This window comes from Pseudomonas sp. C2B4, assembly GCF_013359695.1.
Classification (GTDB): Bacteria; Pseudomonadota; Gammaproteobacteria; order Pseudomonadales; family Pseudomonadaceae; genus Aquipseudomonas.
Genome location: NZ_JABFMU010000006.1, coordinates 57,672 through 115,342, shown reverse-complemented (window position 1 = coordinate 115,342; position 57,671 = coordinate 57,672). Strand labels below are relative to the sequence as shown.

At 59.1% G+C, this 57,671-nt stretch carries 50 protein-coding genes (2 of these 50 cut by a window edge); 19 read left to right on the top strand and 31 right to left on the bottom strand.

Going from position 1 to position 57,671, the window contains the following annotated elements; genetic code table 11:
• Both HNQ83_RS07130 and HNQ83_RS07125 read right to left on the bottom strand, forming a co-directional pair.
• A protein-coding gene (locus HNQ83_RS07130) for a polysaccharide biosynthesis tyrosine autokinase (RefSeq protein ID WP_175388302.1) crosses the window boundary here: on the bottom strand, window positions 1-830 show its beginning. The gene continues 1,399 nt to the left of window position 1, outside the view; only the first 830 of its 2,229 coding nucleotides appear in the window; it begins with the start codon at window positions 828-830; its stop codon lies off the left edge, out of view.
• A 44-nt stretch (window positions 831-874) separates the two neighbouring features.
• Window positions 875-1,315, bottom strand: coding sequence for a low molecular weight protein-tyrosine-phosphatase (locus tag HNQ83_RS07125; protein WP_175388301.1), 441 nt, complete (start codon window positions 1,313-1,315; stop codon window positions 875-877).
• 294 nt (window positions 1,316-1,609) lie between these two features.
• On the opposite strand from HNQ83_RS07125, the gene HNQ83_RS07120 reads away from it, so the two are divergent.
• Window positions 1,610-2,572, top strand: coding sequence for a cellulase family glycosylhydrolase (locus HNQ83_RS07120; RefSeq protein ID WP_175388300.1), 963 nt, complete (start codon window positions 1,610-1,612; stop codon window positions 2,570-2,572).
• Between the two features lie 24 nt (window positions 2,573-2,596).
• Here HNQ83_RS07120 and HNQ83_RS07115 read toward each other — a convergent pair whose 3' ends face one another.
• On the bottom strand, window positions 2,597-2,953 hold the full coding sequence (locus HNQ83_RS07115; protein ID WP_372241878.1) for a hypothetical protein: 357 nt from the start codon (window positions 2,951-2,953) through the stop codon (window positions 2,597-2,599).
• 395 nt (window positions 2,954-3,348) lie between these two features.
• Here HNQ83_RS07115 and tal point away from each other — a divergent pair, with 395 nt between their 5' ends.
• On the top strand, window positions 3,349-4,275 hold the full coding sequence (tal, locus tag HNQ83_RS07110) for a transaldolase (protein ID WP_175388298.1): 927 nt from the start codon (window positions 3,349-3,351) through the stop codon (window positions 4,273-4,275).
• A 236-nt stretch (window positions 4,276-4,511) separates the two neighbouring features.
• Here the strand turns inward: tal and rssC are convergent, their stop codons facing one another.
• From rssC to HNQ83_RS07095, 3 genes are all read right to left on the bottom strand, one after another.
• Window positions 4,512-4,994, bottom strand: a complete 483-nt coding sequence (gene rssC / locus HNQ83_RS07105; RefSeq protein WP_137807644.1) for an anti-sigma factor antagonist RssC — start codon at window positions 4,992-4,994, stop codon at window positions 4,512-4,514.
• Window positions 4,994-6,175 carry a two-component system response regulator RssB gene (rssB, locus tag HNQ83_RS07100; protein WP_175388367.1) on the bottom strand — a complete coding sequence of 394 codons (1,182 nt, stop codon included), beginning with the start codon at window positions 6,173-6,175 and terminating at the stop codon, window positions 4,994-4,996. The genes rssC and rssB overlap by 1 nt, the downstream gene beginning before the upstream one ends.
• A 332-nt stretch (window positions 6,176-6,507) precedes the next feature.
• Entirely contained in the window at window positions 6,508-7,197 is a 690-nt protein-coding gene (locus HNQ83_RS07095) for a VacJ family lipoprotein (RefSeq protein WP_175388297.1), read from the bottom strand.
• Window positions 7,198-7,398: 201 nt separating this feature from the next.
• Between HNQ83_RS07095 and HNQ83_RS07090 the strand changes: the two genes are divergently transcribed.
• Window positions 7,399-8,019 carry an HAD family phosphatase gene (locus tag HNQ83_RS07090; RefSeq protein WP_175388296.1) on the top strand — a complete coding sequence of 207 codons (621 nt, stop codon included), beginning with the start codon at window positions 7,399-7,401 and terminating at the stop codon, window positions 8,017-8,019.
• Window positions 8,020-8,127: 108 nt separating this feature from the next.
• Window positions 8,128-8,391, top strand: a complete 264-nt coding sequence (locus HNQ83_RS07085; RefSeq protein ID WP_175388295.1) for a DUF4404 family protein — start codon at window positions 8,128-8,130, stop codon at window positions 8,389-8,391.
• Between the two features lie 134 nt (window positions 8,392-8,525).
• On the opposite strand, the gene queF is transcribed toward HNQ83_RS07085, so the two are convergent.
• On the bottom strand, window positions 8,526-9,356 hold the full coding sequence (gene queF, locus HNQ83_RS07080) for an NADPH-dependent 7-cyano-7-deazaguanine reductase QueF (protein ID WP_175388294.1): 831 nt from the start codon (window positions 9,354-9,356) through the stop codon (window positions 8,526-8,528).
• Window positions 9,357-9,417: 61 nt separating this feature from the next.
• Window positions 9,418-9,966: a plastocyanin/azurin family copper-binding protein gene (locus HNQ83_RS07075; RefSeq protein ID WP_175388293.1), complete on the bottom strand. Its 549-nt coding sequence runs from the start codon at window positions 9,964-9,966 to the stop codon at window positions 9,418-9,420.
• Between the two features lie 159 nt (window positions 9,967-10,125).
• On the opposite strand from HNQ83_RS07075, the gene HNQ83_RS07070 reads away from it, so the two are divergent.
• Both HNQ83_RS07070 and HNQ83_RS07065 read left to right on the top strand, forming a co-directional pair.
• Window positions 10,126-10,806: a heavy metal response regulator transcription factor gene (locus tag HNQ83_RS07070; RefSeq protein WP_175388292.1), complete on the top strand. Its 681-nt coding sequence runs from the start codon at window positions 10,126-10,128 to the stop codon at window positions 10,804-10,806.
• A complete protein-coding gene (locus HNQ83_RS07065) occupies window positions 10,806-12,155 on the top strand; it encodes a heavy metal sensor histidine kinase (RefSeq protein WP_175388291.1) in 1,350 nt (449 codons plus the stop codon). Before HNQ83_RS07070 ends, HNQ83_RS07065 begins: the two co-directional genes overlap by 1 nt.
• Window positions 12,156-12,249: 94 nt before the next feature.
• On the opposite strand, the gene HNQ83_RS07060 is transcribed toward HNQ83_RS07065, so the two are convergent.
• The 3 genes from HNQ83_RS07060 to HNQ83_RS07050 form a co-directional block, all read right to left on the bottom strand.
• A complete protein-coding gene (locus HNQ83_RS07060) occupies window positions 12,250-13,494 on the bottom strand; it encodes a lipoprotein-releasing ABC transporter permease subunit (protein WP_175388290.1) in 1,245 nt (414 codons plus the stop codon).
• 63 nt (window positions 13,495-13,557) lie between these two features.
• Window positions 13,558-14,241, bottom strand: a complete 684-nt coding sequence (gene lolD, locus HNQ83_RS07055; RefSeq protein WP_175388289.1) for a lipoprotein-releasing ABC transporter ATP-binding protein LolD — start codon at window positions 14,239-14,241, stop codon at window positions 13,558-13,560.
• Window positions 14,242-14,248: 7 nt separating this feature from the next.
• Entirely contained in the window at window positions 14,249-15,499 is a 1,251-nt protein-coding gene (locus tag HNQ83_RS07050; RefSeq protein WP_175388288.1) for a lipoprotein-releasing ABC transporter permease subunit, read from the bottom strand.
• Between the two features lie 94 nt (window positions 15,500-15,593).
• On the opposite strand from HNQ83_RS07050, the gene HNQ83_RS07045 reads away from it, so the two are divergent.
• Both HNQ83_RS07045 and HNQ83_RS07040 read left to right on the top strand, forming a co-directional pair.
• Window positions 15,594-16,175: a PilZ domain-containing protein gene (locus HNQ83_RS07045; protein WP_175388287.1), complete on the top strand. Its 582-nt coding sequence runs from the start codon at window positions 15,594-15,596 to the stop codon at window positions 16,173-16,175.
• A gap of 14 nt (window positions 16,176-16,189) precedes the next feature.
• Entirely contained in the window at window positions 16,190-16,912 is a 723-nt protein-coding gene (locus HNQ83_RS07040; RefSeq protein ID WP_175388286.1) for a glycerophosphodiester phosphodiesterase family protein, read from the top strand.
• A 42-nt stretch (window positions 16,913-16,954) separates the two neighbouring features.
• Here the strand turns inward: HNQ83_RS07040 and sthA are convergent, their stop codons facing one another.
• The 3 genes from sthA to HNQ83_RS07025 all read right to left on the bottom strand — a co-directional run bounded on the left by sthA (window position 16,955) and on the right by HNQ83_RS07025 (window position 21,315).
• Window positions 16,955-18,349, bottom strand: a complete 1,395-nt coding sequence (sthA, locus tag HNQ83_RS07035; protein ID WP_175388285.1) for a Si-specific NAD(P)(+) transhydrogenase — start codon at window positions 18,347-18,349, stop codon at window positions 16,955-16,957.
• 207 nt (window positions 18,350-18,556) lie between these two features.
• Window positions 18,557-19,543, bottom strand: a complete 987-nt coding sequence (locus HNQ83_RS07030; protein ID WP_175388284.1) for an FAD:protein FMN transferase — start codon at window positions 19,541-19,543, stop codon at window positions 18,557-18,559.
• 308 nt (window positions 19,544-19,851) lie between these two features.
• Complete coding sequence (locus HNQ83_RS07025) at window positions 19,852-21,315, bottom strand: glyceraldehyde-3-phosphate dehydrogenase (protein WP_175388283.1); 1,464 nt, start codon at window positions 21,313-21,315, stop codon at window positions 19,852-19,854.
• 362 nt (window positions 21,316-21,677) lie between these two features.
• Here HNQ83_RS07025 and mfd point away from each other — a divergent pair, with 362 nt between their 5' ends.
• From mfd to HNQ83_RS07010, 3 genes are read left to right on the top strand one after another with little or no spacing between them, the layout of a single operon-like run.
• Window positions 21,678-25,127, top strand: coding sequence for a transcription-repair coupling factor (mfd, locus tag HNQ83_RS07020; protein WP_175388282.1), 3,450 nt, complete (start codon window positions 21,678-21,680; stop codon window positions 25,125-25,127).
• 10 nt (window positions 25,128-25,137) lie between these two features.
• Window positions 25,138-25,707 (top strand): CsiV family protein, encoded by a 570-nt coding sequence (locus HNQ83_RS07015; protein WP_175388281.1) that lies wholly within the window; start codon window positions 25,138-25,140, stop codon window positions 25,705-25,707.
• A 10-nt stretch (window positions 25,708-25,717) separates the two neighbouring features.
• Window positions 25,718-28,411: a DEAD/DEAH box helicase gene (locus HNQ83_RS07010; protein WP_175388280.1), complete on the top strand. Its 2,694-nt coding sequence runs from the start codon at window positions 25,718-25,720 to the stop codon at window positions 28,409-28,411.
• 115 nt (window positions 28,412-28,526) lie between these two features.
• On the opposite strand, the gene HNQ83_RS07005 is transcribed toward HNQ83_RS07010, so the two are convergent.
• The 3 genes from HNQ83_RS07005 to HNQ83_RS06995 form a co-directional block, all read right to left on the bottom strand.
• Complete coding sequence (locus tag HNQ83_RS07005) at window positions 28,527-29,264, bottom strand: S-methyl-5'-thioinosine phosphorylase (protein WP_175388279.1); 738 nt, start codon at window positions 29,262-29,264, stop codon at window positions 28,527-28,529.
• Between the two features lie 12 nt (window positions 29,265-29,276).
• Window positions 29,277-30,287, bottom strand: a complete 1,011-nt coding sequence (nagZ, locus tag HNQ83_RS07000; protein WP_175388278.1) for a beta-N-acetylhexosaminidase — start codon at window positions 30,285-30,287, stop codon at window positions 29,277-29,279.
• Window positions 30,288-30,445: 158 nt separating this feature from the next.
• Entirely contained in the window at window positions 30,446-31,153 is a 708-nt protein-coding gene (locus HNQ83_RS06995) for a TetR/AcrR family transcriptional regulator (RefSeq protein WP_175388277.1), read from the bottom strand.
• 229 nt (window positions 31,154-31,382) lie between these two features.
• Between HNQ83_RS06995 and lexA the strand changes: the two genes are divergently transcribed.
• Together lexA and sulA are read left to right on the top strand one after the other, a co-directional pair.
• Complete coding sequence (lexA, locus tag HNQ83_RS06990; RefSeq protein ID WP_047531364.1) at window positions 31,383-31,991, top strand: transcriptional repressor LexA; 609 nt, start codon at window positions 31,383-31,385, stop codon at window positions 31,989-31,991.
• A 10-nt stretch (window positions 31,992-32,001) separates the two neighbouring features.
• On the top strand, window positions 32,002-32,478 hold the full coding sequence (gene sulA / locus HNQ83_RS06985) for an SOS-induced cell division inhibitor SulA (protein ID WP_175388276.1): 477 nt from the start codon (window positions 32,002-32,004) through the stop codon (window positions 32,476-32,478).
• Between the two features lie 94 nt (window positions 32,479-32,572).
• Here sulA and HNQ83_RS06980 read toward each other — a convergent pair whose 3' ends face one another.
• The 9 genes from HNQ83_RS06980 to HNQ83_RS06940 form a co-directional block, all read right to left on the bottom strand.
• On the bottom strand, window positions 32,573-32,806 hold the full coding sequence (locus HNQ83_RS06980) for a hypothetical protein (RefSeq protein ID WP_007995277.1): 234 nt from the start codon (window positions 32,804-32,806) through the stop codon (window positions 32,573-32,575).
• A 145-nt stretch (window positions 32,807-32,951) separates the two neighbouring features.
• Window positions 32,952-33,509, bottom strand: a complete 558-nt coding sequence (locus HNQ83_RS06975) for a LemA family protein (protein ID WP_175388275.1) — start codon at window positions 33,507-33,509, stop codon at window positions 32,952-32,954.
• Window positions 33,510-33,512: 3 nt separating this feature from the next.
• Window positions 33,513-34,547, bottom strand: a complete 1,035-nt coding sequence (locus HNQ83_RS06970; protein ID WP_175388274.1) for a hypothetical protein — start codon at window positions 34,545-34,547, stop codon at window positions 33,513-33,515.
• A 49-nt stretch (window positions 34,548-34,596) separates the two neighbouring features.
• Entirely contained in the window at window positions 34,597-35,121 is a 525-nt protein-coding gene (locus tag HNQ83_RS06965) for a DUF6586 family protein (RefSeq protein ID WP_175388273.1), read from the bottom strand.
• A 139-nt stretch (window positions 35,122-35,260) separates the two neighbouring features.
• Window positions 35,261-37,888 carry a type I DNA topoisomerase gene (topA, locus tag HNQ83_RS06960; RefSeq protein ID WP_175388272.1) on the bottom strand — a complete coding sequence of 876 codons (2,628 nt, stop codon included), beginning with the start codon at window positions 37,886-37,888 and terminating at the stop codon, window positions 35,261-35,263.
• Window positions 37,889-38,002: 114 nt separating this feature from the next.
• Window positions 38,003-38,239, bottom strand: coding sequence for a DUF1653 domain-containing protein (locus HNQ83_RS06955; protein ID WP_007986363.1), 237 nt, complete (start codon window positions 38,237-38,239; stop codon window positions 38,003-38,005).
• A 99-nt stretch (window positions 38,240-38,338) separates the two neighbouring features.
• Entirely contained in the window at window positions 38,339-39,514 is a 1,176-nt protein-coding gene (gene fadA / locus HNQ83_RS06950) for an acetyl-CoA C-acyltransferase FadA (protein WP_175388271.1), read from the bottom strand.
• Window positions 39,515-39,543: 29 nt separating this feature from the next.
• The gene (gene fadB, locus HNQ83_RS06945; RefSeq protein ID WP_175388270.1) at window positions 39,544-41,691 is read right to left on the bottom strand and encodes a fatty acid oxidation complex subunit alpha FadB; all 2,148 of its coding nucleotides are present in this window, start codon (window positions 41,689-41,691) and stop codon (window positions 39,544-39,546) included.
• A 629-nt stretch (window positions 41,692-42,320) separates the two neighbouring features.
• Window positions 42,321-42,758 (bottom strand): hypothetical protein, encoded by a 438-nt coding sequence (locus tag HNQ83_RS06940; RefSeq protein ID WP_175388269.1) that lies wholly within the window; start codon window positions 42,756-42,758, stop codon window positions 42,321-42,323.
• Between the two features lie 104 nt (window positions 42,759-42,862).
• On the opposite strand from HNQ83_RS06940, the gene HNQ83_RS06935 reads away from it, so the two are divergent.
• Window positions 42,863-43,303 (top strand): universal stress protein, encoded by a 441-nt coding sequence (locus HNQ83_RS06935; protein WP_175388268.1) that lies wholly within the window; start codon window positions 42,863-42,865, stop codon window positions 43,301-43,303.
• Window positions 43,304-43,490: 187 nt separating this feature from the next.
• Here HNQ83_RS06935 and HNQ83_RS06930 read toward each other — a convergent pair whose 3' ends face one another.
• On the bottom strand, window positions 43,491-45,410 hold the full coding sequence (locus HNQ83_RS06930) for an ATP-binding cassette domain-containing protein (RefSeq protein WP_175388267.1): 1,920 nt from the start codon (window positions 45,408-45,410) through the stop codon (window positions 43,491-43,493).
• Between the two features lie 213 nt (window positions 45,411-45,623).
• On the opposite strand from HNQ83_RS06930, the gene HNQ83_RS06925 reads away from it, so the two are divergent.
• Window positions 45,624-47,552, top strand: a complete 1,929-nt coding sequence (locus HNQ83_RS06925; protein ID WP_175388266.1) for a transglycosylase SLT domain-containing protein — start codon at window positions 45,624-45,626, stop codon at window positions 47,550-47,552.
• A 63-nt stretch (window positions 47,553-47,615) separates the two neighbouring features.
• Here HNQ83_RS06925 and HNQ83_RS06920 read toward each other — a convergent pair whose 3' ends face one another.
• Entirely contained in the window at window positions 47,616-49,409 is a 1,794-nt protein-coding gene (locus tag HNQ83_RS06920) for an ABC transporter transmembrane domain-containing protein (RefSeq protein ID WP_175388366.1), read from the bottom strand.
• A gap of 251 nt (window positions 49,410-49,660) precedes the next feature.
• On the opposite strand from HNQ83_RS06920, the gene HNQ83_RS06915 reads away from it, so the two are divergent.
• The gene (locus tag HNQ83_RS06915; RefSeq protein ID WP_137808440.1) at window positions 49,661-49,840 is read left to right on the top strand and encodes a PA1571 family protein; all 180 of its coding nucleotides are present in this window, start codon (window positions 49,661-49,663) and stop codon (window positions 49,838-49,840) included.
• A 160-nt stretch (window positions 49,841-50,000) separates the two neighbouring features.
• Here HNQ83_RS06915 and pdxB read toward each other — a convergent pair whose 3' ends face one another.
• A complete protein-coding gene (gene pdxB / locus HNQ83_RS06910; protein ID WP_175388265.1) occupies window positions 50,001-51,143 on the bottom strand; it encodes a 4-phosphoerythronate dehydrogenase PdxB in 1,143 nt (380 codons plus the stop codon).
• Between the two features lie 254 nt (window positions 51,144-51,397).
• Between pdxB and HNQ83_RS06905 the strand changes: the two genes are divergently transcribed.
• Window positions 51,398-52,798, top strand: a complete 1,401-nt coding sequence (locus HNQ83_RS06905) for an MATE family efflux transporter (protein WP_175388264.1) — start codon at window positions 51,398-51,400, stop codon at window positions 52,796-52,798.
• A 128-nt stretch (window positions 52,799-52,926) separates the two neighbouring features.
• Here HNQ83_RS06905 and tusA read toward each other — a convergent pair whose 3' ends face one another.
• Together tusA and rlmM are read right to left on the bottom strand one after the other, a co-directional pair.
• The gene (gene tusA / locus HNQ83_RS06900; protein WP_095197341.1) at window positions 52,927-53,178 is read right to left on the bottom strand and encodes a sulfurtransferase TusA; all 252 of its coding nucleotides are present in this window, start codon (window positions 53,176-53,178) and stop codon (window positions 52,927-52,929) included.
• Window positions 53,179-53,354: 176 nt separating this feature from the next.
• Window positions 53,355-54,428 carry a 23S rRNA (cytidine(2498)-2'-O)-methyltransferase RlmM gene (gene rlmM, locus HNQ83_RS06895; RefSeq protein ID WP_175388263.1) on the bottom strand — a complete coding sequence of 358 codons (1,074 nt, stop codon included), beginning with the start codon at window positions 54,426-54,428 and terminating at the stop codon, window positions 53,355-53,357.
• A gap of 221 nt (window positions 54,429-54,649) precedes the next feature.
• Between rlmM and acnA the strand changes: the two genes are divergently transcribed.
• Together acnA and HNQ83_RS06885 are read left to right on the top strand one after the other, a co-directional pair.
• Window positions 54,650-57,391, top strand: a complete 2,742-nt coding sequence (gene acnA, locus HNQ83_RS06890) for an aconitate hydratase AcnA (protein ID WP_175388262.1) — start codon at window positions 54,650-54,652, stop codon at window positions 57,389-57,391.
• Between the two features lie 259 nt (window positions 57,392-57,650).
• Window positions 57,651-57,671 carry the start of a CPBP family intramembrane glutamic endopeptidase gene (locus HNQ83_RS06885; RefSeq protein WP_175388261.1) on the top strand. 771 nt of this gene lie beyond the right edge of the window, so the window shows 21 of its 792 coding nt (coding positions 1-21); the start codon lies at window positions 57,651-57,653; its stop codon lies beyond the right edge, outside the window.

Genomic DNA, 57,671 nt, shown 5'->3' with positions numbered 1-57,671 from the left:
TGTACGTTCTGCTCCACATAAAGTGTCGAGACCTTGTTCAGGATCTTCACCGCCAACGCGTAGTCGGTGCTGGCCAGTGCCAGGCTGATGATGCCCGACTCTTTGCCCTGCTCGGAGACTTCCAGGTCGTCCTGGTAATCCTGAATGGTGACGATGCGAGGGTTGCGCACGACTTCGAATCGGGTGCCGGGATTGGCGGCCATGGTTGCGACGTGCACCGCTACACCATTTTGTGCGATTTCTTCGCCCGTCGCCCCGTCCAGCAGCAAGGCGCCGTCGTCGTCGAACAGTTTGAATCGTTGCTGCTCGGCGGCAACCAGCGTCAGCTTTTTACCCAGCAGTTCATCCGGCAGATCGAGCTTTGCGAACTCAAGACGTTCGCCCCCCCATGCATAGCCGTTCAGCCCCAGGCGCGCAGGCGCGACACCGCCAGCATCATCTCCCTTGTAACGCCTGGCCAAAAAGCCGCCGATCACAGGGAAGGTGTTGGGTGTTACCACGATATCGAGATGCAGATCATCGACCGTTTTGCCGATGATCGTCCGGGACTTGATGATGCCGATCTCGGTCGCCGCCGGTGATTGCCCGCCGAGCATGCTGCTGATGTCGGAGAAGCCCAGCATGTCGTTCTTTTTGGGCTCCACCTGCACTAACGCATTAGCCAGATACACCGGCGGTGCCAGGACCGCATAGGCGGCACCGGCGACCATGAACGCTCCGGTGATGGCACCAATCAACCATTTATGATCAATCAACGTGCCTACCAGGCCGAGAATATCAATCTCGTCTCTATCTTTATCCCGGGTGCTGAGTACTGACGGTAACTGCATAATGTCTATTCTTTTACCATTATCACTAATCTGAAATTCATCCATCAACGTCCGAGGCGCTGCGCCCATGAGCCAACGGCATCTTTAATCAATGCATGGGCATGGACGAAAGCAGCTTTTCCTTGACGATACGGATCCTTGATTTCTCGCTCACTCTGCCACTTGCCCAAAAGAAACACTTTGCCTCTTGCGTGGGATGCAATACCGAGCACTTCCTTTATATGTTCCTTTTCCATGACGAGGATGAGATCGGATTCATTAACAATGGCTGGGGTAATCTGGCGCGCTTTAAATCCTTCGGCAGCGACCCCCTGGTCTTCAAGCACCTGGCGTGCATTGGATTCCATAGGCTCGCCCACCCGCGCGTTCAGGCCCGCGGAGGTCACTACGATATCGGAGGGTTCCAACGCGTTGCGCAGCAATAATTCGGCCGTAGGACTTCGGCAAATATTGCCGACGCAGACAATAAGTATGTTTCTGAACAAGGCTACGCTCCCCGTACTGTGTCGATTTGGCCAATGTATCGCCCCGACAGGGTCGGTCCCGCATTCAGAGATGGATCAATCCTATTGATGCAAGCATATTAAATACCACGACACGCAAAAAACGCCCTACTGGAATAGCCGGACTAAAAATAACGATCTTTTGGAATAACTACTTTCCCCGACAAAAAATAACATTCCGTTACTTCAGGTTTAATTTCGAACGCTGTGGTGATATGGCTGTATTTCCTTCATCTACAGAAAGGATTAATTCGCTTGCCACCGGGAGACTCTGTCATGACCCTCATGCGTTTTAGACGCCTGGCCACTTCAACACTTTTAGCACTCGGCACGTCCATCCACGCTTATGCGGTTGAATCGTTCCCCGCCCTCGAAAAAGACAAGCGAGTAGGCGTCCAGGTAAAAATACAAAACTTCTCGGCCACCGACGCCCGACAGATCAAGGACGCGGGGTTCGGGTTCGTGCGCTTCGGGGTATGGACCAACAGCCTGGCAAGCCCGGCGTATCGAACCCTGATCAGCGAGGCCTTTGCCGCCACAAAATCCGCCGATCTTCCGGTGCTGATGACCATCCGCTCGACGAAGGCGCTGGCCAACTCCACCAGTAGCAGTGATCTGGCCACTGCCGGCGAGACATTCGCCAACGCGATCATCGACCTGGAAAACACCTATCGCACACAACTGGTCGCCATTGAGATCTGGAATGAACCGGACTTGCCGACCTACTGGCCCACGGGGAACTTCGAGACCACATTCGTTCCGTTCATGAGCGCCGTCTGCAACGCCCTACAACAGCATGAACACTCAACCCCGGTCATCGGGTTCGGGTTTGCCCGTGCCCCCACCAAGGGTTCCGCATCCACGGCGGCATTGAGCAAAATCGTCACGGATTATCCCCAGTGCATCCGCGCCGTTTCATATCACCCCTATGGCATGTCGAGCACCGAAATCAGTCGGGCTCAAACATTCATATCCGAAAACTTTCATTTACCCGGCGTCATTTCCGAGTGGGGGGTTGCGTCACTGTTCATGAACGGAGGCACTACGGGCCAAGCATCGAAATTGGCCAGTTTCATTAAAGAGACCCATCAACTGGATATCGCACTGACGTCAATCTATGAATGGAAGAACAACGACTCAGGCAGTAACGACCGGGAGAAAAATTTCGGTTTGAACACCTCTGACGGTCAATCAAAGCCTGCGGCGAATGCCGTACAAGTCATCTTGAAATCGAAATAGCCCATCACGCTGTATCGAAGCGAACTAATTCCTGTCAACGAATTCTGAATAGCTTGCTTCATCCATCGCCAGCTCTGCTTCCACCAGTGCTTCCAACAAAACGGCCTGTGCTTCGATGCGCAGGCCGTGCTGAAACTTTCGCGACTGGTTCATTTGCTCGATCAACACATGGGTAACTTCAAAAGGCGAGCTGCATTTCACTCGTTTCAACCAGCCCGGAATGCTCTTTGCCGCTTTGACCTGCGCCATGCCAAGCACGCCCGTCATATTGTCCGGATAGTGCTGCCTTGAAACGGCCAACAACTCTTCAAAAACTTCGGTGAGTTTCTTTAAGGTATAACCGAGAATAAGATCATCGAAGGCCTTCACAATGCCAGACACCCGTTTTCCTTGTGAGGTCATATTCCCGCCCAGCACAGCTGCATATCCGCTTTACACTACACGTCATCCGGACTTGATGATCGGACATGTTCTAACGTTATAAATCACCTCGATTGAATGCACTTGTGCAGACTTCCATCGAACACCTGTATGACGCTTGATTGACGATTTATAACAGTGAACAGCATTCGGCCTGTATGTCTGCCGAGGGGCCAGCGGTCAGCTGGGTTGAACCCGCGCGCCGTTTTGGCATCGTATTTACCGATTACCGCGCCCCACCTTTCAAACAACCGTTTTCAGGTTGTTGCCGCCGGGGCCGTCGATACACGTACACGCCCTTGAGTGGCTGTCAGCCCTCGGGTAATGTCAACAGACCCATAGGACAGAGCACGCCCATGACTTCCAAGCTGGAACAACTCAAACAAATGACCACCGTGGTTGCCGACACTGGCGACTTCGAAGCGATCGCTCGCGTTAAACCGGTGGACGCTACCACCAACCCTTCCCTGCTGCTCAAGGCAGCGGCCATCCCCGGTTATGCCGATCTGCTGAATGCTTGTGTCAGCGACTGCAAGGGCGATGTCGGCCTGGCCAGTGACCGTTTTGGCGTCGCCGTGGGGCAGGAAATCCTGAAAGTGATCCCTGGCCGCATTTCCACCGAAGTGGACGCGCGCCTGTCGTTCGACACTGACGCCGTATTGAAGCGTGCGCACCGTCTGATCGAGCTGTACGAAAACGCAGGCATTGGCCGTGACCGTGTGCTGATCAAGATCGCCTCCACCTGGGAAGGCATCCGCGCAGCCGAGATCCTGGAAAAGGAAGGCATCCAGACCAACCTGACACTGCTGTTCTCCTTCGCTCAGGCTGCCGCTTGTGCTGACGCTGGCGTATTCCTGATTTCGCCGTTCGTGGGTCGCATCTACGACTGGTACAAGAAAGCCACCGGCAACGAATACACCGGTGCGGATGACCCGGGCGTGCAGTCGGTGACGCGTATCTACAACTACTACAAGGCCAACGATTACAAAACCGTGGTCATGGGCGCCAGCTTCCGCAACCTGAGCCAGATCGAACAATTGGCCGGCTGCGACCGTTTGACCATCAGCCCGGACCTGATCGACAAGCTGGCGGCAGATACCGGCAAACTGGAACGCAAACTGGCACCGGGGCATGCCGGTGAAGCGCGCTTGAACCTCAACGAAAAGCAGTTCCGCTGGTTGTCCAACGAAGACGCGATGGCGACCGAGAAACTGGCTGAAGGCATTCGTCAGTTTGCCCGAGACCAGGAGAAGCTTGAGGCGTTGCTGCAGGCCAAGCTGTGATCTGAGCCGTTGAAATGCAAAAAGGGCGAACCCTGGTGGGTTCGCCCTTTTTTCTGCGCGATTGATTGCGGTTTGGCTTTGCGCTTACAGGTGTGGTGTCTGGAAAGACGCCTTCGCGGGCAAGCCCGCTCCCACAGGGGATTAGTGGGGCTGCCAGGGTAAAAGGTCAAACAAAGAACCTGTGGGAGCGAGCCTGCTCGCGAAGGGGCCAGTCCGGCCCACATCACGTCAGCGGATCAATGCCGCTCCAGCGCATTCACCAGGTCATGAAACGCTTCACGATTGGAGTCGTTCAGGCCCATGAGGATCTTGTGCGCTTCCAGCACCTTGATCCGCACCACCTCTTCGGACTGGTCCTGATCAGGCAAATCGTCCAGGCATTCCGGGCACGGCACCGGCTTGTCAACGATGTTGAAAACCTGTTCGAAGCCCATGGACTGCAACAGACGAGTGATGTCTTCGTGGGTGGTGACGACGGTCGGCAGCAGGCCGACCTTTTGCCGCGACAGGATCGACAGCTTGGCCAGCAAGCCAAGGGTGGTGCTGTCGATGCTGCGGGTTTCGGTCAAATCGATCACGATCGCGTTGAAATTCATCGCGGTGAAGATTTTCTCAATAGTCGCATCCAACGCCGAACACAGGGTCAGGCGAACTTCACCGATGAACTTGAGGACGAAGGTGCCGTCCTGTTCGGCGAACTGGATTCTACCGGTACTCATTAAAGATTCCTGCTCAACACCAACAGGGCGATATCATCCGGCATCTCCCCTAGCGTGGCCAATCCAAAAACCTGCCGCAGACCATCCAGGCTGCCGCCCGCTGCCTTGACCCGTTGGGGCAACGCAGCTTCTTTTTCTTTGAGTGTGGGTTCTGGCAAAAGGTCCAGAATGCCATCAGACATCAGCGACAGGCTGAACGTCGGCGGCAGTTCCAGCACGTGGTCTTCGTAGGTGGCTTCGTTGAAGAGGCCCACCGGCAGGCCACGCCCTTCCAGATAACGAACACTGTCGGGTGTGTACAACACAGGCAACGGCAAATGACCGCCGATGCTATAGGTCAACAAACCTGTCTCCTCGTCGATGACTCCACCGACCATTGTGACGTGTTTACCCAGCTTACAACTGATCAGGCCCCGGTTGATATGACCAAGAACCTCTGAAGGCTTGAATTCCGGCAAGGTGCCGCTGCGCTTGGACTCGAACAGCAAGCGCGTGGTCATGAACTTCAACAGCACGGTGACGAAGGCTGAGGAGGCGCCATGACCGGAAACATCCGCCAGGTAGAACGCAACCCGACGCTCGTCGACCCGGAAATAGTCCACGAAATCACCCGACAGGTACAACGACGGGATGATCTGGTGAGCGAATTTGAACTCATCGATGGTCCAGGGACTGACCGGCAGCATATTCATCTGCACCTGGCGACCGGCGTTCTGGTCTTCCTGGAGCAGGTTCAGGCTGGCGGCCAGTTCGCGGTTGGCCTTTTCCAGCTTCTCGCGGTAGCGCTGGTTTTCCAGCAGCAGGCGCGCACGATCCAGGGCCCGGCGCACGGAGTGCTCCAGCACAGCCAGATCTTCAAGAGGCTTGATCAGATAGTCCGCAGCCCCCAGGCGCAGCGCCTCGACCGCATCGTTCATCACGCCGGCACCCGACACCACGATCACCGGCGTTTGCGGCGACAGCTCGGTGACCTGGCGAATGAGTTCGAGTCCGCCCATCTGCGGCATGCGCAGATCGCAGATGACCAAGTCGGGCTTGTCTTGCTCGAATACCTGAAGACCCTGCTGGCCATTGCTGGCCTGCAAGACGCTGAAACCACTGTCTTCCAAATAGGCGGCGAGGCTCGCGCGCACTACTTCGTCATCATCGATTATCAGCAGCGTGGCACTGGTTTTTGGCATGTGGGCAAACGGCGCCAGAATTAGGTTGGCGTAGGGGCTCGGGGTTTTGGCCCGGCTCACACTACTGGATTCGCTTTCTAGCCTCTCTGGCGCACCGTTTTCGAGCACTTGCCCTACACACAGGTTCACCAGAGGTGCCCTTCTAAGGCGCAGACGGTACTCCCATCCGCGAGGCGTTTCAAGCTCACGCCGATGGTCGCTTGACGTCTGCGCGCTGCAAATCACCGGGAGTTATAAGAACCGTCAAAACCGTAACTCAATGGAAGGACTGAAGCGGACGCAAAAATGAAGAAGGCGGCTCAATGGCCGCCTTCTTCAATGACTGGTCGAGATCAGAAATCGTCTTCAACCTGACCGTCTTTCACTTTGAACTCACGGTTTTGCAGGTATGCATTGCGAATGAAGGTGTACTTGTCGCCCGTGATCAATTTTTCGGAGGACAGCAGGTTCGCGCGGGTATCGACGATGTTCAGACCGAACACCGAATTACGCACCGGCACGTCGTTGATGTAGGGGTACGGGCCGGTGTAACCGTCGACATACTTCGATGGCGCGTCACGCAAGGTACTTGGGCCGAGCAGCGGCAGCATCACGTAAGGACCGCTGCCGACGCCCCAGTAACCCAGGGTCTGGCCAAAGTCTTCGTCATTGCGCTGCAAGCCCATTTTGGTGCCGACGTCGAAGAAACCCAGCAGGCCGAAGGTGGTGTTGAAGATCAAGCGTGCTGTATCGACGCCTGCCGCCGCGGGTTTGGCCTGCAGGATATCGTTGGCGAGGTTGGTCACATCGCCAACGTTGCGGAACATGTTATGGATGCCGTCTTCAAGGAACTGCGGCGTCACGAACTGATAGCCCTGAGCCAAAGGCTTCAATGCATAGGTATCGACCACGTCGTTGAACTTGTAGATCGGACGGTTGATGCTTTCCCAAGGATCGTCTTCCGAGGCTGCCTGGGCAACGAACGGAACCAGCAGCACGCTGGCGGACACACAAAGCTGAGCTAGATGATGGCTCCAGCGCATAGAAAAACTCCTTGGATTTGTACCGTTGCCGGGCATTTAGCTCGACGCAAAGACCGCTAGTATAAGACGCAAACGCCACTTTAGGCAGCATTACACCCGCGTACCTGCCGTTGATTCCTGTCGATTGTGAGCGATTCACATCCATGTCATGCAATTGTCACCGACGAAACCTAGCCTTGAGGCTATTTCAGGGACGTTGACATGCCGCGCGCCGAAACCTCGCCTCACATTGCCCCCAGCCCTACCGCCGTACTGTTCGGGCTCAGTGGTTGCCTGGTGGATTTCGGCGCGCTCACGCGCCTGCTCGATGGCCATGCGGCCGAGCACGCCGAAGCGACGCCTGGCGCCCTGGACAGCCTGCATAGCTTGCAGCGCCAACACATTCCCTGCGCCTGGCTCGATGAGCTGCCCCCTACCCTCAGCCATTCCCTGGCAGTCGCCCTGCCGGAATGGGTCAAACCCTTGCAACACCCTGCAACAATCCAGCCTTGGCCAGCACCGCATGCCTGCTGGCACGCGTTGATGGCGTTGAATGTCGAACGACTGGATGGCTGCGTGCTGGTCAGCGGCGAACCGCGCTTGCTGCAATCGGGGCTCAATGCGGGCCTGTGGACGATCGGGTTGGCGTCCTGCGGATCACTCTGCGGGCTGTCGCCCACGCAATGGCAGGCATTGTCGCCACAGGAGCGGGACATCAAGCGCGGCAAGGCTACGATGCAGCTCTTCGGCCTGGGCGTGCATTCTGTGATCGATCACCTGGGTGAACTCGACACCTGCCTGGCGGATATCAGCCTGCGTCGACTCAAGGGTGAAAAGCCCTGATCCGGATCATGCAGGTTCGCCGGGAGTGGATTAATCTTAGGTAAGTTGTAGATCTTTGGCGTGCTGCCGCGGTCTATGCCAGTGCCTATCGATAAAAGGAAGAACGCCATGTCTGCCCGCGAACTGCAAGACCAGCTCAATGCCCTGCGCGAGCAATTGGAACAGAATCCTCCGCTGTCCGAAGCCGAGCGCGAAGATCTGCACAATCTGATGCAAAAGATCGAATTTGAGCTAGATCTCGAAAACAAGACCAAGGACGTCAACCTGGCCGATAACGTCAATCTGGCCGTCGAGCGCTTCGAACTCGAACACCCGACCCTCGCTGGCACCTTGCGCCAGATTGGCCAGGCCCTGCACAGCATGGGTATCTGAATCCACCGGATATAAAAAAGCCCTGCCGACGATGGCAGGGCTTTTTCATGCTCGCGAATGCGGTATGTCATTCAGCATAAATGTTGACTGATCGGGCCCCTTCGCGAGCAGGCTCGCTCCCACAGGGGTTACTTTTACTGACGGACCAAGCGGTGGTTCGGCAACTGCACTTCTTCGGTACTGCGATACGGATTGATATCCAACCCGCCCCGCCGCACATAGCGCGCATACACCGTCAATTTCTCCGGCTTCAGCAACCGCTGCAGATCGAGGAAAATCCGCTCCACGCACTGCTCATGGAAGTCCGAGTGCTGGCGGAAGCTGACGATGTACTCCAGCAGACTGGCATGATCCAGCGCCGCACCGCGGTACTCCACCGCCACACTGCCCCAGTCCGGTTGGCTGGTCACGGGGCAATTGGATTTGAGCAAATGGCTGTGTACGCTCTCTTCGACAATGCGCGAATCGTCGCAGCGCAACAGTTCCGGACGCGGATGTTCGTAGTTGCTGACGCTGATATCCAACTCATCGATGCACACACCCGGCAACGCCACGACACCTTCGGCCTCGACATCTTTCAGGCTGCGGATCCGCACGCCAACCGTTTTCCCGGCAGCGGCGGAGAGGTCTTTGACCAGCGTCGCTTCCAGGCTTGCAGTGTCGACAAACGGCGTCTGGTTCAGGGAATTGAGGTAAAGCTTGAACGACTTCGATTCGATGATGTTCGGCGAATCGGCCGGGATGCTGAATTCGCCGATCGCCACCACTGGCTTGCCCGATGGCAACAGCCACGACAGTTCGAAGCAATTCCAGAAGTCCACGCCCTTGTACGGCAGCGTTTCAGCCGTCAGGCCCAGCTCGGCCCACTTCGCGGTACGCGGGATCGGGAACAGCAGGGATGGCGTGTAAGTGGCGATGTATTCGCTGGATTTGCCCAGCGGCGAGTGTTCGGCTGCGGGATGCATGGCGGAAACCTGACTGAAGAATCAGCGGATTCTACCAGCCTTTGCTCCCGCCTTTGAGTGCTTACTGACTGACTGTCAGTTTGCCGACCATGCCGGCCTGGTAATGACCGGGAATATTGCAGGCAAATTCCAGATTGGTGGCCTTGCTGAAGGTCCACGTCAGCTCGGCGGATTTGCCCGGCTCCACCAGCACGCTGTTGGGGTCGTCGTGCTTCATGCCACTCTTCATGTCGTGTCCCATGGCGCCGTGATCCATGCCCGCCATCGCACCGTGATCCATTGCCTTCATGCCTGTAGGCGTGAGCATGCCGCTTTGCTGCATCTTCAGCATTTCCTGCTGGTGTCTGGCATGCATTGCCGCGTCACCGAGGTTGAATTCATGCAGCAACTGGCCTTTATTCACCAGCACGAAGCGCACGGTTTCGCCGGCCTTGATGTCGATGGCCTTGGGGGTGAACGACATGTCGCCCATCACCACTTCAACACTGCGGTTCGCCTTGGCCGCCGGTGCCGGTTGACCGAAGTCATAGCTGTGCGCTCCCGCCGCCCAGACCGGTGAACTCAATGCCCAAACACAGACAGCCAACGCCACGGATTTGCGCAATAACATCGTCATACTCCAACAAAATAAGGTTCAGCCTGTGGAAAACTCTAAACTGCCAGCGCTGCCCGTAACCTGACAGCCAGATTACAACTTTGTCAGGTTGGCCTGTACCGCCGTCGCCCACGGTATAAAGCGGTCGTTCCATCAAAAAAGCCCGAGTCGCCCATGAAACTGCTGATCGTCGAAGACCAACCGAAAACCGGCCACTACCTGCGCCAGGGCCTCGCCGAAGCCGGTTTCAATACCGAGTTGGTGGCCGATGGCATCACCGGCCAGCAATTGGCGCTCAGCGGCGAATTCGCGCTGCTGATTCTCGATGTGATGCTGCCCGGTCGCGATGGCTGGCAGATTCTGCAAGCGGTACGCAGCGCCGGCCTGGACACACCGGTCCTGTTCCTGACTGCACGGGATGCCGTGGAAGATCGGGTTCATGGCCTCGAACTCGGCGCCGACGATTACCTGGTCAAGCCCTTTGCCTTTTCCGAACTGCTGGCCCGGGTGCGCAGCCTGTTGCGCCGTGGCAGTGCCGCGCCTCAGGAAACCACCCTGCAACTGGCCGACCTGCGCCTGGACCTGATCCGCCGTCGAGTGGAGCGCAGCGGCCAGCGCATCGACCTGACGGCCAAGGAATTCGCCCTGCTGGAAATGCTCCTGCGCCGCCAGGGCGAGGTGCTGCCCAAATCGCTGATTGCATCCCAGGTGTGGGACATGAATTTCGACAGCGACACCAATGTCATCGAAGTGGCGATCCGCCGTTTGCGCCTGAAGATCGACGATGAATTCCCCAACAAACTGATCCACACCGTGCGCGGTATGGGTTACGTGCTAGAAGAGCGCCCTGCCTGATGCACCGCCTCTCATTGAGCAGTCGCCTGGCCCTGTTGTTTGCGGCGTGTACGGCGGTGGTGTCGTTGTTCGCCGGGGTGCTGTTCAGCCGCGCCAGTGAAATGCATTTCATTGAGCTCGATCAGCAACTGCTGGATGGCAAGTTGATTGGGTTGCGACGGGCGCTGCACGATGTTCAATCGAGCGACAGCAAAGTCAAACTGGCCGAAGAGTTGAGCCGGCAAGCCGATCTCTCGCTGCGCATCACCGGCAGCGATGGCAAGCGCTGGTATGACAGCGCGACAAGCCTGCCCGACCAGCTCCCGCAAGCGCCCGGACTGTCGACGATCAACAACGACGGCACAGACTACCGCGTCCTCAATGCACCGCTGTTTACCGACCAACCTGATTCACCGCAATTGACCCTGCTGCTGGACATCACCCATCACCAGCATTTCCTGCAACGCATGCAACACTTGATCTGGCTGACGGTGGGTTTGTCGGCCCTGGCCACCGCGCTGCTCGGAGCCTGGGCCGCCCGCAGCGGTCTGCGACCGTTGCGGCGCATGAGTGCAGTCGCCAGCGGTGTCTCGGCGCAATCGCTCAACGCACGTTTGCCCGAAGAAAACATGCCACCGGAACTGGCGGAAATGGCCCACCACTTCAACGCCATGCTCGGACGCCTCGACGACTCGTTTCAACGGCTGTCGGCGTTCTCCGCCGATATTGCCCATGAGTTGCGGACCCCGCTGTCGAACCTGCTGACCCACACCCAGGTCACCCTCACCCGCCCACGCCCCATCGAGGATTATCGCGAAGCGCTGCACAGCAATCTCGAGGAACTGCAATGGATGGCACAACTGGTCAACGACATGCTTTATCTGGCGAAAGCCGAGCATGGCCTGTTGATACCCAAGCGGGAGCCGCTGGAACTGGCGGAGGAAGTCGATGTGCTGCTGGAGTTTTTTGCACCGCTGGCCGAGGACGCGCAGGTGACACTCAGCCGCGAAGGCAATGCGCACATCGAAGGCGACCGCAGCATGTTGCGCCGGGCGCTGTCCAACCTGCTGGACAATGCATTGCGGTTTACCCCGGTCGATGGCGAGATTCGGGTATCGATCGCCGAACAATCCAGGGGCTTGAGCCTGACGGTTGAAAACAGCGGAGACGGGATTTCACAGGACTTGCTATCGCGTTTGTTTGACCGTTTTTACCGGGCAGATCCGGCGCGTCATGAAGGTAATAGTGAGCATGCGGGATTGGGATTGGCGATCACCCAGTCGATCATCCGGGCCCATGGCGGGCAGATTCGTTGCGAATCGGATCAGGGATGGACGCGGTTTGTGATTGAGTTACCGAAGGGGGATTGAGGCCAGCAGGTCTGGCCTCTTCGCGAGCAGGCTCGCTCCCACATTTGATCTGTGGCGTTCACAAATTCCCTGCTCGTGAAAGCGGACTTGAAGCTTACGAATAGCGCAACGCGGTAGCCGGCTCGACCTTCGCCGCTCGCCAGGCCGGGTAAACGGTGGCCAGAAAGCTCATGATGAACCCCGCCGAGCAGATCAACAGCACATCCCCACCCTGCAACTCAGACGGCAAGTTGCTGACGAAATACACATCGGAACTGAAGATGTGCTGGCCACTGACCCGCTCGATCCAGCCCACCATCTCACTCACGTTCAGCGCCGCGATCACGCCGAGCACGCCACCGATCAGGGTACCGACAATCCCGATCACCGTGCCCTGCACCATGAAGATCGCCATGATCTGCCGTGGCGTGGCGCCGATGGTGCGCAGGATCGCGATATCGGCGCCCTTGTCGTTCACCACCATGATCAGGGTCGCGATGATGTTGAACGCTGCAACGGCAACGATCATCAGCAACAACAGCCCGATCATGGTTTTTTCCATCTTCATCGCACTGAACAGGCTGCCCTGGGTATGGGTCCAGTCGTCAGCCTTGAAAGCGGTGCCCAGCCCCGTAGCGATGGTGCTCGACACTTGCGGCGCGGCATAGAGGTCCTTCACCGCCAGGCGCACGCTCTGCACCTGATTCGGTTCCCAGTGCTGCATCTGGGCGGCGTCGGCGACGTGGATCAACGCCATCGAGCCATCCAGCTCGGCGCCCACCTTGAACACACCCACGACGTTCAAGCGCTGCATGCGCGGGGTAATGCCACCCGGCGCATTACTGACTTCAGGCACGATCAAGGTGATCTTGTCGCCGACATTCAGCCGAAAGCGTCGCGCTGTGATCTCGCCGATCACCACGCCGAATTCGCCCGGCTTCAAGGCATCCAGCCGCCCCTGAACGATGTGTTTGGCCACGATCGACACCTGGCCTTCCAGCGCCGGGTCGACACCGCTGACCTGGATTGGCTGCATCGTGCCTTTGTAGGACAGCATGCCTTCCATCTCGGTGAACGGCACAGCGGCAGTCACTTCCGGATTTTTCATCGCGGCGGCGGCCACCGGTTGCCAATCATCAATCGGATTGACGCCGACGATGGTCGCGTGCGGCACCATGCCGAGGATGCGCGAGCTCATTTCGCGCTGGAAACCGTTCATTACCGACAGCACTACGATCATCGCCAGCACGCCCAGGGCGAGGCCGATCATCGAGGTCATCGAAATGAAGGAAACAAAGCGATTGCGGCGCTTGGCGCGGGTATAGCGCGCGCCGATAAAGATCGATAGCGGTCTGAACATTCGCTGGTGCACCGTATAAAAATAAAAGACCCGACGCCTTTTCAAGCGCCGGGTTTCGACTAATCAGATTGGGGTCAGGCAACCTTCCTGCAGATGCAGGACGCGATCCATCTGGCGGGCCAGGTTCATGTCGTGGGTCACCACCAGGAACGCCGTACGCATCGAAGTGCTGAGTTCCAGCATCAAATCCTGAATGCCTTCGGCGGTGTGTAAATCGAGGTTGCCGGTCGGCTCATCGAGCATGACCAGGCCCGGATTGTTCACCAGGGCACGGGCGATGGCCACGCGCTGGCGTTCACCACCGGACAGCTCCGCCGGTTTGTGCTCCAGGCGATGACCCAAGCCTACCCGCTCCAGCAATGCGGTGGCTCGCTTGCGGGCTTCAGGGATCGCGGTCTTGCCGATCAGCAGCGGCATGCAGACGTTTTCCAGCGCGGTGAACTCGGGCAGCAAATGGTGGAACTGATACACGAAGCCCAGCGCGCGGTTACGCAGCAGGCCGCGATTCTTTTCGCTCAGCGCCGAGAGTTCTTCGCCGTCGAGCCAGACGCTGCCCTTGGTCGGCGTATCGAGGCCGCCGAGCAAATTGAGCAAGGTACTTTTACCCGAACCCGACTTGCCGACAATCGCCACGCGCTCACCCGGGTGCAGCTCCAGCTGCAAACCGGCCAGGACCTCCACCGACTCCGGGCCTTCCTCGTAGGATTTGCCCAGGTTGCGGCAGCTCAAGATTGCTTTATCACTCATGCCCGACTCACTCATAACGTAGCGCCTCCGCCGGCTGGGTGCGCGCGGCACGCCAGGCTGGATACAGGGTGGCGAGGAAACTCAGGATCAACGCCGCAGAGCAGACCATCACGACGTCCTGGCTCTGCACTTGCGATGGCAGGTAATCGATGAAGTACACGTCGGCGTTGAGAAACTTGTGCCCGATCAGGCCTTCCAGCGCCGAAATCGCGGCGCTGACATTCAGCGCGGCGAAAATCCCGACCACCGCGCCGATGGCCGTGCCCACCACGCCGATGACCGTACCCTGCACCATGAATGTGCGCATGATCGTACCCGGCGTGGCACCCAGGGTACGCAGGATCGCGATGTCACCCTTCTTGTCGTTCACCACCATCACCAGCGTGGAAATGATGTTGAACGCGGCGACGGCGACGATCAGCAGCAACAGCAGGCCGATCATGGCTTTTTCCATGCGGATCGCCTGGTACAGGTTGCCATGGGTGCGGGTCCAGTCGCGGGCGTAGTAGCGATCTTCACCCAGTTCCCGGGCGATGCTCCACGCGGTACGCGGTGCCTGGAACAAGTCGTCGAATTTCAGGCGGATGCCCTGGACCTGGTCCGGCTTCCAGCGATGCAGCCGCGCCAGGTCCTGGAGATTGGTGATACCCAGGTAGCCGTCGATCTCGCCGGCGCCGACGTGGAAGATGCCGACCACGGTGAAGCGCTTCATGCGCGGGAACATCCCGGCCGGGGTCACGGTGACCTCCGGCGCCACGAATGTCAGCTTGTCGCCGACCGCCGCCCCGAGCTTGGCCGCCGCCTTGTCGCCGATGACGATGCCGAACTCGCCGGGTGTCAGGTCGTCGAGTTTACCCTGCTGCATGAAGTTATCGATGATCGACACCTGGCGTTCTTGCGCCGGGTCGATGGCGTTGAGCAGGACTTTGGAGACTTTGCCGTTGTTGGTCAGCAACCCTTGCATCTGGGTAAACGGCGCCACGGCCGTCACCTGCGGGTTCTGCTTGACCTTGGCGGCGAGGCCTTGCCAGTCGCTGATGGGCTCGCTGGCCTCGATGGTCGCGTGTGGCACCATGCCCAGCACACGGGTGCGCATCTCATGATCGAAGCCGTTCATGACCGACAGCACCACGATCATCACGACCACGCCGAGGGCGAGCCCGATCATCGAAGTCAGGGAAATGAATGACACAAAATGATTGCGACGCTTTGCACGGGTATAACGCGTGCCGATAAATACGAAGAGAGGTCTGAACATGTCGGGGCTTGTTCGGAGGGAAAAGGAACGTCCTTGTGGCGGGGGTCGATAACCAGCTTTACACTCAGACCACCGCCGCTACCATGGGTTCGCCATGTCGACATTAGATGAAGAAGATCGCCGCGAATACTACCGTATCGAGGACACGATCGCACTGGAAATTCGGCCCCTGTCCGCTCTCGAAGCCGCAGGCCAGGAAGTGTTGCAGGATGCTTCCCCACTCTTCAACGTGCTCAGCGAATTGCACCTGAGCGAATTCGAGTCGCAACACCTGCTGCGCCAGATCAGCGAGCGCGACCGAACCCTCTCGGCGTTCCTGAAATCCCAGAACAAGCGCATCGACTTGCTGAGCCAGGTGATCGCCCTCACCGTGCTCGGGCAGATCGGCGAGCCGCAGCCTGTGATCATCTCCGAGGGTGGCATCGAGTTTCAGCACCCTTCCCCCATTGCCGCCGGCGCACGCCTGTCGGTCAAGCTGGTGTTGATGCCGCAAGCGCTGGGCCTGCTGCTACGCGCCCGCGTCACCCATTGCGACCGCAAGGGCGATAGCTACGACGTCGGCACCGAGTTCGAACACCTGAGCGATGCCCAGCGACAGCTGCTGGCCCGCCATATCTTGCAGAAGCAGGCCCAGGAACGACGCCTGGCCCGCGAACAACTCGAATCCGGAAATTAATTTAAGGAAGAACCGTGACCCTCATCTACGGCCACCGCGGCGCCAAGGGCGAAGCACCGGAAAACACCCTGACCAGCTTTCAGGAATGTCTCAAGCACGGCGTACGCCGCTGCGAACTGGACCTGCACCTGTCCAGGGACGGCGAGTTGATGGTCATCCATGACCCGACGCTCAAGCGCACTACCGACCGACGCGGCAAGGTGGCTGAACATACCGCTGCCGAACTGGTGACCTACGACGCGCGCAAGGGCGGGCCCGGCTGGATCAAGCCTTGCCCGATCCCAACGCTGGAATCGTTGTTCGAGCAATGCGATTTCGATCATTGGCAACTGGAAGTCAAAAGTGCTTCACGCACTCGCGCCGCGACCACCGTACTGGCAATCAGGGAAATGGCACAACGGCATGGTTTGCTGGACAAGGTGACCATCACATCGAGTTCGCGCGAAGTGCTGAAAGCCGCCGTGGACCTGGTGCCGGATGTGTCCCGCGGACTGGTGGCCGAGTACGCCTGGCTCGACCCACTGAAGGTCGCGGCAAGCTATGGCTGCGGGATTCTGGCGCTGAACTGGACCCTGTGCACGCCGGAGCGCCTGGAGAAGGCGCAGCGTCAGGGGTTGCATGTGTCCGTGTGGACCGTCAACGAGCCTGCGCTGATGCGCAGACTCGCCGACTTCGGCGTTGACAGCCTGATTACAGACTTTCCCGGTTTGGCCACTGCCACGCTCGAGAATTGCTGAAATCGGTCTCCCCGGCCGGCTCAGGCCACCGGCCGGAGCCGCTCAAAAAAGCCGGTTGAGACCGTCGTACGCCGCTACCCGATAGGCTTCGGCCATGGTCGGGTAGTTGAAGGTCGTGTTGACGAAGTACTTCAGGGTGTTGAGTTCACCCGGCTGGTTCATGATCGCCTGACCGATGTGAACGATCTCCGACGCCTGATAACCGAAGCAGTGCACGCCCAGCACTTCGAGGGTTTCGCGGTGGAACAGGATCTTCAGCATGCCTTGCGGCTCGCCGGCGATCTGTGCACGCGCCATGCTCTTGAAGAACGCCTTGCCCACTTCGTAAGGCACCTTGGCCTGGGTCAGCTCCTGCTCGTTCTTGCCGATCGAGCTGATCTCCGGAATGGTGTAGATGCCAGTCGGCACGTCATTCACGAAGCGCCAGCTACCGTTGTCGACGATGCTGCCGGCGGCTGAACGACCCTGGTCGTGGGCGGCACTGGCCAGGCTCGGCCAGCCAATCACGTCACCGGCGCCGTAGATATTCTGAATACCGGTGCGGTAAGCCTCATCAACTTCAATCTGGCCACGGCTGTTGACCTTCACGCCGATGTTTTCCAGACCCAACTGATCCGTGTTACCGGTCCGGCCGTTGCACCATAGCAAGGCGTCGGCCTTGATCTTCTTGCCGGACTTGAGGTGCAGGATCACGCCATTGTCCAAGCCTTCGACACGGTCGTAGTCTTCGTTATGGCGAACGGTGATGTTGTTGTTGCTGAAGTGGTAGCTCAGGGCCTGGGAAATTTCCGAGTCGAGGAAGCTCAGCAACTGACCACGGTTGTCCACCAGCTCGACCAGAACACCCAGGCCGCTAAAGATCGATGCGTATTCACAGCCGATCACACCGGCACCGTAAACAATGAGTTTACGCGGGGTGTGACCGAGGCTGAGGATGGTATCGCTATCGTAGATACGCGGGTGGTGGAAATCGATGTCGGCTGGGCGATATGGACGCGAGCCGGTGGCGATGATGATGTGCTTGGCCACCAGTTTTTCCACGACGCCGTTGGCGCAAACCACTTCGATGGTTTGCTCGTCGGCGAAGCTGCCGGTGCCGAAGAACACGTCGACGCGATTGCGGGCGTAGTAGCCGGTACGCGATGCAACTTGTTTGGAGATGACTTTTTCAGCGCTTTTCAGCACGTCCGGGAACGAGAACCAGCGCGGCTCACCAATGGCCCGGAACATCGGGTTGGTGTTGAACTGCATGATCTGCCGGACCGAGTGACGCAGTGCCTTGGACGGGATGGTACCCAGGTGGGTGCAGTTGCCGCCGACCTGGCGACGGCTATCGACCATCGCCACCTTGCGCCCTGCCTTGGCGGCGTTCATTGCCGCGCCTTCTCCCGCCGGGCCGGAACCCAACACCACCACGTCGTAGTTGTAGACAGCCATGCGTACTCCTCAGAACAGGCCGCGGCGCCATCGGCACCTGCGGCTAAATCACGCCGATCTGTGGCGTGAAGGAACAATTTGGGGTCAGTGCAGAACCCGGACACAGTCTATAGAAGCGTCAACGCCGCGCACATTAACCCTTGGTCGCGTCGTAGGCTACTTTTGCCTGCACTACAACGCCAGTTTTCAATGCTTTGATCACCGCAATCACTCGGCTTTTGCGCCACTGAGGCGTTCAAAAGCGCGACTGGTGCGTGTGACGAAACCTGTATCGGCACGAATCACAAAAAATGCGCCGATATCGTGTTTTTCTGCGTAATTCCAACCGCGCTCGGGGCCGAGAATCAGCAACAACGTCGATAAGCCATCGGCCATCAACGCGGAAGGATGAATCACGGTCACGGACGCCAGCGTGTGCGAAACCGGCGCACCGGTGCGCGCATCGAAAGTATGGGAGTAACGCCGGCCATCCTGCTGGAAATAATGTCGATAGTCGCCGGACGTGGACAGGCCGTAACCGTCGACGGCGACAATGCGCTCGACCGCCTGTTGATCATCGCGAGGCTCCTCCAGGGCGATTCGCCACGGCGAACCGTCTGGTTTTTTACCAGCCGCCTTGAGCTCACCGGTGGCTTCGGCGAGGTAGTTGCGAATACCCAGTGCTTCAAGCCTTGCAGCGATCCTGTCGACCGCGTAGCCCGCGGCGATGCTGTTGAAGTCGACTTCGACGGCGGCGTCCTTGCACAGCTGGTCGCCGTCGATGCGCAGGTGGCCATGACCCACCCGCTGTCGCACTTCTGCGAGTGCTTCAGCGGTCGGCACTTTTTCCTCGCGAGCCTGGGGACCGAAACCCCAGAGATCGAGCAGCGGCTCCACCGTCAAATCGAACGAGCCTTCGCTTTGCTCCGACAGCTGCTCGCCGACCCGGACCAATTCGAGGATCGGTGCGGGCATTTTCTGACAACGGTTGGCGGGTAACTGGTTAAAGCGTGTGATATCGGAATCGCTGCGGTAGGTCGACATTTGTTGATCGACTTCGGCCAGGATCTTTTCGACTTCGACCTGGACGACCGTCGGTGCAGGGAGATCGGTGTGGCGCACGTACTTGACGGAATAGGTACTGCCCATGGTCGGGCCACCGAAGGTTTCAATGGCGTCGCCGTTGCCGCAGCCTGAGAGGATGCCAGTCAACACTACTATTCCAATCAGCCGCCAGCTCAACGATTCCCCTCCCACTGAACAACTCTGACACAACGCCAAGTCCGGACATTATGCGATAGAAATGCAGGAGCAAGCCTGAGAAAGCGGTGTATCAGGCAAGCTGACTCTGTCTGATAATTCCCCTTCGCGAGCAGGCTCGCTCCCACAATGATCGTGCAGCACCTGTGGGAGCGAGCCTGCTCGCGAAGAGGCCGGACCAGACAACACACCTGTATTTTCATCGCACAAACAAAAACGCCCCGACCAAAGTCGGGGCGTTTTCATTTGCAGCTAGCTAAGGCTTAGCGCGGGAATGCTGGCGGGTTTACACCGGCCATGTCTTCCATCACGCGAACCACCTGGCAGCTGTAACCGAATTCGTTGTCGTACCAAACGTACAGAACGACGCGGTTATCCTGGGTGATGGTCGCTTCAGCATCCACGACGCCTGCGTGGCGCGAGCCAACGAAGTCGGTGGAAACCACTTCCTGGGAGCTGACGTAGTCGATTTGCTTATGCAGATCCGAGTGCATGGCCATCTGGCGCAGGTACTCGTTGATCTCTTCGCGGGTGGTAGCCTTTTCCAGGTTCAGGTTCAGGATAGCCATCGACACGTTTGGCGTAGGAACGCGAATCGCGTTGCCGGTCAGCTTGCCCTTGAGCACTGGCAGCGCCTTGGCGGCTGCGGTGGCGGCACCGGTCTCGGTGATTACCATGTTCAGCGGCGCGGCGCGGCCACGACGGCTGCCCTTGTGGAAGTTGTCGATCAGGTTCTGGTCGTTGGTGAACGAGTGAACGGTTTCAACGTGACCGTTGACGATGCCGTACTTGTCGTTGACTGCCTTGAGCACCGGAACGATGGCGTTGGTGGTGCAGGAAGCCGCCGAGATGATCTTGTCGTCCGGGGTGATGTCGCCGTGGTTGATGCCATGAACGATGTTCTTCAGCGCGCCCTTGCCAGGTGCGGTGAGGATCACGCGGGCAGCGCCCGGGCAGGCCAGGTGCTGGCCCAGGCCGTCGGCATCACGCCATACGCCGGTGTTGTCGACGATCAGAGCGTTTTCGATGCCGTACTGGGTGTAGTCGACTTCGCTCGGGCTCTTGGCGTAGATAACCTGGATCAGGTTCCCGTTGGCGGTGATGGTGTTGTTGGCTTCATCAATGGTGATGGTGCCATCGAACGGACCATGAACCGAGTCACGGCGCAGCAGGCTGGCGCGCTTGACCAGATCATTCTCGGCGCCCTTGCGGACAACGATGGCGCGCAGACGCAGGCCGTCGCCACCACCGGTTTTCTCGATCAGGATGCGTGCCAGCAGACGGCCGATACGACCGAAGCCGTACAGGACAACGTCAGTGCCTTTGCGTGCGGAGGCGTTCTGCTGGCCTACCACGTCGGCCATTTCTTCACGCACGAACTGCTCGGCGCTGCGGCCGTTGCCTTCATGCTTGAACTTGTTGGCCAGCTTGCCCAGGTCAACCGAAGCGGCGCCCAGTTTCAGCTCGCTCATGGCCTTGAGCAGTGGGAATGTCTCGTGGACGGAGAGTTCGGTTTCGTCGGTCTGGCGATGACGGGCAAAGCGGTGGGCTTTGAGGATCGAGATCACCGAGCGGTTGATCAGGCTGCGGCCATAGATCGAGCTCACCACGTTGTTATTGCGGTAGAGCTGACCGATAAGCGGAATCATCGCTTCTGCGAGTGCTTCACGGTCGATCCATTCACCAAGACACTGGTCGGGCTTCTGAGTCACGGGAACCTTCCACATGTAGGGGCAGAAAAAAGGGGCTACATTATGCCGCCGTGCGCCCCGTGTAGCAATGCGCGCTTGTCGTAATAGCCGTAACAAATTCCCGTTCAAAAAAATCACGCTTCGCTGAAGCCCAATAAAACCGGGGCCTCCAGCATCGTCAATTTTTTGGGGCCTGCACTGGCTTGTCCGTAACCATCCGTAACACTGGTTCGTTTTACCACTACATATTCGACAATTTCCACGAAAAATCATTCCGATTTTGTCTTTACCACTACATTTCGTCCCACCCGCGTAATAGACACATCTGCAACTGACAGCCGGCACTCGAGACCGCTACAATTACCGACTTTGTCGCAACGCTTGGAGCTCAACCTTCCGTGCCCGTTCTGCGTCTACCGCATCTCCCTGCCGCGGCAGGTAAACAGCATTGGGGCAACCTGCCCGGTGCCGCCCTGAGCCTGGCCATTGCCGAGGCCGCCAGCGCTGCGAAGCGCTTTACCCTGCTGCTGACCGCCGACAGCCAAAGTGCCGAACGGCTGGAACAGGAGCTGAGTTTCTTCGCCCCGGATTTGCCTGTGCTGCATTTCCCCGACTGGGAAACCCTGCCCTACGACCTGTTCTCGCCGCACCAGGACATCATTTCCCAACGCATCTCGGCTCTTTATAGATTGCCGGAGCTGAGCCACGGCGTGCTGGTGGTGCCGATCACCACCGCCCTGCACCGCCTGGCACCGACCAGGTTTCTGCTCGGCAGCAGCCTGGTGCTGGACGTCGGCCAGAAGCTCGACGTCGAGCAGATGCGTACCCGACTGGAAGCCACCGGTTATCGCTATGTCGATACCGTTTACGAACACGGTGAATTCACCGTGCGCGGCTCGCTGATCGACCTGTTCCCGATGGGCAGCAAACTGCCCTATCGCATCGACCTGTTCGACGACGAAATCGAAACCCTGCGCACCTTTGATCCGGAAAACCAGCGCTCGATCGACAAGGTCGATTCGGTCAAGCTGCTGCCGGCCAAGGAATTCCCGCTGGAGAAAGAAGCCGTGACCCGCTTCAAGGCGAGGTTTCGCGAGCGCTTCGATGTCGACTTCCGTCGCTGCCCGATCTTCCAGGACTTGAACAGCGGAATTACCCCGGCCGGCATCGAGTACTACCTGCCGCTGTTCTTCGAGGAGACCTCGACGCTCTTCGATTACCTGCCCCAGGACACACAAGTGTTTTCCTTGCCGGGCATTGAACAAGCCGCCGAGAATTTCTGGAACGACGTGCGCAATCGCTATGAAGAGCGTCGCGTCGATCCATCCCGTCCTTTGTTGCCACCGGCCGAGCTGTTCCTGCCGGTGGAAGACTGCTTCGCGCGCCTGAAAAACTGGCCGCGGGTAGTCGCCAGCCAGCAGGATGTGGAAACCGGCGCCGGCCGTGAGCGCTTCCCCGCGCGGGACCTGCCGAACCTGGCCATCGAAGCCAAGGCCACGCAACCATTGGCGGCGCTCTCGGGCTTCCTCGACGAGTTCCCTGGGCGCGTGCTGTTTACCGCTGAATCCGCGGGCCGGCGCGAAGTGCTGCTGGAGCTGCTGGAACGCCTGAAACTGCGACCGAAGACCGTCGATAGTTGGCCGGACTTTGTCGCCGGCAAGGAGCGCCTGGCGATCACCATCGCGCCACTGGATGAAGGCTTGTTGCTGGACGATCCGGCCCTGGCCCTGGTGGCCGAAAGTCCGTTGTTCGGTCAGCGGGTGATGCAACGCCGTCGCCGCGAGAAACGCGCCGACGCCAACAACGACGCGGTCATCAAGAACCTCACCGAGCTGCGCGAAGGCGCGCCGGTGGTGCATATCGATCACGGTGTCGGTCGCTACCTCGGCCTGGCAACACTGGAAATCGACAACCAGACCGCCGAATTCCTTGCCCTGGAATACGCCGAGGGTGCCAAGCTCTACGTGCCGGTGGCCAACCTGCATTTGATCGCCCGCTACACCGGCAGCGATGATGCACTGGCCCCGCTGCACCGCCTCGGCTCCGAGACCTGGCAGAAAGCCAAGCGCAAGGCGGCCGAACAGGTGCGCGACGTGGCGGCCGAGTTGCTCGATATCTATGCGCGCCGCGCCGCCCGCGAAGGTTATGCCTTCGCCGATCCGAAAGCCGATTACGCCACGTTCAGCGCCGGCTTCCCGTTCGAAGAAACCCCTGACCAGCAAACCACCATCGAAGCCGTGCGCGAAGACATGCTCGCAGCCAAGCCAATGGATCGCCTGGTGTGCGGCGACGTTGGTTTCGGCAAAACCGAAGTGGCGATGCGCGCGGCATTCATCGCGGTGCATGGCGGTCGCCAGGTCGCCATCCTGGTGCCGACCACCCTGCTCGCCCAGCAACATTACAACAGCTTCCGCGACCGCTTCGCCGACTGGCCGGTGACCGTGGAAGTGATGAGCCGCTTCAAGTCGGCCAAGGAAGTGAACGCTGCGGTCGCCGACCTGGCCGAAGGCAAGATCGACATCGTCATTGGCACGCACAAGCTGCTGCAGGATGACGTGAAAATCAAAAACCTGGGCCTGGTGATCATCGACGAAGAACACCGTTTCGGTGTGCGTCAAAAAGAACAGCTCAAGGCCCTGCGCAGTGAAGTCGACATCCTCACCCTGACCGCCACGCCGATTCCGCGCACGCTGAACATGGCGGTGTCAGGCATGCGCGATCTGTCGATCATTGCCACGCCGCCGGCCCGTCGCCTGTCCGTGCGGACCTTCGTCATGGAGCAGAACAAGAGCACGGTCAAGGAAGCCCTGCTCCGTGAGCTGCTGCGCGGAGGCCAGGTCTACTACCTGCACAATGACGTGAAGACCATCGAGAAATGCGCCGCCGACCTCGCCGAACTGGTGCCGGAAGCGCGGATCGGCATCGGTCACGGACAGATGCGTGAACGCGAACTCGAACAGGTGATGAGCGACTTCTACCACAAGCGCTTCAACGTGCTGATCGCCTCGACCATCATCGAGACCGGCATTGACGTGCCGAGCGCCAACACCATCATCATCGAGCGTGCCGACAAGTTCGGCCTGGCGCAGTTGCACCAATTGCGCGGCCGGGTCGGACGCAGTCACCACCAGGCCTACGCGTACCTGCTGACGCCACCGCGCCAACAAATCACCCCGGACGCCGAAAAGCGCCTGGAAGCGATTGCCAATACCCAGGACCTCGGCGCAGGCTTCGTGCTTGCCACCAACGACCTGGAAATCCGTGGTGCCGGCGAACTGCTCGGCGATGGCCAGAGCGGCCAGATCCAGGCTGTCGGTTTCACGCTGTACATGGAAATGCTCGAGCGCGCGGTGAAGTCGATTCGCAAGGGCGAGCAACCCAACCTCGATCAACCGCTGGGCGGCGGTCCGGAAGTCAACTTGCGCGTACCGGCACTGATTCCCGAAGACTACCTGCCGGACGTTCATGCACGCCTGATTCTCTACAAGCGCATCGCTTCGGCCACGGACGAGGAAGGCCTCAAGGATCTGCAGGTGGAGATGATCGACCGCTTCGGTCTGCTGCCCGAGCCGACCAAGAACCTGATGCGCATCACCGCCCTCAAACTGCAGGCCGAGTTGCTGGGCATCAAGAAAGTCGACGGCGGCCCGCAAGGCGGTCGTGTCGAGTTCGCGGCACAAACCCCGGTCGACCCGCTGACCCTGATCAAACTGATCCAGGGCCAACCCAAACGCTACAAATTCGAAGGTGCCACGATGTTCAAATTCATGGTTCCGATGGAGCGCCCGGAAGAGCGCTTTAATACTGTAGAGGCGCTGTTTGAGCACCTCATCCCGAAAACTGCTTGAAGGACGCCGCATGCGCCTGTTTCGCTCCCTGACCTTGTTGATGATGACGCTGGTCACCCCCTCGGCTTTTGCCGATGATCTGTATCAGATTGAAATGATTCTCGTGCGGCAAAATGCCGTGCCCGCGATTGTCAGCCGGACAGCGCCGGAAGACTGGGACGCCGGCGCCCAACGCATCAACCCCGACAGCCTGCGCACACCGAGCCTCAATGGCGAAGTGGAAAAGCTCACCGCCAGCAATGAATACGAGGTGTTGCTGCACAAGGCCTGGCAACAGACCCTTGGCGAAGAGACCACCAAGGTCGCAATCAGCGAGGGTAAGGAACAATTCGGCCAGTTTCCGATCGAGGGCACGCTGAGCATGAAACTGGGGCGCTTCACCGACGTCGACGCGGACTTCTGGGTCAACCAGATCAACGCCGATGGCCTGGTCACCGCCAGTGAACGCCTGAAGACCGAAAGCCATACCAAAAACGGGCAGCTGAACTTTCTCGATGCCGGCCATCTCGGCCTGCTCATCAAGATCACCTCGCTGACCGCCCCAGCGCCTCGGCCAGTCCCCGAAGAAATTCCGGACTGATTGACTTCCTATGTCCGCGACCCTGAGCAAACCCCTGGCACCTTCCTGGGTCAGCCGATTCAAGGAACAGAGCCTGGAGCGTGGCCGCCGCTACGCACTGGAAAATCGCGTCAGGATCGTCGAGGCCGGCGACGCCACGATTACGGCGGCCTGCGAAGGCTCTGGCGGTAACGTTTACCGTCAGACCATTCGCTTGCGAGAGTCGGCCAAAGGCACGCTGCTGATGATCGACGCTACGTGCTCCTGCCCGGTCCACAGCAACTGCAAACATTGCGCGGCGGTCTTGCTGCAAGTGCAGGAAACCCTCGCCTACCCCGCTGCCGCCAAAGATGCCGAGCTTCTGGAAAAACTCCAGGCCGTACTGGAAAATCGTAGTCCGAAGGCACCGCCGCAAGTGCTGGTGGACAACGTGCAACCGGTTCCGCGCCTGTGGCTGGCGAGTATCGAGTTCAGCGCCTTTGAACCGCGCAACGGCCGCATGCAGCGTTACATCCAACACCGCGCGGCGCTGTCCTTCAGCTATCTGGATGAATACGTATCCGGACAGAAAAACGCTGACATCCTGATTCGTCAGGAAACACAGACGCTACGGGTAAAACGTCACCCGGAAGTGGAACAGTCCTACCGGGAACAGCTACGCATTCTCGGCTTCAAAATAGCCACACGCCAAAGCAAGGCCTTGCCGGAAAGCGCCGGCGAGCTGTTCGAGATGGTCAATGACAGCGCCTGGCTGACCTTCACCCTGAACGAACTGCCGAAGCTGCGAACACAAGGCTGGGAGCTGCAGATCAACGAGGACTTCGGCTTCGACCTGACAGCGGTGGATGACTGGTACGCCACGGTCGAGCAGGTGCCGGAACGTGACTGGTTCGATCTGGAACTGGGGATCATCGTCAACGGCGAACGGCTGAGCCTGCTGCCGATCCTGCTGAACCTGATGCGCTCGCACACCGAAATCCTCAACCCGGAACGCCTGGCCCGACGTCGCGACGACGAGTTGATCCTGGTGAACATTCCCAACAGGCCGAACTCCGAACACGGCCCCATGCAAGTCGCCTTGCCATTTGGCCGCCTGAAGCCAGTGCTGGCGACGCTCGGTGAGTTCTACCTGCAAGAGCCCGGCGAAACCACGCTGCGCTTGAGCAAGGCGGACGCCACGCGCCTCAACCCGCTGGAAGACCTGCCGCTGCTCTGGGAAGGCGGCGAACAGATCCGCACCTTTGCCCAGCGCCTGCGCGACATCAAGGACTACACCGCCAACGTCCCAGAAGGCTTGAATGCGACACTGCGTCCTTATCAGCTGGAAGGCTTGAGCTGGATGCAGTCGCTGCGGCAACTGGAGGTTGGCGGGATTCTCGCGGACGACATGGGCCTGGGCAAAACCCTGCAAACCCTGGCACATGTTCTCAGCGAGAAAAACGCTGGACGTCTCGACCGCCCTTGCATGGTCGTGATGCCTACCAGCCTGATACCGAACTGGCTCGACGAAGCCGCGCACTTCACACCGCAACTCAAAGTACTGGCGCTGTACGGCGCCAGCCGCAAAAAGCATTTCGAGAACCTGGCGGATTACGACCTGATCCTGACCACCTATGCATTGCTGCCCAAGGATGTCGAACGCCTGGCGACACAGCCGTTGCACATCCTGGTACTGGATGAAGCGCAGTACATCAAGAACCCAAGCAGCAAGGCCGCCCAGGCTGCCCGCGAGCTGAACGCCCGCCAGCGTTTGTGCCTGAGTGGCACGCCACTGGAAAATCACTTGGGCGAGCTGTGGTCGCTGTTTCATTTCCTGCTGCCGGGCTGGCTCGGCGATGTGAAAAGCTTCAACCGCGATTACCGTGTACCGATTGAAAAACGCACCAGCGAAGTACGACTCCAGCACCTCAACGGTCGGATCAAGCCCTTCCTGTTGCGCCGGACCAAGGAGCAGGTGGCCACCGAGCTGCCGCCGAAGACCGAAATCATCCATTGGGTGGAACTCAATGAGGCCCAGCGCGACGTTTACGAGACCATGCGCCTGGCCATGGACAAGAAAGTCCGCGACGAAATCACCCGCAAGGGCGTGGCCCGCAGCCAGATCATCATCCTTGAGGCGCTACTGAAACTGCGCCAGGTGTGCTGCGATTTGCGCCTGGTCAACGATGCCACCCTGCCAGCTCGCGGCAGCACCTCGGGCAAGCTCGATAGCCTGATGGAAATGCTCGAAGAGTTGTTCGACGAAGGGCGGCGGATTCTTTTGTTCTCGCAATTCACTTCAATGCTGTCGTTGATTGAAGACGAACTGAACAAACGCGGCGTGGCCTACGCACTACTGACCGGACAGACCCGCGACCGGCGCACGCCGGTGAAGGACTTCCAGAGCGGTAAACTCCAGATTTTTCTGATCAGCCTGAAGGCAGGTGGCGTCGGCCTCAACCTGACGGAAGCCGACACCGTGATTCATTACGATCCGTGGTGGAACCCGGCGACAGAAAATCAGGCCACCGACCGTGCCTATCGCATCGGCCAGGAAAAACCGGTATTCGTCTACAAACTGATCGCGCGCGGCACGGTGGAAGAAAAGATTCAGCATCTGCAGAAAGAAAAATCCGATCTCGCGGCCGGCGTGCTGGATGGCCGCCAGGCCGGGGACTGGAAACTGCAGAGCGATGATATCGAGGCGCTGTTTGCGCCGTTGCCGGATAAGCTGGAGAAGCGCTGAAATTAGCTGCGCCGGATAGATCGCCATCGCGGGCAAGCCCGCTCCCACAGGGTTATCACAGTACCTGTGGGAGCGGGCTTGCCCGCGATAGAGTCAACTCGATGTAGCGCCTTACTCAGCCCCTAAGCACCCGCGCCAACGTCGACTTCACCTTGCCCATCCCGTCATGCAACGCCTGCTCGATCTCAGCCATGGTAATCACCGCCGTCGACTTGCCCGCCGCCGGGTTCACCACCAGTGCCAGACAGGCATAATCCAACTCCAGTTCGCGAGCCAAGGCCGCTTCCGGCATTCCGGTCATGCCGACGATGTCGCAACCGTCACGCTCCAGACGGGCGATCTCGGCTACGGTTTCCAGACGAGGCCCCTGGGTGCAGGCATAGACACCGTGAGTGCTGTAACCAACGCCTTCAGCCGCCAGTGCCGCGATCAATTGCTGACGCAGCGGCTCGCTGTACGGATAGCTGAAATCGATGTGCGTGACCTGCTCCAGGTCATCGGCAAAATAGGTGTGCTGGCGACCGCTGGTGTAGTCGATCAGTTGATGCGGCACACAAAAATGCCCGGTGCCCATCGCCGCATGAATCCCGCCCACAGCGTTGACAGCAAGAATCGCTTCGGCCCCGGCCTGCTTCAGCGCCCAAAGGTTGGCGCGGTAGTTCACCTGGTGCGGCGGAAACCGGTGCGGATGGCCATGACGCGCGAGGAACAACACTTCCTTGCCCGCGTATTCGCCGATCTGCACGTCGGCCGAGGGCGCGCCGTAGGGCGTGTCGACCGCCAATGACTGACGAATGCTCAAGCCTTCGAGCTGAGTCAGGCCGGTACCACCGATAATCGCGTAAACCGTCATAACGAACAGTCCTTAATCAATCAATTGAGCTTCTTTGAGCGCGCCGACGGCTGTCAGCCAGCGCGGGTCCTGACGGTATTCGGTGCTCGCAAACGACTGGCCGCGCATCCGCGCGATCCGCGCAGACGGCTTGACCTTCAGGCGTTGCGCGGCGCTCAGGGCCAGTTCAGCGGCCGCGCGATCATTGCACACCAGGCCCATGTCACAGCCAGCAGTCAGCGCCGCCTCGATTCGGCTGGCGGCATCGCCCACCACATGGGCGCCTGCCATGGACAGGTCGTCGCTGAAAATAACGCCGTCGAATTGCAGCTCGCCACGCAGGATGTCCTGCAACCAGCGGCGGGAGAAGCCGGCAGGCTGGGAATCCACTTGCGGATAGATAACGTGGGCCGGCATGACCGCCGCCAGTTGTTTGCTCAATTTGGCGAACGGCACCAGGTCATTGGCGCGGATTTCGTCGAGACTGCGCTCGTCATTCGGGATCGCCACGTGGGAGTCCGCCTCGGCCCAACCGTGGCCAGGGAAATGCTTGCCGGTGGCAGCCATGCCCGCGCTGTTCATGCCGCGAATAAACGCCCCGGCCAGCAGCGCTGCACGCTCCGGATCCCCCTCGAACGAGCGGGTTCCGACCACCGCGCTGCGCTGGTAATCGAGGTCCAGCACCGGCGCGAAGCTCAGGTCCAGACCAACAGCCAGCACCTCGGTAGCCATGATCCAGCCACATTGCTCGGCCAGGTATTCGGCATTCGGGTTATCGGCAATTGCACGCATGGCGGGCAGCCGCACAAAACCCTGACGCAGTCGCTGAACACGCCCCCCTTCCTGATCCACCGCCAACAGCAGATCGGGACGAATGGAACGGATCGCCGCGCTCAACTCGCGCACCTGACGCGAGTGCTCGATATTGCGGGCAAAAATGATCAGACCGCCCACTTCGGGTTGGCGCAACAATTGGCGATCTTCAGCCGTCAGCCAGGTACCGGCGACGTCCACCATCAACGAGCCTTGCAGGCCAGCAGTCATAGAGATTCCTTGATAACGATAAACCCGGTTCGCAAGAATTCGCCGCCATGGGCAGTGCCCGGCAGGTCGGCGATATCAATGGGAAACGGGTTCAGAACGAGAGTCGGCATGGGCGGCTAGCTTAACGGATGTCAGCTGCCGCGCCCACCCGTGTGCGGTCAAACCTTGGCGGCAACCGGTGTCGATTTGCTACGTGGACGCAGTTGCGCGGTGGCCATCGCCGTATCGGTGACACCGGTCTCGGCACGCATGCCGGCCGCGAGGAACGGCACCATCAACCGCATGACCTGCTCAATGGAGGTATTGACCCCGAAGTCGGTCTCGGCAATCGCACGCAACGCCTTGATACCGGACATGCTGAACGCGGCCGCACCGAGCATGAAGTGCACGCGCCAGAACAGTTCGATCGGCGGAATACGTGGGGCTGCTTCGTTGACCAGCATCATGTAGCGGCGGAACACCTTGCCGTACATGTCTTCCAGATAACGACGCAAATGCCCTTGGCTCTGACTGAAGGCCAGTCCCAGCAATCGCATGAAGATAGACAGATCGTTGCCGCTGCGCGGCTGCACCACCAGCGCCTGCTCGACGAGGATTTCCAGCAGTTCTTCGAGGGTGGGCTTGATTTCAGGCTTGGCCTGGCGTCGCTCCAGCTCCTTGTCGAGACTGATGCAGAACGGCCCGAGAAAACGCGAAAAGACCGCTTGAATCAGCGCCTTTTTTGATCCGAAGTGATAGTTCACCGCCGCCAGGTTGACACCGGCCTTGCTGGTGATCAGACGCAACGAGGTTTCAGCGAAACCTTTCTCCGCGAACAACTGCTCGGCAGCATCAAGAATGCGTTCAACGGTTTCCGACTGGGCCATGGCTACTCCGCCTGACAAACACTTGTTTGAAACATACGTTTCAGCCTGTGCCTTGTCAAGTCTGGCAGTTCGTTTTGGGAATGGTCGGTCAGACATTTAACCATACAACTGCAAAGCTTCAATCAGAAGGCTGATCGACCGTCCGGCGGGCGGCAAAAAAACGGGCATTGCCAAGATCGCTTCACTGTATATAATCCCAGTCACTGTATAAAAAAACAGAGCGATCAATATGCTAAAGCTGACGCCACGCCAAGCCGAAATTCTGGCCTTCATCAAGCGCTGCCTGGAAGACAACGGCTACCCGCCGACCCGCGCGGAAATCGCTCAGGAGCTGGGCTTCAAATCGCCCAACGCGGCCGAAGAACACCTCAAGGCGCTGGCCCGCAAGGGCGCGATCGAAATGACCCCGGGCGCGTCCCGAGGAATCCGCATTCCCGGCTTCGAAGCCAAGGCCGATGACTCCAGCCTGCCAATCATTGGCCGAGTGGCCGCCGGTGCACCGATCCTCGCCCAGCAACACGTAGAAGAGTCCTGCAACATCAATCCTTCGTTCTTCCATCCACGCGCCGACTATCTGCTGCGGGTGCATGGCATGAGCATGAAGGATGTCGGCATTTTCGATGGTGATCTGCTGGCTGTCCACACCACACGCGAAGCGCGTAATGGCCAGATCGTGGTTGCGCGGATCGGCGACGAAGTGACCGTCAAACGCTTCAAGCGTGACGGCAGTAAGGTTTGGCTGATTGCGGAAAACCCTGAATTCGCGCCTATTGAAGTGAACCTTAAAGATCAGGAATTGGTGATCGAAGGCTTGAGTGTCGGCGTCATTCGCCGCTAAAGGAGGCTTTATGCAGTTCCCACACACTTCACAACAAACCCAACTGCCATTGCTGTTCGAGGCATTCCTGGCGCAGCCGTTGGTGCCAGCCCTGAAGGAAGTGGTCGAGTCGCCCTGGAGCACCGACCCTGAGGTATTCAGTGAATTGTCTCTTCGTGGTGCAGCCGGGAACTGCCTGAGCCTTCTGGCGCCGATCCTTCGAGATCTGAGTCAGGAGCAGGACGCACGCTGGCTGACATTGATCGCCCCTCCCGCCAGCCTGACCCAGACCTGGCTGAGGGACGCCGGCCTCAACCGCGAACGCATCCTGCTCCTGCAACCACGCGGCACCCAAAGCGCCCAGCAACTGACCTGCGAAGCACTTCGCCTCGGGCGCAGTCACACCGTCGTCAGCTGGCTCAACCCGCTGAGCGCAACGTCGCGGCAACAGCTCATCAGCGCCGCCCGGACCGGGGACGCACAAAGCCTGAATATTCGATTGGGTTAACCAGCAAACAAGACGCACATTGAACAGTGCGGGGCTTCTCCAGGGATAGAGAAGCCGACCTATACCAACATTCGAAGATATCGACGGACGGGCATCAATGAAGGACCCGTGCGCCCTCTTCTTTGTCGAATTCGCCCTCAACCAGGCGTCCGGCCATCTGAACGCCAACGCTCAACATCGCCTTGGCGACTTCCACGTGCTGGCCTTGCAGGAACGCTTTGGCGTCCTCGGAGAAATCCAAAGTAACCAGAGAACCCTCGTCCTCAGCCCTGCGCAGCTCGATACGGCCGTCTGGTAACTCGACAATTTCTAGAAAGGACGTTGGCATAAAGGTCTGTTCTCCACGAAAGGCGAGGATTATATAGGCAACGGCCAAGCTTCGCTCGGGATCTTGAGGAACGGTAATCGACCAGCCATTACAAGAAATCTCCTGCGATCACTCCCAGCCAGACGCGCATACCGCTCCATACCCTTCAAAAATTCGGCTTGTACTCAAAGGCCGCTGACGCTTGGGAGTCGGCAAATGGAACGATCACCGATTTTTTGTTCAGGCAGCTGTTAACGAAGGAGTTAGGGAACATCTGGATGGAGTTATTGAATACCTCCACGGCGCCATTGAAGATCGTGATAGCCGCGCCGATATTGTCTTGCTGCTCAGTTATTTCCCGCATGAAACTGTTAACCAGCTCGCTGGACTTGAGCTCTGGGTAAGCCTCAAATGCCACAGCCATTCCCGCGATCAAATCCCGAGTCCCTTTCTGCACCGGCGCAAGAGCATCCCCGTTGGCTTCTTGTGGCAATTTGCCAATAGCCGAGCGCAGCCCCGTGATCTTTTCCAGCAGCGCACTCTCGTACTCTTTGAAGCTCCTGACTTGCTGCTCAAGCAAATCAAGCACTCTGGTTTTCTGACGCTCATAGACAAGGACATCGGCCCAAGCGCGTTGAGCCCGGTTATGACGCCCAATGATACGGTTGTAGCAGATCCAGAAGTAGATCCCGACTATCGCCGTGACAACCAATAGAAACCCCATCGTTTAATGCTCCATGCTTTTCAAAGATTTTGGTGAAAGCGCAAAGTTGTCGTCCTGCAGTTCGGCCAGACGGTGCACCCATGAAAGTAAAAAATCCAGACGAGGCATTCGAATCCCCGCCTCAACATGCTGCTCCAAGGCTTGCAAATCATTGAATCCATCGGTTGCGGCTGATGCCAATAAATCAGGATCGCTGAAACCAAGACACAGCCGACCGTGTCCGGAGAATTCCAGATTGACGTCGCTGAATTGCTGACGAAGTTGCAGGAGATGCAGCACAGTTGCAGGCTTTGCAAAAACAGCGCAGGCCATCTGGTTCGCGCCAGTCAGGCAAAAAGCCTTGTTGAATTCATTGGAGGCTGTATCCAGGGCGTCCTCAAGGTCCACAGCTCGATGTTGGTCGCCGCGCACGGCCACATTTTTGACCCACGGAAAATCAAACACCAGACTGAAACGGGCAAATTCAAGATCGCGCGTTCTGGTTTCTTCCTTGGTACCACCCGCGCCATCCGGTACGTTGACCTTGTAGGTTTCCCGATCTACATATTGCAAGCTCTGATAGTTGAAGGACAACTCATGAACCGCTCCCGGGTAAATACCCTGCGCGGTCCTCAGAATCGTCCGGCTATAGGAGCCCCTACGGAAATCCTTGAACTCACCGGCCAACGCTTCAAGCACCTTCACGTCGGGCTTGAAACGCTCAGTCAGTCCATGGGTGAGCAATGATGATTTGTGGATGAGGTCTCTCGAAAGCGCTTCGATCGCACCAGATCTGTTCTCCATCACCAACCAGCCACCTATCAGAAAGGCGATGCCCAGCACGATAAATGGCACGAAAAGCAGTGCCGCTGCTACCAAAGCCAAACCAACGTACAGAAACAACTTTGGGGTCGAGTTATCGAACGCCAATACCTCGCCAAATGACCTCAATTGCTTAATCACATCAAGCAAATCGGTCTTGTTTGTGGCCGCTTCGACACGAGCGTCACATTGTTCAATCAACTGACGCAGCTTTTTGTTATGTAAAACCGTAGACATGCTTCATCCCTGAAGAATAAAAAACGCAGGTACCGATGCCGTTATGGGTTCAGCACTCGTTCAAGCCTTCGCGAAAGCGAATCGCCAGGCTTTTGAGGTTCTGACGCCAGCTCTCCAGCTCCTCACGGCTCAATTCCTGAGGTGCCTCTTCTTCATCCAGGTTTACGGCCTGAATCAACGGTTGTGTCACGTCACCCTTGGGCTTGTGCGGCACTCGTGGCGGCTGAAACAGCGTGGCATGAGCCGCCAGCAGCTTGGCCAACCAGGTTTCCGGGTTATTGGCCAGTTCGACCATCTCGGCCATTTCAGGAATGGCGATGCTTTCCAGTACTTCTCGGGTAAGCAGCGATTCGGCCCGGGATGCATTCGCCTGGGGCAACCGATAGAAGCCGGCGATTTCATGGCACAACCCCAACAGGGCCCCGTACAGGTGAAACAACGCCGATTCGCGGCCAGCCTGAATCAGGGCCAGGGAATTCATCGCCCGCCCCTCTTCAGCCCTGGCGAGCGCTTCCAGCGACAGGCCGGCGAAATAAATCTTCTGGTTGGTGCGGGTATAAAGTTCGTGGGCCATGACGGCAGCCTCCACAACGAAATGATGCTTCACGCAAGTCTGACAGTGTCGTGGATGACCCAACTCCACCGCAAGCCCAAAACAAAAAGGCCGCATGAAAACCCGAGGGTTTCATGCGGCCTTTTCTGTACAGGGCCTGTCAGGACTTCGCGGCGGGGCGCTTATCTTCAACGGTCCATTTGCCACCATCGTAATACGCTTTCCAGCCAGTCGGTTTACCGTCGACTTCCGTCTGCACGTATTGCTCCTTGGTCTTGCGGCTGTAACGGATCACGGCTGGGAGGCCATCCGGATCTTTCTTTGGCGCTTCACACAGGAAGTGATACTTCGGATCGATTTCATCCTTGTGTGGAATGATTTCCATCACCAGCGGAGCACGGGTCTCGCGGTTTTTCGGGAACTGGCTGGCCGCCAGGAACAGGCCTGAAGCACCGTCGCGCAGGATGTAGGTGTCGTTGACCTTTTCGCATTTCAGCTCAGGCATCTTCACCGGATCCATCTTCGGCGGCGCCGCATCACCGCTCTTCAGCAGTTTGCGGGTGTTCTTGCAGGTCGCATTGGTGCAACCGAAGAACTTGCCGAAACGGCCAGTCTTGAGCTGCATCTCGCTACCGCACTTGTCACATTCCAGGCTCGGACCTTCATAGCCCTTGATGCGGTAAACACCTTCCTCGATTTCGTAGCCGTCACAATCCGGGTTATTACCGCAGATGTGCAGCTTGCGCTTCTCGTCGAGCAGGTAGGCATCCATCGCGGTGCTGCAGATCGGGCAGCGATGCTTGCCACGCAGAACCAGCGACTCCGATTCACCTTCGTCATCCGCGGCGATTTCATCGCCCGGCACCAGGTTGACGGTGGCCTTGCAGCGTTCTTTTGGCGGCAGGCTGTAACCCGAGCAACCGAGGAACACGCCGGTGGACGCAGTGCGAATCTGCATCGGACGGCCACAGGTTGTGCACGGAATATCGGTCATCACCGGCTGGTTGGCACGCATGCCGTTGTCCGGGCTCTCGGCCACTTCGAGTTTTTTCTTGAAGTCGCCATAGAACTCGTCGAGTACGTTTTTCCAGTCGCGCTCGCCCTGGGCCACGTCATCGAGATGCTCTTCCATGCCGGCGGTGAAGCCGTAGTCCATGAGGTTGGAGAAGCTCTCGGCCAGACGCTCGGTGACGATGTCGCCCATCTTTTCCGAATAGAAACGACGGTTGTGCAACGCCACGTAGCCGCGATCCTGAATAGTGGAAATGATCGCCGCATAGGTCGAAGGACGACCGATGCCGCGTTTTTCCATTTCCTTGACCAGGCTGGCTTCCGAGTAACGCGCCGGCGGCTTGGTGAAATGCTGGGTTGGATCAAGCTTGATCAGCTTCATCGCGTCGCCCTGGGCCATGTCCGGCAGCACATCGTCATCGCCGGGCTTGGCGATTTGCGGCATGACACGGGTGTAACCGTCGAACTTGAGAATACGGCCCTTGGCACGCAGCTCGAAGTCGCCGGCGCCCACGGTGACCGTGGTCGACAGGTATTGCGCCGGCAGCATCTGGCAAGCGAGGAACTGGCGCCAGATCAGCTCGTAGAGCCGCTCTGCGTCACGCTCCATGCCCGACAGCTTGCTCGGCTCGGTGTTGGCGTCGGACGGACGAATCGCTTCGTGAGCCTCCTGGGCGCCTTCCTTGCTGCTGTAGACGTTCGGAGTGTCCGGCAGGTACTTCTTGCCGAACTCGCCTTCAATATAGGTACGCGCCATCGCCACGGCATCAGCCGAGAGGTTGGTGGAGTCGGTACGCATATAGGTGATGTAGCCGGCTTCGTACAAACGCTGGGCCATCATCATGGTTTTCTTCACACCGAAGCCCAGGCGGTTGCTCGCGGCCTGCTGCAGGGTGGAGGTGATGAACGGTGCCGACGGCTTGCTGCTGGTCGGCTTGTCTTCACGCTTGACGATGCTGTAGCTGGAAGCCTTGAGCTTCTCCAGCGCGGCCATGGCCTGGGCTTCGTTCAGCGGCTTGAACGCCTCGCCCTTCTCGCGCGCGACGTCGAAACGCACGGTGGCGCCCTTGGCGGTGCCGAGGTCGGCGTGAACTTCCCAGTACTCTTCCGGAATGAACGCGCGAATTTCACGCTCACGCTCGACCACAAGCTTCACCGCAACCGACTGCACACGGCCAGCGGACAGACCACGAGCGATCTTGGCCCACAGCAATGGCGAAACCATGTAACCCACCACGCGATCGAGGAAACGACGCGCCTGCTGGGCGTTGACACGGTCGATGTCCAGCTCGCCTGGCTGGGAGAAGGCTTCCTGGATCGCCTTCTTGGTGATTTCGTTGAACACCACGCGTTTGTAGCGGCTGTCGTCACCACCGATGGCTTCGCGCAGGTGCCAGGCAATGGCTTCCCCCTCGCGATCCAAGTCGGTTGCGAGATAGATGGTGTCAGCATCCTTGGCGAGCCGGCGCAGCTCTTCGATGACCTTTTCCTTGCCTGGAAGGATCTCGTACTTGGCTTTCCAGCCATGATCGGGATCGACCCCCATGCGAGCGACCAGCTGCTTGCGCGCCTTTTCTTTCGGCGACAAGGCCGGCGCTTCACCCGCAGCAGCCTTGCCGCGCTTGGCGGCTGGCTCTTTGCTGGCGCTAGCCGAACCGCTGGTGGGCAGGTCTCGGATATGGCCGATACTCGACTTCACCACGTATTCGTTGCCCAAATACTTGTTGATGGTCTTGGCCTTAGCCGGGGATTCCACAATGACCAGCGATTTGCCCATGGATCAGAAAATTCCTGAATTCTAGAAGTGAAAGGCGGTTGGCGCCTGACGCGGCACCGCTATATATAGTGGCTACAAGGTGAGGTCAAGCGCAGGGTATTGCGCGCACTCAGCTTATGGCTTTGTAAAAAGGCTCTCTTCGGCTTGCACCAAAGCAAAGCGTGGGACCTGTTCGCCGTCAACTTCGACCGACTCCAGGAACATGCTCAAGGGACGCACCCAAAAGCCGTAATCGCCATACAGGGCTTGGTAGAAGACCACTTCTTCCTCGGTTTCCGAATGCCGCGCGACACTGAACACACGGTACTGAGGACCTTTGTAATGTTGGTAGAGCCCAGGTTGTATCGGCATGCTTCGGCCCTCACTCAAATTTTTTCAAAATAAAAACAAAAATAAATCCGGAAAAACAAAAACCGGGGCACTTGGCCCCGGCTTCCGTCAACGAAACGCTTAAACGCGTTCGAAGACGGTGGAGATGCCTTGGCCGAGACCAATGCACATGGTGGCTACCCCAAAGGTGCCGCCATTTTGCTTCATCACATTGAGCAAAGTGCCGGAGATACGCGCACCGGAACAACCGAACGGGTGACCCAGGGCGATCGCGCCGCCGTGCAGGTTAACCTTCTCGTTCATCTTGTCGAGCACTTTCAGATCTTTCAGCACTGGCAGGGCCTGTGCGGCGAAAGCTTCGTTGAGCTCGAAGAAGTCGATATCGTTGATGCCAAGGCCCGCGCGCTTCAATGCTTTTTGTGTGGCCGGTACTGGACCATAGCCCATGATCGCCGGGTCCACACCTGCCACCGCCATCGAGCGAATCACCGCCATAGGCTGGATGCCCAGGTCCTGTGCACGCTGCGCCGACATCACGATCATGCACGAAGCACCATCGGTGATCTGCGACGAAGTACCGGCAGTCACGGTACCGCCCTTCGGGTTAAACGCTGGCTTCAACGACGCCAGGCTTTCCAGGGTGGTTTCCGGACGAATGGTCTCGTCGTAGTCGAACAGTTTCAGGAAACCGTTCTCGTCATAACCCTGCATCGGGATGATTTCGTCTTTGAACTTGCCTTCCACGGTCGCCTTGTGGGCGAGTTGGTGGGAGCGCATGCCGAAAGCGTCCTGCTGCTCGCGAGTGATGCCGTGCATCTTGCCCAGCATTTCTGCGGTCAGGCCCATCATGCCCGAGGCTTTCGCCGCGTACAGGGACATGTGCGGGTTCGGATCGACACCGTGCATCATGCTCACGTGGCCCATATGCTCGACGCCGCCGACGACGAATACGTCACCGTTGCCAGTCATGATCGCCTGAGCGGCAGTGTGCAGCGCGCTCATGGACGAGCCACACAGACGGCTGACGGTCTGGCCGGCCGAGGTGTGCGGGATCTGGGTCATCAGTGACGCCATGCGGGCGATGTTCCAGCCCTGCTCCAGGGTCTGGTTCACACAGCCCCAGATCACGTCCTCGACTTCGTTAGGGTCGACCTTGACGTTGCGCTCCAGCAGCTTGCTGATCAGGTGCGCCGACATGTCTTCAGCACGGGTGTTGCGGTGCATGCCGCCCTTGGAGCGGCCCATCGGAGTACGACCGAAGTCGACAATCACGACGTCTCTAGGATTCAAGCTCATAAGTTCACTCTCACTCTAGTTGGGGGCGCTTAACCGAAAAAGCGCTGGCCGTTTTTGGCCATTTCGCGCAGCTTCGCGGTCGGGTGGTACAGCGCGCCCAAATCAGCGTACTGGTCAGCCAGGGCAACGAACTCGGCAACACCGATCGAGTCGATGTAGCGCAGCGCACCGCCACGGAATGGAGGGAAACCAATACCGTAGACCAGACCCATGTCGGCTTCGGCAGCGGTTTCGACAATGCCGTCTTCCAGGCAACGCACGGTTTCCAGGCACAGCGGGATCATCATCCAGTTGATGATGTCTTCGTCAGTGACTTCGCGCTGTTCAAAGACGATTGGCTTGAGCACTTCCAGCACCGACGGATCGGCAACTTTCTTCTGCTTGCCCTTCTTGTCGGTCTCGTAGGCGTAGAAGCCCTTGCCGTTCTTCTGGCCTAGGCGCTTGGCTTCGTAGAGCACGTCCACGGCCGAACGACTATCGTCTTTCATGCGGTCCGGGAAGCCTTCAGCCATCACGTCACGACCGTGGTGGCCGGTGTCGATGCCGACCACGTCCATCAGGTACGCCGGGCCCATCGGCCAGCCGAATTTTTCCATGACCTTGTCGATACGGACGAAGTCCACACCAGCGCTGACCAGCTTGGCGAAACCGCCGAAGTACGGGAACAGTACGCGGTTGACCAGGAAGCCCGGGCAGTCATTGACCACGATCGGGTTCTTGCCCATTTTCTTGGCGTAGGCAACGGTGGTGGCAACGGCCAGTTCGCTGGACTTCTCGCCACGAATCACTTCCACCAGCGGCATCATGTGCACCGGGTTGAAGAAGTGCATGCCGACGAAGTTTTCCGGACGCTTGAGGGCCTTGGCCAACAGGCTGATGGAAATGGTCGAGGTATTCGAGGCGAGGATGGTGTCCTCTTTGACCTGGGCTTCGACTTCCGCCAGAACGGCTTGCTTGACCTTCGGGTTCTCGACGACGGCTTCAACCACCAGGTCGACGTGACCGAAGTCACCGTAGGACAGGGTCGGACGAATGCCGTTGAGCACTTCAGCCATTTTCGCGGCGGTCATGCGGCCTTTTTCGACACGGCCAACCAGTAGCTTGGCGGCTTCGGCCAGACCCTGCTCGATACCGTGTTCGTTGATGTCCTTCATCAGGATCGGCGTGCCTTTGGAAGCCGACTGATAAGCGATGCCGCCACCCATGATGCCAGCACCCAGTACGGCGGCCTGCTTCACGTCCTTGGCGATTTCGTCGTAGGCCTTGGCCTTTTTCTTCAGTTCCTGGTCGTTCAGGAACAGACCGATCAGGCTCTGCGCGGCAGAGGTCTTGGCCAGTTTGACGAAACCGGCGGCTTCGACTTCCAGCGCCTTGTCGCGACCGAAGTTCGCAGCTTTCTGGATCGTCTTGATCGCTTCGACCGGGGCCGGGTAGTTCGGACCTGCCTGGCCGGCCACGAAACCTTTGGCGGTTTCGAAAGCCATCATTTGTTCAATGGCGTTCAGCTTGAGTTTCTCAAGCTTCGGCTGGCGCTTGGCCTTGTAATCGAACTCGCCGGAAATGGCGCGCTTGATCAGTTCCAGCGCAGCATCCTGCAGCTTTTCAGGGGCAACCACGGCATCGACGGCGCCGACTTTCAGCGCGTCTTCAGGACGGTTTTCCTTGCCGGCGGCAATCCACTCGATGGCGTTGTCGGCACCGATCAAACGCGGCAGACGCACGGTACCGCCGAAGCCCGGGTAGATGCCCAGCTTGACTTCCGGCAGGCCGATCTTGGCCTTGGTGGACATGACGCGGTAGTCCGCCGCTAGGCACATTTCCAGACCGCCACCCAATGCGATGCCATTGATCGCGACAACAGTCGGGACGTTGAGGTCTTCGAAATCGCTGAAAATCCTGTTGGCTTCGAGGTTGCCAGCAACAAGCTCTGCATCCGGCAGCTTGAAGTTGTCGACAAATTCGGTGATGTCGGCGCCGACGATGAAGACGTCCTTGCCACTGCTGACGATCACACCCTTGATCGAAGCATCTGCCTTGATGGCGTCCACGGCCTGACGCAGTTCGTTCAGGGTTAGACGGTTGAACTTGTTGACGGACTCACCCTTGAGATCGAACTTCAGTTCGACGATGCCACTTTCAAGAGCCTTAACCGTGATGGCTTTACCTTCGTAAATCATCAACTGATCTCCACGATATGGAAGCTGAACAGTACACGTCGGACGCAGGCGAATGGCTCGGCAGGGACGTCAATCGTCAATGCTACGCCTATCCACCCGGCACACCCGCCAACGCGATAGTCGGGATTCTGTAGGAGCGTTCTGTAAACAAACGCTCAATTCATACGCCCGTTTGATTTGGGTACGCCACCTTCACGGAATTTCCGACAATTGTCAATCGCCCAAAATGCGGGTTGAAATGCGACTTTGCGGTCATTTCTGTAAGACGAAGGCCTGCAACACGCGGCTGCATGTGCAAACATTCATAGGATCAATCTTTAGAAAAGTCGCCCTAATTCACTGCAGCCTTTGTTTAACAGGCTATGCTGGCGGAACTTCAGGGAAATTGTGAACGCTTTTGGCGAATGCCAAGCGCAGGATCAGCCCAAACCCGGATTACCGGCCTGCCTGGCCAACCCCCGCCCGATGATGTTGTCGGGCTTTTTATTGCCTGGGAAAAATGGCTATGGCGCGTCTCTGTGGGAGCGAGCCTGCTCGCGAAAAACCTGAGAACACCACGGAGTGCCAGATTTCAAGCGCCATCATTGACGACCATCGCGAGCAAGCTCGCTCCTACAGGAGATCGGGGATCAGGCGAGGGCTTTGAGGGTGGCGTCGATGTGCTGCAAAACCTCGGCCTCACCCTTCTCGCCCCAATACAAGGCGATCATTTGCTTGTCGGCTTCGACTTTGTAGACGTTATCCGGCAATTTTTCGAAATGATTGAGCAGCACCTGATCCTCGCAGATTTCCTGCCACTGATTCACCCACAGACCCGGTGATTTTTGCCAGTAACTCCAGCAGGCAGGCTGGGTGCCGCGTCGTGGCCGATGGTACTGCGCACAAGGGTTTGGCGGCTCCTGGCCAAGCCAGTGCGGCCACTCTTGAGGCGCCAATTGCATGGCCAGCCCAATGCGACGAGCCTCCATGCGCAGCGCCATGCGGCCACTCTGGTGACGAGACGGTCGCAACCACGCCAGGGGGCTGAGCACCACCAGCAGGATTGACACCACTATCCAGACCGTCATATCTGTACTCCCGATTTTGAATGAGCGCATTCGATCACTTTGGAACCGATGCGCTTGAAACCAGCCATACTTACCAATATTGCGTTCCTCAGGAGGAGCACCTCATGCCCTACAACCATATTCTGGTCGCTGTAGATCTAACCGAAGAGTGCGACCCTGTAATACACCGTGCTCGCGAACTGTCGGTTAGCAACGGCGCGAAATTGTCCCTGGTGCACATTGTCGAGCCGATGGCGATGGCCTTTGGCGGCGACGTGCCAATGGACCTGTCACAACTGCAACAACAGCAGTTCGACCAGGCCAAGGAACGCCTCGACCGGTTGATCGTGAAGTATCCGGAGCTTTCCAGGGAATACAGCCACCTGACCTACGGCCAGCCACGCCAGGAAATTCACCACCTGGCCAAGGAGCAAGGGTGCGACATGATAGTGGTCGGCAGTCACGGGCGACATGGCCTGGCACTGCTGCTGGGCTCGACCGCCAACGATGTGCTGCACGGCGCGCCCTGCGACGTACTGGCGGTGCGCCTGCAAAGCAAAAGCTGACAACGCTGCCCCTTGTAGGAGCGAGCTCGCTCGCGATGGTCGTCAACGATGACGCGGGAAGCCTGATGCCCTTTGGTGTTCTCTGGTTCATCGCGAGCGAGCTCGCTCCTACAGGGAATCGATTGCAGTACATATGAAAAGCCCGGCATTCATCACTGAATGCCGGGCTTTTTCATGGCAGGATCAATCACGCATCCAGTTCGGCCCAGCGCTCGACCATCACGTCGAGTTCAGCCTGAAGCTGCGACAATTGTTCGATCACCGCTGCAGTTTCCGCCGCCGGACGCAGGTAGAAACCGGCATCCGCCATCTGAGCCTCAACAGAAGCAATCTGCTGCTCCATCGCTTCGATCTGCCCTGGCAACGCTTCCAGCTCGCGCTGCAACTTGTAGCTGAGCTTCTTCTTGGCCACTGGCGCTTCGACAGCTACCGCAACCGGCGCAGGCTCGGCCTTGACCACGGCGGAGTTCAAATCGGCCTTGCCGGATTTGCTTTCAGTCACACCCAACAGACGCGGCGAACCACCTTGGCGCAGCCAGTCCTGATAACCGCCGACGTATTCACGAACCTTGCCTTCGCCCTCGAAAACCAACGTACTGGTCACCACGTTGTCGAGGAATGCCCGGTCGTGGCTGACCATCAGCACGGTGCCGTTGAACGTCAGCAAGACCTCTTCCAGCAGCTCGAGGGTTTCAACGTCGAGGTCGTTGGTCGGTTCGTCGAGGACCAGCAGGTTCGCCGGCTTGCTGAACAGCTTGGCCAGCAACAGACGGGCACGCTCACCACCGGACAGCGCCTTGACTGGCGTGCGGGCACGCTGCGGGCTGAACAGGAAGTCGCCGAGGTAGCTCAGTACGTGGCGGCTCTGGCCGTCGATGTCGATGAAATCTCGGCCTTCGGCGACGTTGTCGATCACGGTCTTTTCCAGATCCAGCTGATGACGCAACTGGTCGAAGTAGGCGACGTCGATCTTCGTCCCCTCTTCCACTTTGCCGCTGGTCGGCTGCAAGCCGCTGAGCATCAGCTTCAGCAACGTGGTCTTGCCGGTGCCGTTGGCGCCAAGCAGACCGATACGGTCGCCGCGCTGCAGCACCATGGAGAAATCCTTGATCAGGAACGGCCCGCCCGGGTGAGCGAAGCTCACATTCTCGAGCACCATCACCTGCTTGCCGGACTTGTCGGCGGTTTCCAGCTGGATGTTGGCCTTGCCGGTGCGCTCACGACGCTCGCTGCGTTCGACGCGCAGGGCCTTCAAGGCACGCACACGACCTTCGTTACGGGTGCGCCGGGCCTTGATGCCCTGGCGAATCCACACTTCTTCCTGGGCAAGACGCTTGTCGAACAACGCGTTGGCGGTTTCTTCGGCAGCGAGTGCGGCTTCCTTGTGTACGAGGAAACTGGCGTAGTCGCCGTTCCAGTCGATCAGGCCACCACGGTCCAGCTCAAGAATGCGGGTCGCAAGGTTTTGCAGAAAGGAACGGTCGTGGGTGATGAACAACACGGCGCCCTGGAAATCCTTCAGGGCTTCTTCGAGCCAGGCGATCGCACCGATGTCCAGGTGGTTGGTCGGTTCGTCGAGCAGCAGCAGATCCGGTTCGGACACCAGGGCCTGGGCCAGCAGGACGCGACGACGCCAGCCGCCGGACAATTCGGCGAGGGTCTTGTCGGCTGGCAGCTGCAGGCGGCTGAGGGTGCTGTCGACCAGGGTCTGCAAACGCCAGCCATCGCGGGCTTCGAGGTCGTGCTGGACGTGCATCAGCTTGTCCAGGTCGGCGTCGGTGACGATGTTCTGACTCAGGTGGTGATATTCGGCAAGCAACGCACCGACACCGTCAAGGCCTTCGGCCACTACGTCGAACACCGTCCGCTCGTCGGCTACCGGCAATTCTTGCGGCAATTCGCCAATCTTGAGGCCGGGTGCGCGCCAAACGGAGCCGTCGTCGGGCTTCTGGTCGCCCTTGACGAGCTTCATCATGCTGGACTTGCCAGTGCCGTTGCGGCCGATGATGCACACCCGCTCTCCACGGGCGATCTGCCAGGACACCTTGTCCAACAACGGCATAGCGCCGAAAGCAAGGGACACATCGCTGAATTTGAGCAGGGTCATGAGCTTCTCCAAAAACCGGGCGCGCATTCTACCTGAATCGAGGCTTCAGAAGGCCGGCAATTTCACTGTCGAAGCACTCTGCACAACAAATGTTGCGAACTGATGCAGACAGGCCCGCAAAGCTTTCGCCCGCTGCTGGCAAAAGGCTAAGCTACGGATAATTCAGTGTGGGCATCGCCAGCACTTGTCATGGTTTTTCTGTCCGGACGTCTCATGCGCAGTCGCCTTCTCAATCTTTTGTCCTGTTTTTTACTTTCTGCCGCTGCCATTCAATCCGCCCAGGCGGTGGACCTGTCCACCCAACGCCAATATTACGATGAGGCCAAGCGCGCCCTGGCCAAGGGCGATACCGGCCCCTATTTCCGTTACAGCCAGGCCCTGGCCGACTATCCGCTGGAGCCGTATCTGGCGTATGACGAGCTGACCGCACGACTGAAAACCGCGAGCAACGCCGAAATCGAAAAATTCCTCGCCGAACACGGCGATCTGCCGCAAGCCAACTGGATGAAACTGCGCTGGTTGCGCTGGCTGGCCGATCGCGGGGACTGGGCAACCTTCGTCAGGTACTACGACCCCAAAATGAATTTCACTGAACTGGACTGCCTGAACGCGCAGTATCAGATCAGCCACAACCTCAAGTCCGAAGGCTACGCCAACGCCAACAAGCTCTGGCTGACCGGCAAATCCCAGCCCGAGGCCTGCGATGCACTGTTCGGCATGTGGGCCGCCGAAGGCCAGTTGACCGAACAGAAACGCTGGGAGCGCGCCAAACTCGCCGCCCAGGCACGCAACTACCCGCTGGCCAACAGCCTGGTCAATGGCCTGACCACCCTCGCCCCTCGCGGTCGCCTGTTGATCGACGTGGCGCAAAAACCGGAATTGCTCAGCCAGCCGTCGCGCTTCACCCCGGCCGACGAACCGATGTCGGATATCGTCAGCCTCGGCCTGCGCCGCTTCGCCCGCCAGGACCCGGACAAGGCCATGGCACTGCTCGATGGTTACGCGAGCAGCATGCACTTCTCCCGCGACGAAAAAGTGGCCATCGCCCGGGAAATCGGCCTGACGCTCGCGCGCCGCTTCGACAGCCGCGCGCTGGATGTGATGACCAAGTACGACCCTGAATTGCGCGACAACACCGTGTCCGAATGGCGCCTGCGCCTGCTGCTGCGCCTGGCTCGCTGGGACGATGCCTACCAGTTGACCCGTCGCCTGCCCCAGGACCTGGCCACCACCAACCGTTGGCGCTACTGGCAGGCCCGCAGCCTGGAACTGGCACAACCGCAGAATCCGGAAGCGCAAAACCTCTATAAAAATCTTGCTCGCGAGCGTGATTTCTATGGGTTCCTCGCCGCCGACCGTTCACAGTCGCCCTATTCGCTGATCAACAAACCGCTGGTACTGAGCCAGGCGACCATCAACAAGGTGCGCAACACCCCGGGTATACGTCGCGCCCTGGAATTCCATGCCCGCGGACAGATCGTCGATGGTCGTCGCGAGTGGTACCACGTCAGCCGGCACTTCAGCCGTGACGAAATGGTCGCCCAGGCAAAACTGGCCTACGACCTGAAATGGTATTTCCCGGCTATCCGCACCATCAGCCAGGCACAGTATTGGGACGATCTGGATATCCGCTTCCCGATGGCTCACCGCAATACACTGGTGCGTGAAGCCAAGAACCGCGGCCTGCATTCGAGCTGGGTGTTCGCCATTACCCGCCAGGAAAGCGCCTTCATGGACGACGCCCGCTCCAGCGTCGGTGCCAGCGGCCTGATGCAACTGATGCCCGCCACCGCCAAGGAAACCTCACGCAAGTTCAGCATTCCTTATGCTTCGCCGCAGCAATTGTTCGAACCGGACAAGAACATCCAGCTCGGCGCCGCGTACCTGAGCCAGGTGCATAGCCAGTTCAACGGCAACCGTGTCCTCGCCTCCGCCGCCTACAATGCTGGCCCCGGTCGCGTGCGCCAGTGGCTGCGCGGTGCGGACCACTTGAGCTTCGACGTGTGGGTGGAAAGCATTCCGTTCGACGAAACCCGCCAGTATGTACAAAACGTGCTGTCGTATTCGGTGATCTACGGCCAGAAGCTCAACTCACCGCAACCGCTGGTGGATTGGCATGAACGGTATTTTGATGATCAGTAAGCAGCGTTAATTGACACAAAAAATGCCCGCATCGATAAATGCGGGCATTTTTTTGCGTGCGATTCAGTCGGTCAGTTCATCGAGAACGGTGTTGTGCCCATCACTGAACTGCAACGCCGCCAACCGCGCATACAGCGCATTGCTGGCAATCAGTTCCTGGTGCGTACCCACCGCCACCAGTTTGCCTTGATCCATCACCGCGATGCGGTCGGCGTTTTTGACCGTCGCAAGGCGATGGGCGATGACCAGGGTGGTGCGGTTTTTCATCAGGCTCGGCAGGGCCTGCTGGATCAGGTGTTCGCTCTGGGCATCGAGGGCACTGGTGGCTTCGTCGAGCAGCAGGATGGGCGCATCCACCAGCAGCGCCCGGGCGATGGCCAGGCGCTGGCGTTGGCCGCCGGACAAACCGAGGCCGCCATCGCCCAAATGAGTCTGGTAACCACTGGGCATGGCTTCGATAAAATCGTGGGCATAGGCAATCTTTGCCGCCTCCTGAACCTCGGCCAGCGTTGCCGTCGGGTTGCCATAGCGGATGTTGTCTTCGATGCTGCCGAAAAACAGCGCGGGGGTTTGCGAGACCAGGGCGAAGCAGCGGCGCAGGTCCAATGGATCAAGTCTTGTCAGCGGCACGCCATCCAGCAGGATGCGGCCTTCGGCTGGGTCGTAGAAGCGCAGCAACAGGTCATACACCGTCGACTTGCCAGCACCGGACGGACCGACCAACGCCAGGGTTTCGCCAGCCCTGACCGTCAGGCTCAAGCCATCGACCGCATAACTTTCCGGACGTGACGGGTAGGAAAAACGCACGTTCTGCAACAGCAGGTCGCCCTTCACCCGAGGGGGCAAGGTCACCACATCTTTGCTCGGCGGCAGGATGATGTTTTCCGAACGCAGCAGTTCGGCGATCCGCTCCGCCGCGCCTGCCGCGCGCTGCAGTTCACCAATCACTTCGCTCAAGGTGCCGAACGCACTGCCGACGATCAGGCTATAGAAGACAAACGCCGCGAGCTCGCCCGCGGAAATCCGCCCGGCAATCACATCCATGCCGCCCACCCAGAGCATGACGCCCACGGCGCCCAGCACCAGTACGATCACCAGGGTAATCAGCCAGGCCCGCTGAAAAATGCGCTTGCGCGCGGTATCGAACGCCTCTTCCACGGTCACGGCGAAACGTCGCTCGTCCTGGCCCTGATGGTTATAGGCCTGCACGGTCTTGATCTGGCCAAGGGTTTCGGAGACATAACTGCCAATATCGGCGATCCGGTCCTGGCTCAGGCGCGACAGATTGCGCACCCGGCGACCGAAGATCAGGATCGGCGCGATCACCAGTGGCAAGGCGACCACTACGATGCTGGTGAGTTTGGGGTTGGTGATAAACAGCAGCACGATCCCGCCGATCACCATCAGCAGATTGCGCAGGAACATCGACAGCGAAGAACCGATCACCGATTGCAGGAGCGTGGTATCAGCAGTCAGCCGTGACTGGATCTCGGAGCTTCGGTTGTTTTCGTAGAAACCCGGATGCAGATAAATCAGATGGTTGAATACCTGGCGGCGGATGTCCGCAACACAGCGCTCACCGATCCATGACACCAGGTAAAACCGCGCGAAAGTGCCAACCGCCAAACCGATGACCAGCAGCATGAACAGGCCGATGGACTGGTTGAGCAGGTGCGGCGACTGCGTCATGAACCCCTGATCCACCAACAAGCGGATGCCTTGCCCCATGGACAAGGTAATGCCCGCCGTGACGACTAGCGCGAGCAAGGCACCGAACGCGTGCCAGCGATACGGCGCAATGAAACGGCTGGCCAGGCGAATCGCACGGCGGTGTCGAACAGAGAGCATTGGCATCATCCAGAGCGGAGCAATTGACAGGTTCACCCTACACCGCTCAATGGGGTGGAACTTGGTAAATCACAATGAGTCAGGTTAATTATGACCGCCAACGCTAGGGCATAGACGCTATTGGTCTAAAGTCCGGGTGGCAACGTCGCGGCATTTCTGGTGGACTGGTGTTGCCGCCATGAAACGGTCGCACGGAGATGTCACAGCCCGGTCACCTGGCGGTTCTACAGTAAGCACACAACCTGATGAGGAGACAGGCCATGTCCTTGCAAAACAGCAGCGATGTCACCGTTCCAGTGATCCGCCCGAAGCGAGATGAGTCTCTGGGTTGCTCGATTGTCGATGAAAAGGGCCGCGAAGTACCGATCACTGAAGACATGATCCAGGAAGCTTGCCGCGACCTGGAGAAACGATTGGTCAAGCCTGCCGAACAAAAGTGATATAGCCACCGTCTTCTTGACCCGGCCCTGATGGCCGGGTTTTTTATGGGTGTTTATCCGGAAACAGCGGTGCGGTCATTCGCGAGCAGGCTCGCTCCCACAGGAGCGCCACAGCCCTAATGTGGGAGCGAGCCTGCTCGCGAAGGGGCCAACTCAGTTACTAGACAGACGAAGCCCCCAACGCCGCCACTATCTGCCGTAATGCCGGCGCATCCCCATCAATCCGCACCTGCAACCCATCGATCTCGCGCCGCGACGGATAGTTCTTGCGCAACGCATCGAACGCCGCCCGCTGCTCACTCACACTGCCTACCAGGCTGCGACGGAAATCCGCATCGTCACGGCGCGGGTCGTACACGCCACGGCACAACATTGCCAGCGCCCAGGCCGGATCGCTTTCAGCCTGCAAGGTCACTTGCGACAACCAGGGCGACGGCAGCACATCGCTCAAACCGACCCGGGCCGGCTGGCCGACGAAATCGCAATACGCCTGATAGATCTGCGCTGTGCCACGCAGCTTGCCATCCAGGCTGTACCCGGCAATGTGCGGCGTCGCCAGCACACAGAGTTCGGCCAGCGCCACATCGACTTCCGGCTCGCCCTCCCAGACGTCCAGCACTGCTTGCAAATCTTCACGCTCGAGCAATACATCGCGCAATGCAGCGTTATTGACCACCGGACCGCGACTGGCGTTGATCAGCCAGGTGCCGTGCTTGAGTTTCTTCAGGCGTTTTTCATCGAACAGATGCCAGGTCGGCTGATTGCCGCGCTTGTTCAACGGCGTGTGCAGGCTGATCACGTCGCACTGTTCGATGATCTCTTCCAGACTGACGAAATCCCCACCCTCGAAAGCGTGCCGTGGCGGATCGCAGACCAATACCTTCCAGCCCAGCCCCTGCAGGACCTTGACCAGTCGCCCGCCGACCTCACCGGCTCCCACGACGCCGTAAGTACGCTGGGTCAGGTCGACGCCTTCGATTTCGGCCAGGGTCAGCAGACTGCCGAGCACATAGTCGACCACGCCCCGGGCATTGCAGCCCGGTGCGCTGGACCAGGTGATGCCGGCCTGCTGAAAGTAATCCAGGTCCAGGTGATCAGTGCCGATGGTGCAGGTGCCGACAAACTTCACCTTGCTGCCTTCAAGCAGCGCGCGGTTGACGTTGGTCACCGATCGCACCAGCAGCACATCGGCCTGTTCGACGGCGGCTCGGTCGATGGAACGCCCCGGTACCCGGCGGATTTCACCGAAACTTTCGAAGAAGGCATCGAGCAGAGGGATATTTTCGTCGGCAACAATCAGCATGGCAGGCTCCTTTGGCGGGTTGGCAGTGTAGGCGGAGATGCCGTTGATGGGCCAGCAAGCTTTGCTCACCTCGAAGATGAATAACCCGATCAATTTGTGGGAGCGGCGGTGCGACGATTCGACTTGCTCGCTCCCACAGGATCTCGTCCACCATCGGCACCGATTACAAATCCCCAACACAGTCTTTTCCTGACCGATACGTCAACGCGTAGAATGCGCGGTCCTGCGCATCAAAACCTCTGGACGCTACGCTTGTGAATTCCGTAACTGACACTACCGCCGCCCCACGCACGACCCCGGTTCGCCAAGAACTCAAGGGCCTGCTCGGGCTGGCGCTGCCAATCATGATCGCGCAACTGGCCACCACGGCCATGGGCTTCGTCGATGCCGTCATGGCTGGCCGTGTCAGCCCACGGGACCTGGCCTCGGTGGCCCTGGGCAACTCGATCTGGATTCCGGTTTACCTGTTGATGTCCGGCGTTTTGCTGGCCACCACACCCAAGGTTGCCCAGCGCTTCGGCGCTGCACAGCTTGATGAAATCGGTCCCCTGGTGCGCCAGGCCTTGTGGCTGGCGTTGTGTGTCGGGCTGATCGGCAGCGGCTTGCTGCTCAGCGCCGAGCCGATCCTGCATTGGATGAAAGTCGACCCACAGTTGATCGAACCGAGCATGGGCTACCTGCACGGCATCGCCTTCGGTTTGCCCGGCATTGCTTTCTATTACGTACTGCGCTGCTACAGCGACGGCATGGGCCGCACCCGGCCGAGCATGGTCATCGGCCTGTGCGGACTGCTGCTGAACATCCCGCTGAACTATGCGCTGATCTATGGCCATTTCGGCATGCCAGCCCTGGGCGGCGTCGGTTGTGGCTGGGCCAGCGGTATCGTGATGTGGTTCATGGCATTGAGCATGGCCGGCTGGACCTGCTGGGCGCCCTTCTATGCCCGCACCCGTGTGCTGGCTCGTTTTGACCGCCCGCAATGGACGGTGATCAAGCGCCTGGTGGGCATCGGCCTGCCGATCGGTATCGCGGTGTTCGCCGAATCCAGCATCTTCGCGGTGATCGCACTGTTGATTGGCAGCCTCGGCTCTACCGTAGTGGCCGGGCACCAGATAGCCCTGAACATCAGCTCGCTGCTGTTCATGATTCCTTATTCCCTGGGGATGGCGGTGACGGTCAGGGTCGGTCAGGCGCTGGGCGCGGGCAACCCCTATCAGGCGCGCTTTGCGGCAAAGGTCGGACTGGGTGCGGCACTGGTGTTTGCTGCGTTCTCGGCCAGCCTGATCATGTTGCTGCGCGAACCTATCGCTTCGATCTACACGCCCGACAAGACGGTGATCCAGATTGCGTCGATGTTGATCGTCTATGCCGCGCTGTATCAGTTCTCCGATGCCATCCAGGTGATTTGCGCCGGCGCGCTGCGCGGCTATCAGGACACTCGGGTGACGATGATCCTGACGCTGTTCGCCTACTGGGGCATCGGTCTGCCGGTGGGTTATGTGCTGGGGCTGACCGATTGGTTCGGCCCGGCCAGCGGCCCGAGCGGGCTGTGGGAAGGCCTGATCGCAGGCCTGAGCTGCGCGGCGCTGATGCTGTCGATCCGCCTGACGCGCAGTGCACGCAAACGGATACGCATCAGCCGTTCGGTCGGTTGAGACTCAATTACCAGGCAAAAAACTGTGGGAGCGAGCCTGCTCGCGAAGTGGCCATGTCAGACACCATCACTGTTGATTGACAGACCGCATTCGCGAGCAGGCTCGCTCCCACCTGTTTTGAATTGTCGTTAACCGGACTTCTTGCGAATCCAGTACAGGTAGGTGCCGGCATCTTCGTGCTGCGCCACCAGTTCGTGGTCGAGAAACACACAGAACTTGGGGATGTCGCGGCGGGTCGACGGGTCGGTGGCGATGACCTTGAGCAGGCCGCCAGGCACCAGGTCACGGATGTGCTGGTGCAGCATCATCACGGGCTCCGGGCAATTGAGGCCGGTTGCGTCGAGGGTGCCGTCAACCGGCGTATCAGTCATTTCGCTCATGATTCACTCCTGAAACTTGCCAGCATTGTCGCGCATTGCCGGGTGTTCGGTCATCTGTGACATTACGCCGCCCCCTGTGGGAGCGGGCTTGCCCGCGATGGCGGACTGTCAGGCACATCTATGTTGAATGTGCCGCCTTCATCGCGGGCAAGCCCGCTCCCACAGGTTATGTGTACTCAGCGGGACTTGGGCTTCTTTACGTCCAATCGACGCAAATGGCAGGTCACTTCTTCCCGGTCGTGGTACAGCTGCTTGCAACCGATCTCCACGCGAATGCCCCGCGCCTTGAAGCCGTCGGCGATACGCTCCAACAGGCGTTTGACTTCGGCGTAACGCTGTTTCATCGGCAACTTGAGGTTGACCACCGCTTCGCGGCAATGCCCTTCGCCAATCCACTCTTCCAGCATCGCGGCATTGCGCGCCGGTTTCTCGACGATGTCGCAGACCATCCAGTCCACCGGCTGCTTGGGCTTGAAGGTGAAGCCGTCGGCCATCAGGTGTTGAACCAGACCGGTGTCCATCAGGCTTTCGGCCATCGGACCGTTGTCGATGGCGGTCACCAGCATGCCGCGATTGACCAGTTGCCAGGTCCAGCCACCGGGCGCTGCACCGAGGTCGACGCCGGTCATGTCGCTGTGCAGGCGCTCGTCCCACTGCTCGCGCGGGATGAAATGGTGCCAGGCCTCTTCCAGCTTCAGGGTCGAGCGGCTGGGCGCCTCGCGGGGAAATTTCAGACGCGGAATGCCCATCGGCCACATGGCCGAGTTGTTCGATTCCGCCAGCCCGACGAACACTTCGCGACCGCTCTTGAAGGTCAGCAGCAAACGCGGCTTGCTGGCGTCGTCCACCAGTTTGCCAGCACCGGCCAAGGCCTTGCGCAGCGGGCCTTCGAATTTCTTGCAGAAGTTCGAAAGCTCTTTGCCATCATTGGTGTCGACCACTTCCAGCCACAGGCTGCCGCAGGTCGGGAAATCCGCCAGGTGCGCGAGGATCACGCTGATGCGATCGGTTTCCGGCAGATCGATGAAGATGCCCCGAGCCCATTGGCGCGGGAAAATCAACTGATCGAAGCGCTGGCCGCGCATCAGACGTTCGGCGCCGTCTTCTTCAGTGCAGACAAACTCGGCGCAGGCGCTGGCGGTCTTGGCCTTGGCATAACCGGCCACGTTCAGCCGTGCGGCGAGGTCGGAAATCTCGGAACAGACTTCGCCTTCGAAGCCTGGCCGGCAATGCATAAAGAGGGTGTTCATTCTTACTCCTGGGCAGATGGCGAGAAATTCGCCACTGCGCGATGCCCAGACTTGCGCTGGAGCAAAGCCTGTCACGAAAACCGGCGCATGATAGCTGACTTCGGAACCTCGGACTTACCCATAGAGTCCAGTTATTAGCCAGCTACCTAAAACAGGGCTAGTTTTAATGCTCTGCCCGTTCGCCCAGTCCGTAGCCGTGCGGACTTAAAGGAGTGATCGTAATGCCGTCTCTCGATAGCTTGAACACCCTTAAAACCCTGCAAGTCGCCGACAAGACCTACCACTACTTCAGCCTGCCGGATGCCGCCAAAAGTCTGGGCGATCTCGACAAGTTGCCGATGTCGTTGAAAGTGCTGCTGGAAAACCTGCTGCGCTGGGAAGACGCAAAAACCGTCACCGGCGCCGATCTCAAGGCGATTGCCGCCTGGCTCAAGGAACGCCGCTCCGATCGCGAAATCCAGTACCGCCCGGCGCGGGTGCTGATGCAGGACTTCACCGGCGTGCCGGCCGTGGTCGACCTGGCCGCCATGCGTGCAGCGATGGCCAAGGCCGGCGGCAACCCGCAGCGGATCAATCCGCTGTCGCCGGTGGATCTGGTGATCGATCACTCGGTCATGGTCGACAAGTTCGCCACCAGCAGCGCCTTCGAACAGAACGTCGACATCGAAATGCAGCGCAATGGCGAGCGCTACGCGTTCCTGCGTTGGGGCCAGAATGCCTTCGATAATTTCAGCGTGGTGCCGCCGGGCACCGGGATCTGTCACCAGGTGAACCTCGAATACCTGGGACGGACGGTCTGGACCAAGGACGAGGACGGCCGCACCTACGCCTTCCCGGACACCTTGGTCGGCACCGACTCCCACACCACCATGATCAATGGCCTCGGCGTCCTCGGCTGGGGGGTCGGCGGCATCGAAGCGGAAGCGGCAATGCTCGGCCAACCGGTGTCGATGCTGATCCCGGAAGTGATCGGCTTCAAGCTCACCGGCAAATTAAAGGAAGGCATCACCGCCACCGACCTGGTGCTCACCGTCACCCAGATGCTGCGCAAGAAAGGCGTGGTCGGCAAATTCGTCGAGTTCTATGGCGACGGCCTCGCCGATCTGCCGCTCGCGGACCGTGCGACCATCGCCAACATGGCCCCGGAATACGGCGCCACCTGCGGCTTCTTCCCGGTGGACGACGTGACCCTGGACTACTTACGCCTGTCGGGTCGCCCCCTCGACACCGTGAAACTGGTCGAGGCCTACAGCAAGGCGCAAGGCCTGTGGCGCCTGCCGGGCAAGGAACCGGTGTTCACCGACAGCCTGGCGCTGGACATGGCCAGCGTCGAAGCCAGCCTCGCCGGGCCGAAACGCCCGCAGGACCGGGTGTCGCTGTCGGATGTCGCGCAAGCGTTCAGCGACTTCATCGGCCTGCAAGTCAAGCCCACCAGCAAGGAAGAAGGTCGTCTGGAAAGCGAGGGCGGCGGCGGTGTTGCGGTGGGAAACGCCGATCTGGCCGGTGAAGTGGACTACGAGTTCGAAGGGCAAACGGTTCGCCTGAAAAACGGCGCGGTGGTGATTGCCGCGATCACGTCCTGCACCAACACGTCCAACCCGAGCGTGATGATGGCCGCCGGCCTGGTGGCGAAGAAAGCCGTGGAAAAAGGCTTGCGCCGCAAACCCTGGGTGAAAAGCTCGCTGGCCCCCGGCTCGAAAGTGGTCACCGACTACTATAAGGCGGCTGGGCTGACGCAGTACCTCGATGAACTTGGATTTGCCCTGGTCGGTTATGGCTGCACCACTTGCATCGGCAACTCCGGGCCGTTGCCGGAGCCGATCGAGAAAGCCATCCAGAAAGCCGATCTGACCGTGGCGTCCGTGCTGTCGGGCAACCGCAACTTCGAGGGCCGGGTCCATCCGCTGGTGAAAACCAACTGGCTGGCTTCGCCGCCGCTGGTGGTGGCTTATGCCCTGGCCGGCACCGTGCGCATCGACCTCAGCCGCGAGCCTTTGGGGGAAGACCAGAATGGAAAACTGGTTTACCTGCGGGACATCTGGCCGAGCAGCCGGGAAATCGCCGACGCCGTGGAACAGGTCAATACCGCGATGTTCCACAAGGAGTACGCCGAAGTGTTTGCCGGTGACGAGCAGTGGCAGGCCATCGCAGTGCCGCAAGCGGCCACCTATGTCTGGCAGGCCGATTCGACCTACATCCAGCATCCACCGTTCTTCGATGACATTGGCGGGCCGCCGCCGGTGGTCAAGGATGTGAACGGTGCCCGCATTCTTGCACTGCTTGGCGATTCGGTGACCACCGACCACATCTCCCCCGCCGGCAACATCAAGGCCGACAGCCCGGCGGGCCGCTACTTGCGCGAGAAAGGCGTGGAACCCCGGGACTTCAACTCTTACGGCTCGCGACGCGGCAACCACGAAGTGATGATGCGCGGCACCTTCGCCAACATCCGCATTCGCAACGAAATGCTCGGCGGCGAAGAAGGCGGCAATACCCTCTACATTCCGACCGGGGAGAAGTTGGCGATCTACGACGCGGCCATGCGTTACCAAGCCGCGGGCACACCGCTGGTGGTCATCGCCGGACAGGAATACGGCACCGGATCGAGCCGCGACTGGGCGGCCAAGGGCACCAATCTGCTGGGCGTCAAAGCGGTCATTGCCGAAAGTTTCGAACGGATTCACCGCTCCAACCTGGTGGGCATGGGCGTGCTGCCGCTGCAGTTCAAACTCGATCAGAATCGCAAAAGCCTGAATCTGAAAGGCACTGAAACCCTGGAGATCCTCGGTTTGAGTGGTGTCGAACTGACGCCACGGATGAATCTTACGTTGATCATCACCCGCGAAAACGGCACTCGGGAGAAAGTCGAAGTGCTATGCCGGATCGACACGCTCAATGAGGTGGAGTACTTCAAATCGGGAGGGATTTTGCATTACGTGTTGCGGCAGTTGATTGCTTCGTAATTTGACGCTGACAACGACACCGCCTTCGGGCGGTGTTTTTGTTTGTGGCATTCACCTTCTACAATCGATCGCCTCATGCTCACAGCATCATGCAAGGCCCCATGCCCCATTGTGGGAGCGAGCCTGCTCGCGAAGAGGCCAGCACATTCAACATTCTTGTCGCCTGACACACCGCCTTCGTCGGAGCGCCGCCCGGAGTCGGACCGCTCCCACAATGGGCGGCCGAGGCCGCCCGCAAAAATTCAAACAAGGACATTCAATGCCCGCTCTGCCATGGACC

Coding starts and splice junctions, on each gene's coding strand:
- HNQ83_RS07120 (WP_175388300.1), top strand. CDS start 1,610: ATGACCCTCATGCGTTTTAGACGCCTGGCCACTTCAACACTTTTAGCA.
- tal (WP_175388298.1), top strand. CDS start 3,349: ATGACTTCCAAGCTGGAACAACTCAAACAAATGACCACCGTGGTTGCC.
- rssC (WP_137807644.1), bottom strand. CDS start 4,994: ATGAGTACCGGTAGAATCCAGTTCGCCGAACAGGACGGCACCTTCGTC.
- rssB (WP_175388367.1), bottom strand. CDS start 6,175: ATGCCAAAAACCAGTGCCACGCTGCTGATAATCGATGATGACGAAGTA.
- HNQ83_RS07095 (WP_175388297.1), bottom strand. CDS start 7,197: ATGCGCTGGAGCCATCATCTAGCTCAGCTTTGTGTGTCCGCCAGCGTG.
- HNQ83_RS07090 (WP_175388296.1), top strand. CDS start 7,399: ATGCCGCGCGCCGAAACCTCGCCTCACATTGCCCCCAGCCCTACCGCC.
- HNQ83_RS07085 (WP_175388295.1), top strand. CDS start 8,128: ATGTCTGCCCGCGAACTGCAAGACCAGCTCAATGCCCTGCGCGAGCAA.
- queF (WP_175388294.1), bottom strand. CDS start 9,356: ATGCATCCCGCAGCCGAACACTCGCCGCTGGGCAAATCCAGCGAATAC.
- HNQ83_RS07075 (WP_175388293.1), bottom strand. CDS start 9,966: ATGTTATTGCGCAAATCCGTGGCGTTGGCTGTCTGTGTTTGGGCATTG.
- HNQ83_RS07070 (WP_175388292.1), top strand. CDS start 10,126: ATGAAACTGCTGATCGTCGAAGACCAACCGAAAACCGGCCACTACCTG.
- HNQ83_RS07065 (WP_175388291.1), top strand. CDS start 10,806: ATGCACCGCCTCTCATTGAGCAGTCGCCTGGCCCTGTTGTTTGCGGCG.
- HNQ83_RS07060 (WP_175388290.1), bottom strand. CDS start 13,494: ATGTTCAGACCGCTATCGATCTTTATCGGCGCGCGCTATACCCGCGCC.
- lolD (WP_175388289.1), bottom strand. CDS start 14,241: ATGAGTGATAAAGCAATCTTGAGCTGCCGCAACCTGGGCAAATCCTAC.
- HNQ83_RS07050 (WP_175388288.1), bottom strand. CDS start 15,499: ATGTTCAGACCTCTCTTCGTATTTATCGGCACGCGTTATACCCGTGCA.
- HNQ83_RS07045 (WP_175388287.1), top strand. CDS start 15,594: ATGTCGACATTAGATGAAGAAGATCGCCGCGAATACTACCGTATCGAG.
- sthA (WP_175388285.1), bottom strand. CDS start 18,349: ATGGCTGTCTACAACTACGACGTGGTGGTGTTGGGTTCCGGCCCGGCG.
- HNQ83_RS07025 (WP_175388283.1), bottom strand. CDS start 21,315: ATGTGGAAGGTTCCCGTGACTCAGAAGCCCGACCAGTGTCTTGGTGAA.
- HNQ83_RS07015 (WP_175388281.1), top strand. CDS start 25,138: ATGCGCCTGTTTCGCTCCCTGACCTTGTTGATGATGACGCTGGTCACC.
- HNQ83_RS07010 (WP_175388280.1), top strand. CDS start 25,718: ATGTCCGCGACCCTGAGCAAACCCCTGGCACCTTCCTGGGTCAGCCGA.
- HNQ83_RS07005 (WP_175388279.1), bottom strand. CDS start 29,264: ATGACGGTTTACGCGATTATCGGTGGTACCGGCCTGACTCAGCTCGAA.
- nagZ (WP_175388278.1), bottom strand. CDS start 30,287: ATGACTGCTGGCCTGCAAGGCTCGTTGATGGTGGACGTCGCCGGTACC.
- HNQ83_RS06995 (WP_175388277.1), bottom strand. CDS start 31,153: ATGGCCCAGTCGGAAACCGTTGAACGCATTCTTGATGCTGCCGAGCAG.
- lexA (WP_047531364.1), top strand. CDS start 31,383: ATGCTAAAGCTGACGCCACGCCAAGCCGAAATTCTGGCCTTCATCAAG.
- sulA (WP_175388276.1), top strand. CDS start 32,002: ATGCAGTTCCCACACACTTCACAACAAACCCAACTGCCATTGCTGTTC.
- HNQ83_RS06980 (WP_007995277.1), bottom strand. CDS start 32,806: ATGCCAACGTCCTTTCTAGAAATTGTCGAGTTACCAGACGGCCGTATC.
- HNQ83_RS06975 (WP_175388275.1), bottom strand. CDS start 33,509: ATGGGGTTTCTATTGGTTGTCACGGCGATAGTCGGGATCTACTTCTGG.
- HNQ83_RS06970 (WP_175388274.1), bottom strand. CDS start 34,547: ATGTCTACGGTTTTACATAACAAAAAGCTGCGTCAGTTGATTGAACAA.
- HNQ83_RS06965 (WP_175388273.1), bottom strand. CDS start 35,121: ATGGCCCACGAACTTTATACCCGCACCAACCAGAAGATTTATTTCGCC.
- topA (WP_175388272.1), bottom strand. CDS start 37,888: ATGGGCAAATCGCTGGTCATTGTGGAATCCCCGGCTAAGGCCAAGACC.
- HNQ83_RS06955 (WP_007986363.1), bottom strand. CDS start 38,239: ATGCCGATACAACCTGGGCTCTACCAACATTACAAAGGTCCTCAGTAC.
- fadA (WP_175388271.1), bottom strand. CDS start 39,514: ATGAGCTTGAATCCTAGAGACGTCGTGATTGTCGACTTCGGTCGTACT.
- fadB (WP_175388270.1), bottom strand. CDS start 41,691: ATGATTTACGAAGGTAAAGCCATCACGGTTAAGGCTCTTGAAAGTGGC.
- HNQ83_RS06940 (WP_175388269.1), bottom strand. CDS start 42,758: ATGACGGTCTGGATAGTGGTGTCAATCCTGCTGGTGGTGCTCAGCCCC.
- HNQ83_RS06935 (WP_175388268.1), top strand. CDS start 42,863: ATGCCCTACAACCATATTCTGGTCGCTGTAGATCTAACCGAAGAGTGC.
- HNQ83_RS06930 (WP_175388267.1), bottom strand. CDS start 45,410: ATGACCCTGCTCAAATTCAGCGATGTGTCCCTTGCTTTCGGCGCTATG.
- HNQ83_RS06925 (WP_175388266.1), top strand. CDS start 45,624: ATGCGCAGTCGCCTTCTCAATCTTTTGTCCTGTTTTTTACTTTCTGCC.
- HNQ83_RS06920 (WP_175388366.1), bottom strand. CDS start 49,409: ATGATGCCAATGCTCTCTGTTCGACACCGCCGTGCGATTCGCCTGGCC.
- HNQ83_RS06915 (WP_137808440.1), top strand. CDS start 49,661: ATGTCCTTGCAAAACAGCAGCGATGTCACCGTTCCAGTGATCCGCCCG.
- pdxB (WP_175388265.1), bottom strand. CDS start 51,143: ATGCTGATTGTTGCCGACGAAAATATCCCTCTGCTCGATGCCTTCTTC.
- tusA (WP_095197341.1), bottom strand. CDS start 53,178: ATGAGCGAAATGACTGATACGCCGGTTGACGGCACCCTCGACGCAACC.
- rlmM (WP_175388263.1), bottom strand. CDS start 54,428: ATGAACACCCTCTTTATGCATTGCCGGCCAGGCTTCGAAGGCGAAGTC.
- acnA (WP_175388262.1), top strand. CDS start 54,650: ATGCCGTCTCTCGATAGCTTGAACACCCTTAAAACCCTGCAAGTCGCC.